The organism is Paraburkholderia sp. J8-2, from assembly GCF_905220195.1.
Lineage (GTDB): Bacteria > Pseudomonadota > Gammaproteobacteria > Burkholderiales > Burkholderiaceae > Paraburkholderia.
Genome location: NZ_CAJMZA010000024.1, coordinates 57,672 through 114,977 on the forward strand (window position 1 = coordinate 57,672; position 57,306 = coordinate 114,977).

Genomic DNA, 57,306 nt, shown 5'->3' on the forward strand with positions numbered 1-57,306 from the left:
CGGATGAGTTCAAGCAGATGTGCGCGCGTTGTCACTCGGCCGCACGACCATTGCTGCAGCGCCGTCCCGTACAGGAGTGGGAGCGGCTCGTGAACTTCCACGTTGGGCAATTCCCGTCGATTGAATATTCTTCGCTCGGGCGCGATCGCGACTGGTTCAATATCGCGCTGACGGACATCGCGCCGTACCTCGCGAAGAACTTTCCATACGACAGCAAAGCGTGGGACGACTGGAAGAAAAGCCAGCCGCCGGCGACTGCGCTTGCCGGTACGTGGAGCTTCAGTGGGCACATGCCTGGGAAAGGCGATGCATTTGGCTTGATGACCGTGACGGGCGGCGACAAGGATAGCTTCAAGGTGGAATTGAAGGGGCGCTTTGCAGACGGCAGTCCGTTAGTCGGTACTGGAACCGCTACCCTTTACACTGGCTACGAATGGCGCGCGAACGTTAATGTTGCGGGCGTGCCGATGCACCAGGTACTCATGGCCGGGAATGGCGAATTGAGCGGCCGCATGTATGAAGACGAGCACGACGAGCGAGGCATGGATTTCAGCGCGGCAAAGCAGGGAAAAGCGCGTGTCCTCGCCGTTCAACCAGCTTATGTGAAGGCTGGCGGTGAGGCGACGGTGACAATTGTCGGTCCGAATCTTGAGGGAACTCCGGCTTTTGGCTCAGGTGTAACGGTTACATCTGTGCTCGAGCGCACGCCTGAGTATCTGCGAGTGCGAGTCAAATCCAGCAGCGATAGCGTCGCGGGACCGCGACAGGTCTCAGTCGGTACGGCACATTCCGATGGATTCGCAGTTTATCGTGAGATCAAAGAAGTCAAAGTTTTGCCCGACTACGCAATTGCTCGGATCGGAGGCAACGGCGGTCCAATGCCGAAGGTGCAAGGGCGATTTGATGCGGAGGCTTGGGGCGTGGATTCGGCCGGCAAGCCGTTCCGGATCGGCTATATGCCGGCGCTATGGTCAGTTGCACCGTTCGACGACCAGGCGAAGAACGATAACGACGTCAAATACGCAGGCGTGATGCAGAGCGCGACTGGCATTTTCACACCGGCAAACGCTGGGCCGAACCCTGAGCGCCGCAGGTCCAACAACAATACAGGCAACCTGAAAGTCATTGCATCGGTCGCTGACGGCAGTCGTACTGTCACTGGCACTGGGCAGATGATCGTTTCAGTTCAGCGCTGGAACAATCCACCGCTGCCGTGATTTGTGATGTCTCTTTGCCGTCGGGCCGCGTCAGCGGCCCTGGCGGCATGCTCCAGGGCTTCGGTCCGATCCAAACTTAGAGATTGCTAGGAGATTCCCATGGGCGCGCTGTTGAATGTAGTCGAGCGCAATGTGCATGAAGTACGTGTCGAAGACGAGCGTCTGATGTTCCACGTGCCGAGCAGCTCACTCTTTGCTGCCGACGAGCTCACGGCGGCCATCATCGATTCATTGCGCGCTAATACTTGCACCGCTGAAGAACTATTAGATCGGCTAGGTGCATCCCCGCGTGGTGCCGTATCCGAAACGCTTAGCGAGCTGATGGCACTTGAAGTGGTTAGTGATGGTTCCCCGTTGACACCGGAGTTTGCCACCAAGCGCATCGAGCGCACCGCGATCAATACCGTCGTGCTCAACGTCAACACCGGTTGCAATCTGAGTTGTACGTACTGCTACAAGGAGGATCTCGATACGCCGTCTGCCGGACGTCGAATGGATGTCGAGACTGCGAAGGCATCGGTCGAGATGTTGCTCAAAGAGTCGCCGGATGAACCGCGATACACAGTTGTTTTCTTCGGCGGCGAGCCACTCAGTAACCGCAAGCTGATCGAGCACGTGGTCGAATATTGCGAGCTTCGTTTCCGAGCGCTCGGAAAGCAGGTTGATTTCGTAATGACGACCAACGCCACGCTTTTGACCGAGGAGATCATTGATTGGCTCGACTCTCATCGCTTCGGTCTGTCGATCAGCATTGATGGACCGCGGAAGATCCATGATTTGAATCGCCGAACTGTTGGTGGTTCGGGTACGTATGACGTCGTGCGCCGCAAGGTCGAAATGCTGCTGAAGCGCTACCGCAGCCGCCCTGTCGGCGCGCGTGTGACGTTAACAAGCGGGGTGACGGATATCGAGGGGATCTGGGATCACCTGTTTAACGAGATCGGCTTCGCGGAAGTCGGCTTTGCGCCCGTCACCTCGGGTCAGCTCGACACGTTCAATTTGGGACCCAACGAGCTCGCGGACGTCTTTGCGAATATGAAGGCGCTCGGTCGGCGCTATCTGACGGAGGCGCTCGAGAACCGCAACATCGGATTCTCGAACTTGCACCAACTGATCACGGATCTGCACGAAGGGCACAAGAAGTCGCTTCCGTGCGGCGCGGGGCTCAAGATGCTCGCAGTGGACCACAAGGGCGATCTGAACTTGTGCCATCGTTTCACAGGCTCAACATTGCCGACGTTCGGCAATGTGCGCGATGGTGTCGCACAGGAGCAACTCAATGACTTCCTGTCGCAACGCCTCGACCGCAGCGGCACAGGCTGCGATAGTTGCCGGATCCGCAACCTGTGCTCGGGCGGCTGCTATCACGAAAGCTATGCACGCTACGGCGACCCAGCGCACCCGACTTATCACTACTGCGAGCTAATGCGTGATTGGATCGATTTCGGCATCGAAGTCTATAGTCGCATCATCGCAGGCAACCCGGCATTCATCGATAACCACATTACTCCGCGGAAGGCGCACTGACATGAAACATCTAAAGCCGCTCAACAACAAGGCAAAGCAACTTGAGCAAGCCGCGCAGGAAGACCGGCTCGAAGAAGTCGTCGCGATGACGTCTGTTGCAGGGTGTACTGCTACAACCGACCCCGGCTGGGAGACAGATGCATTCGGTGGCATTGCTTCGTTGTGCCAGCCAATGGAGGCGGATCTTTACGGTTGCTCCGATCCGTGTTGGTGGCCCGCGCAGGTGCCGGACACGATGATAACTTACCCGAACTGGAACAAATCCGACTCCGTAGCCAGCGCCGACTGGCGCAAGCTCGGTAGCGTGTTTCCGAAGGGTAAGTAATCGACGCCGCACACACTGGGGAAAAATATGTCAATTAAGAAGTGTTTTGGTATCACTCTGCTATCGGCAATTCTGTCGACTGGCTCGTTGGTGAGTGTAGCTGCGACCAATAGCGCGTTGCAAAGAGGGCACGAGTACCTCGCAATTGTTGGCTATCCGAATACGCTGACTGTCGTGGACGCATCCACCGATGAGATTTTTAAGACGTGCTCGATGCCAGACGCGTTTAATCCAGGGACGGTAACGATTAGTCCAGATAAGTCACACGCATATGTTCTGAACAATCGATACGGCGATCTCTACGGCGTCGAGCTTGATACATGCAAGGTCGTGTTCCATGCGGATCTCTCGGACCGACCCGGTGAACGCGTCAAATCGATGTTCTCCATAGCTGTGAGCCCTGACGGAAAAGAGGTATACAGCGTCGTCAACCCGACCAAGCTCAATCGCGACACCTATGAAGTTCAGACTCCGCGTCTACAGGTGTATTCGACCAGTGGTGGCATGGATGCGAAGCCGATCCGAACGTTCCCGGTACCGCGCCAACTCGGGGTTATGTTCGCAGCGGATGACGGCTCTTTGTATATTGCAGGTGCCGACATCTACCGCATGGACGTGAAATCTGGGAAGCTCGACGTCGCTGTTGCGGTCCGGAACTGGAAAAGACCACTTTATGGGCAACCAGACGTATTGAACGTGTGGCCACAGCAACTACCACAACATTCGTTCGATTCTATATACACTGCTGATCGCTTCAAAGATGAGAAGAAGGCTCCAGGGACGAATGAGACGATGTATGGCTACATTGACGTCGATCTTGCGACCGGCAAGGCATCGCTGAAGGACTTTGCCCCCGTCACGGAAGTATTTTTCAGCGGTGTACGTTCTCCCACAAATCCGGATATTGTGTATGTTGTCGGAAATCGTCTCGCGAAATTCGATTCGAAGACAGAGAAGCTTGTGGGGGAAGCGCCGCTTGATCACACCTACTACGTGTTGACGCTAAATAAGTCTGGCGACAAGGTATATGTAGCAGGAGCGGCCAATTCAATTAGCGTATTCGACGCAGCGACCATGAAGAAAATCAAGGAAATCCGACTGAGCGGAGATACCGCTCAAGCTACTCCGCAAATTTTTGTCCGATAGCTTGATGGAGTAGGCTCGTACTGCGATCGCTTGTATGGCAATCGATGGTCTGGCCGCGCGGGCGGTGCGATCTCACTTGCACTATGCCCGTGCGAGCAGTGTTCGACGAACGGAAGCGCATGGCCATCGGGAGTATTTCGTCACCTTGCGCAGGGGTCACCGGAAGCGTATTCCGCGCACCGCTTCTTTACTGGTGAGAGTGCCCTCGATGGCTTGCGCGAGCCAATCTGCGATGCCCGTGTGTCATGTCGACTTCGCACCAATGTGTTGATGAGCTGCTAGCGGTGCGGCGCGGCGGTCTGATGCCGGCCGAAAGCCACAGGCGCTCGCATCGGAGTGATGGTGTCGTCGCCAATGCGCGCCTGCAGGAAGTTCAATCTCGAGAAGTAGATCGCGCAGACGCGCGATCTACATGGCAGCGCATCAGTATCCAGAGACGCAGTCCTTTACGCGATAGGCACGAAGAGTTCACACGTTAATATCATGGAACAGAACCAGGTTTATTTGCCGCCGGCGGCAGCGTGCGCCGCAGACACGGCGGCCGTGCCGCACTTTGACGACCGTGCATTTTTTCTGCGTCTCTCAATCGTAGACTGGCTGTTCGCACTTGCGCTTGTCGGTGGCGTGGGTTTCGCACTTGTGCACTACTACGCGCACATGGACGTTTACGATCGCGTGGTGATGATTGGTGCATTGCTCGCACTCGTCGCCGTTGGCTGGTATTGGAAGCCTGCGCGACTGTTGACGGCTGGCGTCGCGGTGCTGTCGTTGCTGTCAATCCATTTGTACGACGGTGATCTAAGCCGTGCGGATTCGACGTTCATCCTGCGTTATCTCCTGTCGAGTCAGTCCGCGATCCTGTGGATGAGCACATTGTTCGTTTTAGCGACCATTTTCTACTGGGTCGGCATGCTGAGCCGTTCGGAGGCGGGCGGCGCAATCGGCCAGAAAATGACTTGGGCTGCGGTGCTGAGTGGTTTTACCGGGATGATGGCGCGCTGGTACGAGTCGTATCTGATTGGTCCGGACATTGGCCACATTCCAGTATCGAACCTATACGAAGTCTTTGTGCTGTTCAGTCTAATCACCGCTTTGCTATATCTGTACTACGAAGGGTATTACGGTACCCGATTGCTCGGCGCGTTCGTGCTACTGGTGATCAGTGCGGCTGTCGGATTCCTCACGTGGTACTCGGTGACGCGCGACGCACAGCAGATTCAGCCATTGGTGCCAGCGTTGCAGAGCTGGTGGATGAAAATCCACGTACCAGCGAATTTTATCGGTTATGGAAGTTTCGCTTTGTCGGCGATGGTCAGCGTGGCGTATTTGCTGAAGTCACGCGGCGTGCTGGCCGACAGGTTGCCTGCGCTCGACGTGCTCGACGACGTAACGTATAAGTCGATCGCGGTTGGATTCATGTTCTTCACAATTGCGACGATACTCGGCGCGTTGTGGGCTGCGCAGGCGTGGGGTGGATACTGGAGCTGGGACCCGAAGGAAACCTGGGCGCTAATCGTCTGGCTCAACTATGCGGCATGGCTGCACATGCGCTTGATGAAGGGGATACGCGGGACTATCGCCGCCTGGTGGGCGCTGACAGGGCTCGTGGTCACGACGTTCGCGTTCCTCGGGGTGAACATGTTCCTGTCGGGGTTGCATAGCTACGGCAAGCTTTGATTACCCGTGAAGATTACTGCGCTTTGCTTTCAAAATGGCCTGCGCCCTGTAAACGGCGGAGCGAGCGGCCAACCGTTCCGGCGCCAGACGTTGCGAATTGGGTAGAAGCGGGGCGTATGCATCGAAGAGCGCTTGAAGATAGCTAATTGTTTCGCTGAAGCTATGTGCCCCCGCTTTGTGAGATCTTGTGTGAAGCGACGAGTCTGGACGTGCGCAGCGCGGTGAGGGCGGAAAAGTCCGATGACGCAGGCGATTTTCTACGCACATCAATCCAACGATATGGCCACAAGTCGCCCAAAATGTGGCAGCAGTTCATTCGACAAGCGCAAGGCCTGACACTCACGTCGCGCGCGGCCACGCAATCACGTGTACATCAAGCAGTTCTTAAAGCCGGCTGATAGAACGAAGCCGCGGAGCGGGTTGCGCCATAAGGCGCGCGCAAGCTCATTCGAATTTGAACGCTGTGATCGATCGAGGTCGGTTTCGGGCGCGGGATATTGAGACGCGGGAAACGGACGCATGATGCGACGCTGAGAAACTGTCGGCCGATTGGCTTTATTGGTTATTTATTTAGGAAGAGGAATATTTGTATGGCGGTACTCGGCATGTACCCGACTTTCTACGTTCCAGGCATCGGCACAGCCTGGGTAATGGGCATCATTGGTGTGATTCACGTCGTCGCGTCCCATACGTCGGTCGGTGCATCGTTTCTGTTCGCGCTGCTCGAGACACGTGCTTATCGCAAAAACGAGCCGCGACTGATGGAATTCATCAAGAAGTACGGGATTTTTCTGCTTGTGTTCTCGTACATTATCGGCTCGATCACAGGCCCCGGTATTTGGTACGCGATTACAGTTGCGAGCCCGCGCGGTGTTAGTGGCCTGATCCACAACTTCGTTTGGGTTTGGGCGACCGAGTGGGTCTACTTTACGGTGGAGGTGATTGGTGTATACGCGCTCGTCTACCTGATCGGCAAGGTCGACCCGAAGACCCACCTGAAGCTGACGTGGTCGTTCGCGCTCGCGTCGTGGGCGACGATGCTCCTGATTGTCGGGATCTTGTCGTTCATGATGTGGCCCGGCAGCGATCGTTGGTATCAGACCGGCTCGACGAGCGATGCCTTCTTTAACGTCAACTTCTTCGCTCAACTCGGCACGCGGACCGGCGCTATGTTTGTGATGGCGTCTGTTGTCGGCCTGCTAGTAGCGAGCCGAGTGAGTGACCGCGAGCTACGCCGCGGCGTCGTACGCCTGATTGCCCCCGTCGGGCTTGTCGGTGGATTCGTTGCCGTGCTGATGTTCCTGTATTACCTGCGCACACTGCCGAATAACGCCATCGTGATGCTCAACGCGAATCTGCTGCCAGTCTATGGCAAGGAGATGATCTGCGTGTTCGTCGTCGCTACGCTGTGGCTGTTGTTCGCGTGGTGGCGCCCGCAGAAGGTCTATACGTCACTTGCGGTGACGATGTTCCTGTTTATCGCGGTGTTTGGCGTCTGGCCCGAGGAGCGCATGCGCGAATCGATGCGCAAGCCGTACGTGGTCGGTCAGTATATCTACGGGAACCAGGTGATCGCGCGTGATGTGCCGGCCAAGGGGATCAAGTCGGAGGTCGACTCGATCGCCGCGCACGGCTTGTTGAAGCTTAACCCGTTCGTGCCGGACGGCCTGCGCTCAGTGACCGACGCGAACGAACTTGAGGTAGGCCGTCTGTTGACAAAGATGGCCTGTGCGAATTGTCACTCGCTAGAGCCTGGCGGCCCGCTGCGAAATCTACCCGGCAAGCTTCACTACTCGCACGATGCGGACATGATCGCTGCCTTCATGCAAGGCCCGCTGAAACACGGCACACAGCCATACATGCCGCGCATCGATCTGCCCGATGACGAGATCCGCGCGATCGCAAGCTACCTCGCGGCGGTGAATGCCGGCAAGAACGTGAACCAACTGATTGAACAGCAACGAATGTCGATCGTACTAGCATCGACAAGGAAGTAAGGCCATGGATATCGGAGTTGTAATGAATGCGATGCGCGATCCTGCCGGGCTTCCCGCGCAGCCGGTCGTGTTTCAGGTGCTGATGGTGACTACGTGGGTGCTGCATATCGCATTCGTGCATCTCGCGCTCGGCAGCGCGGGGCTCGCTATTATCGCGTTTCACCGCCGCGGCGCCGGCCCGTATTGGGAGCGATTGTCGTTCGGGTTGACCAAGGTTACGAAGGTCGCAGTGTCGCTACTGATCGTGCTCGGGGTCGGGCCGCTGCTGTTTACGCAAGTGATCTACGACCCACAGTGGTATACGTCGAACGTACTGTCCGGGCGTTGGGCGATTGCATTCATCTTTACCCTCATCGTCGGCTACTGTTGCTGGTTCGCGTTCTACCAAGTCAATCACGCGGGTGCGAAGAAGCGCATCGGCCTTTACGCATGGAGTGCGCTTGCGCTGTTCTTTCTTGACGGCCTCATCATGCACGCACTGTCCTATCAGGAACTGCTGCCGCAGCAATGGACTCAGTGGTACGCGCCGGCTGGGGATGTGGATACGCGTGGAGCTTCGCTACACGCGATCGAATGGGCGCGCTACATGTTCATCATGGGCCTGTCGGTGCCGGGCGTCGGCGTTTTCCTGCTCGTCTACGCGCAATACTTCTCCGGTCGTACTGATCGTGAAGCGGCATATCTTGCATTCGCACGTGGACTCGGCCAACGTATAGCTCAATGGGGATTCGCGCTGTCGGTCCCGACACTGCTTGCATGGCAAGCTGACCTGCCGCACGCGAGCGGGCTCGCACTACATCCGGTTGGATGGCTCCTCGTCGCTGGTCTAGTCGCGATGGCGTGGTGGATGCATCGCCTCAACCCAGCAACGCATGGTTACCTGCCGGCCGTCGCGAGCATTGCGTTGCTCGGATTGCTCTCGGTCTGGCGCGAAATCATCCGCACTGCCTATCTTCGGCCATTTGGCTATGACGTATACACCTATCCCGTGCACTTCGACTGGCCGTCGACTTTTCTATTCTTCATAACGCTCACGGGCATCGGTGGGTTCGTTGGCGGCTTCTATCTGTTGCTGCTGTACCGTTCGGGCCGGGTCCAAAATTGCTACACGGCCGAGCGCCCGGTCGCGCGCCTTGGCACCGGAGCGCTCGCGGCGCTCGGACTCTGGATCGCCGTGTTCCTCGCCTACGGTATTGCGATCTCGTATCGCGACGGCTTCATCTGATTCGCGGTAAATGCTGCAGAAATTACTCTCATGAAATCGACTTTTCTTGCTGGTCTCACGCTGCTGCTTACTCACCACGCCGTACACGCGCAGGCTGTCGACCCGGCGCCAGATGTCAATGCCGGTGCGCGGCGCGCGGCCGTCTGCTTCGCCTGCCACAACGCAAACGGAATTGCGAGGTTGCCGGGCGTGCCGAACCTCGCGGGTCAGCACTCCGACTATCTGGAAATTGCATTGCACGCGTACCGGGATGGGCAAACGCGACAGAGCCCAACGATGAATGCGATGGCAAAGCCACTGTCGGACCGAGACATCGTCAACATCGCCGCGTATTTCGGTCGCTTGCCGCGCGACGCTGAATGAGTTGCACCATAAGGGCTTGGATCAACTTATCTCTCACCTAAATCTGCTGCTGGCGGCTCGGTCTATGCGATATCCCGTTGCCAACCCGCATGCAATACCCGAGTGATATGGAAATCTGTTATCCAAAGTATTGGACGCTGTTACCGGACGAGGCGTATAAAGCAACTCAACGAACTTCACCATTGCGGTTTGCGCCACGGCTCGAGTGGCGATTGAACGCGTAGGAACTTTCCTTCTCGATTCGCTAAAAATTCCCCCGCGCATGATTCCGGGACAGTGGGCGTAACCCCAGTCATTTTCGATTACGAAGTGGAGACTGTAACTATGAATGTCAAAGTATTCAGAACAAAGGAAGTACAGGATCTTTTGAAGGCCGCAGTCAATATTGACGATTTGAGCGGAAATCCCCGGCTCAAGGAGATTCTTAATCGTTTGCTGGGCGATCTCTTCAAAGCCATTGATGATCTCGATATCACGCCCGATGAGGTCTGGGTCGGAGTCAACTATCTGAACAAGCTCGGCCAGGATGGAGAAGCTGCTCTTCTTGCCGCCGGCTTGGGTCTGGAGAAGTATCTCGACATCCGCATGGACGCCGAGGACAGGGAGATAGGTATCGATGGCTGCACGCCGCGTACCATTGAGGGACCGCTTTATGTGGCTGGCGCGCCCTTGCGCGATGGCGTATCGAAGATTGACATCAATGCTGACACAGATGCGGGCCCGCTTGTTATCCACGGTACTGTCACGGGACCAAGCGGTGAGCCAGTTGCAGGGGCAGTCGTCGAATGTTGGCACGCCAATTCGAAGGGTTTCTACTCGCATTTCGACCCGACGGGTGCCCAGAGCGAGTTCAACCTGCGCGGCGCAGCTAGAACCGGTGCCGACGGCAAGTACGAATTCCGCACGCTTATGCCGGTGGGTTACGGCTGCCCGCCGCACGGCGCTACGCAGCAGTTGTTGAACGAGCTTGCCCGCCATGGAAATCGTCCGGCGCACGTGCACTTTTTCGTCACGAGTGCGCATCACCGCAAGCTGACGACGCAATTCAACATCGAAGGTGATCCGCTAATCTGGGACGACTTCGCGTACGCCACCCGTGAGGAGCTAATTCCGCAGGTGGTCGAGAAGACTGGAGGTGCGGCGTTGGGCCTGAAGGCCGAAACGTACAAGGATATCGAGTTCAACTTTGTTCTAACGCCGCTGGTGCAGGGAAAGGATAACCAGCTCGTCCATCGCCTTCGGGCTTCCGCCGCGGCGTAACAGCCCGATCTGGCGGCGGTGGGTAAGCACCTCCGCCTGGCGAGACCCCATAAGAATCATTCGACGCCAATGCGCGAACTCCGTGCAGGATCTTGAACGCGCTTAGGAGAGGAAACATGTCAAACATTTTCGGCAAAGCCAAAGAACTGGATCAGCTACTTGTCACTGCAGTCCAGGATGACAAGGAGGCAGGCATATTCCGTTGCCGGCGCGATATCTTCACCAACGCCGATCTGTTCGATCTGGAGATGAAGCACATCTTCGAGGGTAACTGGGTGTACCTAGCTCACGAGAGCCAGGTTTCCAGCAACAACGACTACTACACCACGTGGATTGGTCGTCAACCGGTGGTCGTCACGCGCGATAAGACCGGAGAATTGCATGCGGTCATCAATGCCTGTGCGCACAAGGGGGCGATGCTCTGCCGGCGCAAGCACGGCAACAAGGGCAGCTTTACGTGCCCTTTCCACGGCTGGACCTTTTCCAATGCCGGGAAGCTGCTGAAGGTGAAGGATGAGAAAACGACCGAATATCCCGTGCAATTCAATACGGACGGCTCTCATGACCTGAAAAAGGTCGCGCGCTTCCAGAACTACCGTGGGTTCCTCTTTGGCAGTCTCAATGCGGACGTTCTTCCGCTGGAGGACTACCTCGGCGAAGCGAAAGTCATCATCGACCAGATCGTTGATCAGTCGCCGAACGGGCTTGAGGTGGTGCGCGGTAATTCTTCGTACGTATACGAAGGCAATTGGAAGATGCAGATGGAGAACGGTTGCGATGGCTATCACGTGAGCACTGTTCACTGGAATTATGCCGCGACGATGGGACGGCGAAAGGAAGAGGGCACGCAGGCTGTGGATGCCAACAGCTGGAGCAAGTCGGTGGCGGGCGTGTATGGCTTCGACTACGGCCACATCCTGCTGTGGACCAACACGATGAATCCAGAAGTGCGTCCGGTCTATCGACAGCGCGACGAAATCAAGGCGCGTGTCGGCGAAGTGAAGGCGGATTTCATTGTCAAGCAGACGAGAAATCTGTGCCTGTACCCGAACGTGTTCCTGATGGACCAGTTCAGCACGCAGATCCGCGTGGTGCGCCCGATCAGCGTGGACAAGACGGAAGTCTCGATCTTCTGTTTCGCGCCCAAGGGTGAGAGCCAGGCTGACCGCGCTACGCGAATTCGTCAGTACGAGGACTTCTTCAACGTGTCCGGCATGGGTACCGCAGACGATCTGGAAGAGTTTCGCGCCTGCCAGAATGGGTACGCCGGCACCACAGCGCTTTGGAACGACCTGTCGCGAGGCGCGCCGTTGTGGGTCGATGGCCCGGACGAAAACGCAAAGAAGATGGGACTTAAGCCGCTGATTTCGGGCGAGCGTAGCGAAGATGAAGGCCTGTTCGTGTGCCAACACGAATATTGGGTGCGCGTGATGCGCGACGCGCTCAAGAAGGAACAGGAAGGAGCACAGGCATGAGTTTCGACTACCAGAAAATCTGCGCCGTGCTGTACCGCGAAGCGCGCCTGCTCGACGATAGGCAGTGGGAAGCGTGGCTCGACTGCTATGCCGAAGACGTCACGTACTGGATGCCCGCGTGGGACGACGACGACCAGCTCACCGACGACCACCAGTCGCAGATCTCGCTGATGTATTACCCGAATCGCGGCGGCCTCGAAGACCGCGTGTTCCGCATCAAGACCGAACGCAGCGGGGCCTCGATGCCGGAGCCGCGCACGAACCACAACGTCACGAACGTGGAAGTGCTGGCGGGTCGAGGCGACGAAGTGGATGTGCGCTACAACTTCCACACGCTCAGTCATCGCTACAAAACCACGGATAGCTTCTTCGGCACGATGCTCGTCACCTTGCGCAAGAGCGGCAACGACTTCCTCATTGCCTCTAAAAAGATCGTGCTGAAGAACGACTACATCCGTCAGGTGCTCGACGTTTATCACGTTTGAAGGCTCGCCTAATTGTCGTTTGACAGCGAGACCCGGTTTCAACATGGAAAAGAAGGGGACACCATGTCCAGCTACAAGATTGCACTGAATTTCGAGGACGGTGTTACCCGTTTCATCGATTGTAAAGCGGGCGAGAAGGTCCTCGATGCGGCCTTCCGCGCGAGGATCAACCTGCCGATGGATTGCTCCGACGGCGTGTGCGGCACCTGCAAGTGCCGTGCAGAAAGTGGCAGCTACGACCTCGGCGAAGACTATATCGAGGACGCGTTGACCGAGGACGAAAAGGACAGAGGCCTCGTGCTCACCTGCCAGATGGTGCCGGAAAGCGATTGCGTGATTGCGGTACCGGCGTCTTCCATCGTATGCAAAACGGGGCAGAGCAAGTTTGCCGCTACGGTGACAAAAGTCGAACAGCACAACGACGCCGCGATTGTGCTCGAACTCGATGTGGATACAGCCGAGCCCGCGTTCCTGCCGGGCCAGTACGTCAACATCAACGTGCCGGGCAGTGGCCAACACCGTTCGTATTCGTTCTCCTCTGCGCCGGGCGAATCGAAGATCAGCTTCCTGATCAAGAAGATTCCTGGCGGCGTGATGAGCACGTGGCTCGAAGCCGCACAACCGGGCACGAAGCTCGATTTGACGGGGCCGCTCGGCAGCTTCTATTTGCGCGACGTACAGCGGCCGCTGCTGTTTCTCGCAGGCGGCACGGGTCTGGCGCCGTTCCTCTCGATGCTGGAAGTGCTTGCGCGCACCAACGCGCAGCAGAAGGTGCACCTCATTTACGGCGTGACGCGTGACCTCGATCTTGTGCTGGTCGAAGCCATCGACGCCTACGCAGCGAAGCTGCCGAACTTCAGCTTCGCTACCGTCATCGCCGACGTGGATTCGAATCATCCGCGCAAGGGCTGGGTCACGCAGCACATTCCCGCCGACGCCTTGAACGATGGCGACGTCGATGTGTACCTGTGCGGCCCGCCGCCGATGGTGGACGCCGTACGCAGGTATTTTGATGACGAAGGTGTGAAGCCCAACAGCTTCCACTACGAGAAGTTCACCCCGAACGTCGTTCCGAAGGCGGCATGAACATGCAACGATTCGCAGGCAAGGTCGTCGTCGTCACCGGTGCGGCGCAGGGAATTGGGCTCGGCGTCGCGCTACGTGCGGCGGTCGAAGGCGGCAAGGTCGTGTTCGTCGATCGCGCGGATTTCGTGGCTGAAGTCGCGGCCGAGGCGAAGGGCGCTGAAACGGCGGGATTCGTCGCCGACCTCGAAACGTATGACGGCGCGAAAGCGGCCATGGATTTCGCCGCGCAACGATTTGGCGGAATCGACATTCTCATCAACGGTGTGGGCGGCGCTATCCGCATGCGTCCGTATGCGGAATTCGAGCCGGCACAGATCGATGCGGAAATCCGCCGCTCGCTCATGCCCACGCTGTACACGTGTCACGCCGTGTTGCCGCATCTGCTCGAGCGCGGGCGCGGCACCATCGTCAACGTTTCTTCGAACGCCACGTGCGGCATTCGCCGGTTGCCGTATTCGGCAGCGAAGGGCGGCGTGAATGCGATCACGCAATCGCTGGCTATGGAATACGCGGAGGACAATATCCGCGTGGTCGCCACGGCGCCCGGTGGCACCGTGGCACCGTCGCGCCGCATCCCGCGCAATGCCGCTGGTGACAGCGAGCAGGAAAAGGTCTGGATGAGCGAGGCGGTAGCGCAGGTTACCGAATCGACCTTCTTCAAGCGCTACGGCACCCTCGACGAACAGGTCGCGCCGATCCTGTTTCTCGCTTCGGACGAAGCGAGCTACATCACGGGCTCCGTATTGCCGGTTGCCGGCGGCGATCAGGGCTGACTCGCAAATGCCAGGCGCGGGTTGGTTAGAGATCGCTCGCTAATCCGAGTCCCGTTGCCTGGATTCGCGCGAGTCAAGAAGCCCAGGTTTTCCCTCAGACGTTCGTAATCAAGCTGCACAGGACGTTATTTCCATTGTGAACCGCGTCCACGGCCCTCAGACGGCACTCCCCTGATGCTGTTCATTCTTTCGTCCGCAACGGAAATATGACGGCCAACTGCTTGTTTACAAAATGTTTACGTCTGTCAGTTGATCCGCGGAAATCCTGTTTTCCCGTGCGCAACGCAAGATTAAGTTGACCAAAAATGGTCAAAATTTGCGTTGTCGCTGGGGTAAAGTTTCACTACTTTCCTCCATACAGACTTGCGCGAAGCGCGGCATGGGCCACGGACGGCTCCCCGCGCGGGATCGTGGTCGATAACGTCGGAGACACCGTCCATGCAATCCTGCTTCTCACGAGACGACTCGTCCCGTGTTCGCCCGGAACCCGGGCTCCGTCCCTGAACGATCCATTTGCATAATCGCGGTTGCGCGAGCGACCGTGCATGGTGAGCGGTGCAAAAGCAGGATCGATGCGTTCCATCGTCGAATGCGCCGGATCAGGAACAGCGAACTGGTGGTTGCGAATCTTTGCCATTGCGGCAAGGATCCGCATTGCAAGAAAGCGCTGTCGAGAAAGAATACGGAGACAAAGATGCGAAACGCTTACGAAGCGCCCATTCCCGGCGACTTTGACCAATCCGATACGAGCGAAGCTACGCGCATTGCCCGCTTCGTCCGGCTCGTCACCATCGTCGCCACGTTTGGCGGCCTGCTGTTTGGATACGACACAGGCGTCATCAACGGCGCACTCGGCTACATGAAGCGTGATTTCGGGCTCACTCCTGTAACTGAGGGGATGGTCACGAGCTTCCTGCTGCTTGGCGCCGCAATGGGCGCTGTGATTGGCGGCCACCTTGCCGATCGATATGGTCGCCGCACGAGCATCATGACGCTGGCGGTCACTTTTCTCGTTGGTACGCTCGCCTGCACATTCGCGCCCACCGTGACGGCCATGGTGATCGCGCGCTTCGTGCTGGGTCTTGCGGTTGGCGGCGCATCGGTGGCGGTTCCGACCTATCTGGCCGAGATGGCGCCCGCGGACAGACGCGGCCAGATCGTGACGCAGAACGAATTGATGATCGTCTCCGGGCAGATGCTCGCGTTCATTCTCAACGCCGTGATCGGCAACCAGTGGGGCGCGACGCACGGCATCTGGCGCTGGATGCTGGTGATCGCGACGTTGCCGGCGGTCGCGTTGTGGATCGGTATGCTGGTGATGCCCGAAAGCCCGCGCTGGCTCGCGTCCAAGGGGCGCATTGGCGATGCGCTCCGCGTGCTCAAGCGTGTTCGGGAACAGCAAAAGGTCGCGGCTGAACTCGCCGAGATCCGTCATGCGGGCGCGCAACATCGCCAGACGGGCCGCCGTGTGATTGCCGAATTGTCGACGCCCTGGATACGTCGTGTGTTCTTCATCGGTCTGGGCGTTGCCGTGGTGATGCAGGCAACCGGCGTCAACTCGATCATGTACTACGGCACGCAGATCCTCACGAGTTCCGGTTTCGGCCGGGAAACCGCGCTGATCGCCAATATCGCCAACGGTGTGATCTCCGTGCTGGCGACGTGCGTGGGTATCTACGCGCTGGGCAAGATCGGGCGGCGGCCAATGTTTATCCTCGGTCTTTCAGGGACCACGCTGTCCCTGTTGATGATCGGCCTGTTCTCGGATTGGTTGCCCGTTTCCCACTTGCGCGCGGGCTTGATCCTCTCGGCGATGGTGTGCTTCCTGAGTTTCATGCAGGCGCTGATCGCTCCGGTCAGCTGGGTGCTGCTGTCCGAACTGTTCCCGCTGAGGATTCGAGGGTTTGCGGCAGGTGTCGCGGGCTGCACACTCTGGCTCGTCAACTTCGTCATTGGCCTGTGCTTTCCATCTCTCGTGGCGCATGTCGGAATTTCCAATACCTTCTTCCTGTTCGCCGCGTTGGGGCTCGTCTCGATCACCTTCATCACGCGTTGTTTGCCGGAAACGAGGGGCCGGAGCCTCGAAGCCATCGAGGCCTGGTTCCAGGCCGGACACGACCGGTCGTCGCGGGCGGCTAGATGAGCGACTCCGCAACAGGGCAACGCGCTGGGACGGGCGCGCGTCGCAAACGCGACGCGCGCTTTGTCGAGATCGCGCTGGAAGCGGGTGTCAGTGAGTCGACGGTCAACCGCGTGCTCAACGAGCGCGGCAGCGTGTCCGAATCCGCGCGCGAGCGGGTGATTGCAGCGGCACGTCGACTGGGCGTGCGGCGCGTGTTGCCTGATGTGCGGCATGGGCTCATCCACATCGACGTGTTGCTGTCGCACGGCGATACGCCTTTCTTCCGGCGTCTGCTCGCAGCGTGGCAACGTTCGGCGCAAATCATCGACAAGCGCATCGTCCTGCACCGGACGATTCTCCCGGAGTCGGACGCCGCGGTGGTCGAGGCCATCGCGCGCTCGCGCTACAAGCGCGCAGGGCTCGTCCTGACTGCCCGGGACACCGTGCCTGTGCGCGAGGCGCTTGCGGCCGCCATTGAGCGAGGCGAATCAGTCGTGACGCTGATGACGGATATCACCGGCGTGCCGCGCGTGCATTACGCGGGCATCGACAACGTGCGCGCGGGCCGCACGGCCGGCTATTTCATCGGGCGACTGGCGCGGGCTCCGGGCCGCGTGCTGAAGCTGTGCGGCGGGTTGAGCTTCGGCGCGCACCGCGACCGCATGGCCGGTTTCCGCGAGGGTATGGCTGCCGCGCACGCGGACCTCGTCTATCAGGGCGCGGAAATCGAAACGCAGGACAACGCCGACGCCTGTTACCGCGCCGTGTCTCGCGCACTGAAGCAAGGCGATCTGGCGGGCATCTATAACAGCGGCTATGGTTCGCCCGGAATCGCTGCGGCCCTCAGGGAGTTCGGTGCAGCGGGCAAAGTCGTATGGATCGGTCACGAGATGCTCGACGAGCATCGGACCTTCATCGAAGAGGGGACGATGGATCTCGTGATCGATCAGAACCCCGACGCGCAGGTCATATCGGCACTGCAACACCTGCTGCATGCGTGTGGTGTGCTCGCCGATTCTCCTCCGGTTGGCCCGGTCGAATTCGGTGTGTTTTGCCTCGCGAATGTGCGCGAGGCGCCTTATCTTCCAGCGACGCTCTGAACGCGGACGGCGGGACGGCATGCACCGTCCACGCCGCCGCGTTCAGACGCACCTATTTCGCCAGCATCCATTCGTGCGCGGGATCGTTCCTGAAGTGCCAGACGCGCTTCGGCCCCGCCATCACGTTGAGGTAATAGCTGTTGTAGCCGTGTGGCGCGACGACCGGGTGGTATCCGCGCGGCACCATCACGACGTCGTGATTCTCGACCGCATACGCCACGTCGATGTCGCGCGAGTCGGTGTACACGCGCTGGAACGCGAACCCTTGCGGCGGATCGATGCGGTGGTAATAGGTTTCCTCGAGAAAGCTCTCTTCGGGAATGGCATCGACGTCGTGCTTGTGCGGCGGATAGCTGGACGAATGCCCGGCAGGTGTCACGACTTCGACGACCAGCAGCGACTCCGCCGGTTCGCTTTGAGGAAGAATGTCGCATACGTAGCGCGTATTCGTGCCCGCGCCGCGAACCGATCGCGCGATGGTAGCCGGCTCGATCAGGCGCGCTTCGAAGCGGCCGGTCGCCGGCGCGGTGCAAAGCGCAATCTCGACGTCATCGTGCGATTCGATCGACACGCTTTGGCGCGGCGGAACGTACACCGCATACGGAGACTGAGCCTCGAACACGCTGCGCCGCCCGCCGATCTCGCGCCAGCAATGTTGGGGCGTCGACACCGTGACGACGCCGGTCAGCACGACGACACACAATTCCACGGCGCCCGTATTGAACACGATACTTTCGCCCCTGCCCAAGCGCTTCGCGGTAAATCCCACGTGGCGCCAGCCCGCGCTTTCGGGTGTCACTGTCACGATGCCACGACCCGTTTGCTGCCCCTTGACGATCAGGTTGCTCATGCGGCCTCCTTCTGCGTGCGAGACTGTCTCCAGAGGCGGATCAGCGCCTCGAAGTTCGCGCGCACCTGAGCGACCAGGGTCTGGTCGTCGATTTCACCCGCGAGCCATGCGCGGCTCGGCTCGTAGAAAATCGTTCGGCCGACGGTGAATCCGCGGCAGGTTCGGCTCGCGCTGGCTTCGACGAAGCCGTCTGCGAGTCTTTCGATGGGGGCGTTCAAGCCGAGCAGCACCACGCCCCTGCAATACGGATCACGCTTTTCGATCAGCGCGTCGATGTCGCGCCACTCGGTCGCGCGCGGCGACTCGAGTTTCCACCAGTCCGGCTGGATGCCGAGGTCGTACAGTCTCTCCAGCGCGCGAACGATCAACGACGGTGGATTCGGTCTGTTTTTCGGCGGAATGACTTCGAGCAGCAGTTCATGACCGCTCGCCTGCACGGCGTCGTAAAGCGAGCGCAGTTGCTGCTCCTGTTCGATCCGGTGCTCGGCTTCGTCGTCGGGGTGATATTGCACGAGGCACTTCACGATGTGCTCGCGCGGCCACAAGGCGAGCGCGGTGCCAATCGAGCGGCCATGCTCGAACTGCAGCGGATTGGAGCCCGGAAGTTCGACCGGCCGGCCGATCCACCAGCCGCGGCCCGTCGCGGCGTTGAGCGCATCCTGGCCATAGCGATCGTCGATCAGCACGGCGATCTTGCCTTGCACGCCGATCTGCGCCTCGGTTTCCGCCACGGCCGCCACGAACAGTTGCTTGAGCGTCGAAATGCGCGCTTCGTCCACGCCTGCCTGCTGCGCGAGTGCGAAGAGCTGCTCACGATGATCGAACGCGAAGCCGAGCACTTCGTCCCATTTACGTCGCGCCGGGGTCACGCGATGAAGATGCGTGAGCGTGGCATCGCGATCGGGCCGCTTCATTTGCGCGGCGTTGGCGAGGAAGTAATCGAGCTCGGCCGGCGTGGGCATGGCGGGTGCGCACGCATGCCGCGAAACGACCAGCGCGCCGCAGGCATTGGCGAAGGCGCAGCAGGTCGTCTCGTCGGCGCCCGTGAGCCAGCCTTTGAGGAAACCCGAGATGAACGCGTCGCCGGCGCCAAGCACGTTGAGCACTTCGACCTGAACGCCGCGATAGTTGCGCGCGTCGTCGAGCGCAGCCGGAATCGGTCCGTCGATGATCGCGCATCCGAGCGGCCCGCGCTTGACCACGAGCGTGGCGGCCGTCAAGGCGCGCACCGCACGCAGGGCGTCGAGCAGATCGTCGCAACCGCCTGCAATGCGGAATTCTTCTTCCGTGCCGACGATGAGGTCGAACATCGGCACAATGCCGCGCAGATGCTCGCTCACGCTGCCGTTGGCGATGAAGCGGGTTTCGCCATCGGCCTTGCCGGTAAGTCCCCACAGGACAGGACGATAGTCGATATCGAGCACGGTGCGCACGTCATTGCGACGCGCATATTCCAGCGCCTTCATGCTCGCGCGATGCACCTGCGGCGTAGAGAAGTGCGTGCCGGTGATGAGCAGCGCGCGGCTCGAGGCGATGAACGACTCGTCGAAGTCGGCTTCATCCAGCGCCATGTCGGCACAGTTCTCGCGGTAGAACACAAGCGGGAACGTTTCGCGATCCTTAAGACCAAGTAGCACGAGAGCGGTCAGGCGTTGCGGGTCGGTGACGACATGGCTCACGTCGCAGCCCTCGCGCGTGAGCGCGTTCACGAGGAATCGCCCCATGTGGTCGTTGCCGACACGCGAGAGCATGGCCGACTTCAGACCGAGCCTTGCGCAGCCGAAGGCGATGTTGGCCGAGGAACCGCCAAGATAGCGGGCGAAGCTTGAGACGTCTTCGAGCGGGGCACCGATCTGTTGCGCGTAGAGATCGACCGCGAGCCGGCCGAGGCAGATCACGTCGAATTTTCGGTCGGGCGCGAGCGTTGGATTTTGCGCGGCGTTTTGCACCGGGTTTTGCACGATGGGTGCTCCTGTTGCGTTGTGTAGTGTCAGGCGAAAAGCATGGACTGGCGGGTCACTTCAGGCCGAGGCCGCGCTGGACGGCGTCGAGCATCATCCGGGACGACTCGTCCGCGCGTTCCTCCCAGGCGAAGACCGCGACGGTCGCGATGCCGTCGAATCCGATGTCGCGCACGGAGCGGAAGAACGTGTCCCAGGGAATCTCGCCCTGCCCGATGTCGAGATGCTGATGCACCGTCGCGGTGACGCCTGGAGGATTCACGATGTAGCGCAGATTCGACGATGCACGGTGGTTGTACGTGTCGGCGATGATCAGGTGAGTGAGCTTCGGCTTCGCGTAGTCGAGCATGGCCGCGATGTCGCCTTTGCCGTCATCGTAGAAGTACGTGTGCGGGACGGCGTAGAGGTAGTTGAGCCACGGTTTGTCGAGGCCGCGGATGATGTCTACGGACTCGTTGTTGCGCTCGCAGAAGTCGTAAGGGTGGGCCTGAATGTCGAGCTTGATGCCATCACGCTCGAACACCGGCAGCAGTTCCTCCATCGAGCGCATGAACTGCTGTTCACACACCAGCGCATTGTCGGACTGGCCGCTGAATTCCGTATTCATGAGGTCGCATTCCATGTCCACGGCAACCTGAATCGCGCGCTTCCAGTTGCGCACCGCGGCTTCGCGCATCGCTTCGTCGGGATGCGACCAGTGGTAGAGCGGCAGCAGCGAGGAGAGCTTGACGCCGTTCTCGCGCAATGCGTGCTTGAACTCGCGCACGCGTGCTTTGTCCACGCGCGGATACTTGTAGAACGGCAGGAAATCTTCCCGCGGCGAGAGTTCGATGTATTCGTAGCCGAGTTCGGCCACTTTCTCGACCATCTGCGGAATCGGCAGATGGCGGTACATGTAGGGATCGAGGGCGATGCGCATGTCGGTTCCTGATTGAGAGTCTGTAGAAAAGGGAGATCAATACCGCCGGGCGCGGTTGAGCGCCAGCTTCATGAGCCGGGATGCTTCGTCGACGGCTGCGCTCGTGGAAACTTCCGGCACGCCCACGTGCCACCACGATCCGTACTTGTGCACCATGGTTTTCGGCAGCACCTTGATGTCGATGAGTGTCGAGACGCTCTGCGTGCGCGCGTCGTCGAGCGCTGCGACAAGTTCATCCATCGACTTGACCGTGTACGTTTTGCAGCCGTAAGCGGCCGCGTTGGCTGCGAAGTCGATGGGCACGAAGCCGCCCGTCAGTGCGCCTGCCTCGCTGTCACGAAAGCGGAACTCAGTCCCGAAACTTCCCATGCCGTGCTCCATCTGCAGGTTGTTGATGCAGCCGAACGTCATGTTGTCGAACAGCAGGACATTGATCTTGCGGCGCTCCTGAATGGAGGTGACGAGCTCGGAGTGGAGCATCATGTAAGAGCCGTCGCCGACGAATGCGAACACCTCCTTGTGCGGCTGCGCGAGCTTCACGCCCAGTGCGGCGTTGACTTCATAACCCATGCACGAATAGCCGTATTCGACGTGATAGCTGTCTTCTCCCTTCGGTCGCCAGATGCGTTGCAGGTCGCCCGGCAGGCTGCCGGCGGCGGCGACAACCACGTCGCGATCGGTCAGCTTCTCGTTCAGCAGCCCCAGCACCTGGGTCTGCGTGAGTGACGAGCCGGTCAATCGGACGAACTCGTCGAGCACGCCGCGATCGAGGTGGTCATCGATTTCCGGTACGAATTGTTCCGGCGTATAGCGCACCTGATGGACACGCTCTTCCTCGGCGCGCATACGCGCAATCGCATTTGCGATATCGCTTCGGCGGCCGGAAGAGAATGCGATGCCTTCGAATGCTTCCGAAAGCGCATTGATACCTGGTTCGGCATCCGAAACAATCGATACTGCATCGAGCTTGCCGGCGTCGAACGCACTGGTGTTCAGATTGACGAACTGAACCTCGGGAGACTGGAACAGCCACTTCGAGGCGGTCGTGAAGTCCGTATAGCGCGTGCCAACGCCGATGACGAGATCGGCCTCACGTGCGATTTCGTTTGCGGCAAGCGAGCCCGTTTCGCCGATTCCGCCCAGATTGAGCGGGTGATCCCACGCCATCGAGCCCTTGCCGGCCTGGGTGTGCGCAACCGGAATGCCGAATCGCTCGGCGAACCGAACCAGTGCCTTTTGGGCATTGGCGTAGCGCACGCCGCCTCCGCAAACGAGCAGCGGCCGGCTCTTGCGAGCAGCGACGGCGGCGGCGCGCGCCACGGCGGCGGCCGCTGGTGGCCGGCGCTCGATGTAGTGCACGCGCTTCGCGAAGAAGTAGTCGGGGTAGTCGAACGCTTCGGCCTGAACGTCCTGCGGAAGGGCGAGCGTCACGGCGCCTGTTTCCGCAGGATCGGTCAGCACGCGCATGGCGTTGATGCATGCGCTCATGAGTTGCTCGGGGCGCACGATGCGATCCCAGTACTTGCTGACCGGGCGGAACACGTCATTGGTGCTGATGGAGAGATCGTGCGACTGCTCGATCTGCTGGAGCACAGGGTCGGGTTGGCGTCCGGCGTGGACGTCGCCAGGAAGCAGCAGCAGGGGGATGCGGTTCGCGGTCGCGGTGGCCGCAGCCGTCACCATGTTCGCCGCGCCGGGACCGACCGACGACGTACAGGCGTAGATCTGGCGGCGTCTGCTTTGCCTCGCGAAGCCGATGGCCGCGTGAGCCATGCCCTGCTCATTTCTTCCCTGATGCACGACGAGGTCGCCCGCGTCCTGCTCGAGCGCCTGGCCGATGCCGAGGACATTGCCGTGTCCGAAGATGGTGAACACGCCCTTGACGAATTTCGTCTGCTCGCCATCGAACTCGACGTACTGGTTATCGAGAAATCGAACGAGCGCCTGTGCCGTCGTTAGCCTGATGTGACCCATGTGTGATCCGTGCGGTGATGAAAGTGTGTTTGCGGTACTCATGCGATGAGTCGCGCAGCCGGACAGGCTGCCGTTGCATCGCGATGCCGGGTGGGGCAGAAGGCAATACGCACGAGAGGCGGAGGTCTTCGCAGCCCTGGAGGGGAAGAAGGGAAGGTCATTGGCTGTCTCCAACATTTTTCTCTGCCGCGAAGACGCTGACCCGCGGCGGGTGTGTCGTTCGAGCTTTCGATGACAAAGTTAGGCGAGCGCCGTGCAGGCGACAACCGAAACATTGACCATTTCTGGTCAGGCCTCGCAGCCCGGAATCACCGGGGAAAACACCGATCGATGCCGCGCAACCCGGCCGTCATGGATGAACCTGGAAATGCTGCAGGGTGTGACCAGATCTGGTCATTTTTCTTGTTGCGGCGGCAGGGCGCCTCTCTAAACTTCGGCTCACAGACACAAACGACACATCGGCCCCGTTGTTCACCTGACACGGAAAAGGCCTGGCAGCCGGAGACGCATACATGCCATTCCCTAGGCTTCTCCCTATGCCGTTGGACAACGTTGACGTGTCGTCAACTTTTGCGTGACTGGCGGCAGGGCGTTCTCACTCCTGGCGAGCGAATGCACACGATCCAGTCAGACGGGATTTTCAAAAACTTAGGATTTCGATATATGAAGAACAAGCTTCGTGTCGCGGTAGTGGGTGCGGGTCTCATGGGCGCGGACCATGTCGAGCGCATCGCGAACCGGATTGTCGGTGCTGAGGTCGTCGCGGTTGTCGATGTCGATGTGGAGCGCGCACAGCAAGCCGCGAGCAAGGCGCCGGGCGCTACAGCGGAAGCGGATATTGCGCCGGTTCTGGCGGAAGAGCGCGTTGACGCCGTAGTGATTGCGACGCCGGGTTTTCTGCATGAAAAGACTTTGCTTCAGGTTCTCGACCACGGGTTGCCGGTTCTATGCGAGAAGCCGCTTACGCCCGACGCGGAATCGGCATGGCGAATCGTCGAAGCGGAGCGCAAGCTCGGTCGCAAGCTCATTCAGGTGGGCTTCATGCGGCGGTTCGACGCCGAGTACCGGCAACTGCGCGAGATTCTCACGTCGAAGGAACTGGGCGATCCGTTGCTGCTGCACTTCTCGCATCGCAACGGCACAACGCCTGCGAATTTCACGAGCCAGATGCTGGTGAACGATTCGGTGGTGCACGAGTTTGACGGCATCCGCTTCATCACGGGAGAGGAGATCGCCTCGGTGCAGGTGCGGCTCGGTCGTCCGACGCGGCACGCCCATCCTGGCCAGCATGATCCCCAACAGGTGCTGATCGAAACGACAAGCGGGGTGCTCGCCGACGTCGAGATCTTCGTCAATGCGCAGTTCGGCTATCAGGTCGCCGCGCAGGCTGTGTTCGAAGACGGCATCGTCAACATCGGAAGCGATGGCGGCCCGTACGTGCGCAGCGCCGGTCGTTGGGGTGGTGCGGTGACGCCAAGCTTCGTCGAGCGTTTCCGTCCCGCATTCGATCTCGAACTGCAGACGTGGGTCGACGCAGCACGCCGAGGAACGATCGACGGGCCTTCCGCATGGGATGGCTACGCGACGGCGGCATGCTGCGAAGCAGGCGTTGCCGCGCAGCAGAGTGGAGAAAAGGTACGCGTATCGCTCAAGGAAAAACCGGCGCTTTACCGCGACGCCTGAGCGCTTGCTGCCCAATTACATTCAATAGATTTAAAGCACGGAGAAAACGATGAAGCTTTCGTTCTGCACGGACAGCCTTGGCTATCTGCCCTTTGAACAAATGCTCGACAAGCTGTGTGAGATGGAGGTGTTCGGTGTGGAAATGACGGCCGGCGGCTGGTCGTCGGCCCCGCACCTGCGAGCCGACGAGTTGCTCGCCGACGCTGGCAAGCGGCGTGCGTTGCACGCGGCGCTGGAAAGCCGCGGCATGGAAATCGCAGCGCTCAATGTGTCGGGCAATCCGCTGGATCCGGGCGAACTGGGCAAGAAGCACAAGGCGGACATGGAGAAGACGATCCGTCTTGCCGGCGAACTTGGCGTAAAGAAGATCGTGGCGATGAGCGGTCTGCCGCCCGCGAGTCCGGAGGATAGCGTGCCGAACTGGATTACCTACACCACCAGTTGGCCCGCGACGCTCAAGGGGTGTCTCGACTACCAGTGGAACGATGTCGCGATTCCTTACTGGCGCAAGCTTGTCAGCCAGGCCACTGAAGCCGGCGTCGAGAAGTTCGCGCTGGAGAACTTCAGTGCGATGCTGGTCTGGAATCCCGAAACGCTTTTCCGCCTGCGAGAAGGCGTGGGCCCGATGGTTGGCCTGAATCTCGATCCCAGCCATCTGATCTGGATGGGTGCCGATCCGATCGCCGCTGCGCGCGCACTGGGCGACGCCATTCATCACGTGCACGGCAAGGACGCGCGCCTCGAGCGCGGGCTAGTCGACGTGAATGGCCTGCTTGAGACGAAGCCGGTCGAGGAAGTGGGGCGCCGCGCATGGAACTACGTCGCGGTTGGCTGCGGCAAGGATCTTCAGTGGTGGAAGGAATTCTTCTCGGTGGTCCGCATGACGGGATACAACGACTGGGTCTCGCTGGAGATGGAAGACCTCACGATGTCGGTTGAAGCAGGCATCACAACTTCCATCGACGCGCTCAAACAGACGATCAGCAGGTAGCAGCGCGTGAGTTCCCGAGTGCCAGCGATCGCCTACCCAAGGGACGTACTGGCACTCAGGAGGAAATCAGAATAATTCATAGATGGAGACAGCACATGTTCCGCATTCAGGAAATCACTCAAATCGCCAGGATTTCGTACTGTCCCCTCGCGTTTTCGGACTGACAAACGAGCGGCGGGCGATATCCGCCCGCAAATCCGTACGCCATCCGTACATCTTCGCGCTTGACGTCGCAACGCCACGCACGGCTGACCCGCGTAAGGGGGCGATGTCGCGCGCATGTGAGGAGCAGGACCATGGCTTCAGAGCAGGAAAACTACGTGCTGGAAATGCGGGAGGTCACGAAGGCATTTCCGGGCGTGCTCGCGCTCGACAAGGTGACACTCAAGGTACGTGCAGGCACAACGCATGTGCTGGTCGGTGAGAACGGCGCGGGAAAGTCTACGCTGATGAAGATCCTGAGCGGCGAGCACCGCGTCGATTCCGGCGAAATCTATTTCAAGGGCGCGCCGTTTGCGCCGCGCGGCCCGAAGGCCGCACTCGAGATCGGCGTGGCGATGATCCATCAGGAATTGAGTCCCGTACTCGATATGACCATCGCCGAGAACATCTTCCTTGGGCGCGAGCCCACCGCGCCGGGGTTTGGCCCGTTCGCGCGCCCCTTCGTAGATTTCGGCCGTATGTTGCGCGAAACACGCGGGCTGCTCGATCGCCTCGGGCTCAAATACGATCCGCGGCAAAAGATGCGCGAGTTGAGCGTGGCGGGCATGCAACTCATCGAAATCAGCAAGGCGATCTCGCGCGGTGCTTCGCTCATCATCATGGACGAACCGACCTCCGCGATCAGCGACACCGAAGTAGACATGCTGTTCGCGCAGATCCGCGATTTGAAGGCGCGTGGTGTGGCGATCATCTACATCAGCCACAAGATGGATGAGATCTTCCAGATCGCCGACGACATCACGATCATTCGTGATGGCCGGTACGTGGATTCCGGTCCCGCGAGCGCCTACGACGAATCGAAGCTGATCTCGCAGATGGTCGGCCGCACCATCTCGAACATCTTCCCGAAGCTGGAAGCGCCCATCGGCGAAACGGTGCTCGAAGTGCGCAACGCAACGCGGCGCGGCGTGTTCCGCAATATCAGCTTTAGCGTGCGCAGCGGCGAAATCGTGGGCCTCGCGGGGCTCATTGGCGCAGGGCGCACCGAGGTCGCGCGGGCGATCTTCGGGCTCGATCCACTGGACGAAGGGCAGATCGTACTCAAGGGCAACGCGTTGAAGCTGAAAGGCAGCGCGAGCGCAATCAAGCATGGTATTGCGATGGTTTCCGAGGACCGCAAGGCCGAAGGACTGGTGTTGTGCCGATCGGTTCAGGAAAACATCTCTCTCGCGAATCTCGGCAAGTTCGTGAAGCGCGGTTTGATCGACGCAGCTCGCGAGCGCACCGCGGCAAGCGAGATGCGCGAAATGCTGAAAATCAAGACAGCCGACCTGCACACGACGACCGGCAATCTGAGTGGCGGCAATCAGCAGAAGATCGTCATCGCCAAATGGCTACTAGGTGACCTGAATGTGCTCATTCTCGACGAACCGACGCGAGGCATCGATGTCGGGTCGAAGTCGGAGATTCACCGACTCATGTCGCAATTCGCCCAGCGGGGACTCGCAATAATCATGATTTCGTCGGAATTGCCCGAGATTCTGGGCATGAGCGATCGCGTGATCGTCATGCACGAGGGCGCGGTCATGGGTGAGCTGGATCGCAGCGAGGCGTCGCAGGAACGGATCATGAAATTGGCTACTGGAGGTCAATGATGTTGAACAGCATGAATGGAAAAGCCATGTCGCCGCGTGAAAGCGCGATATCGAGAATCAAGGGCGCAAGTCTCGCGGCGATCTACAGGAAGTACGGAACGGTACTGATCTTTATTGGCATCGTCGTTCTCGCGTCCTTCGTGAGCGATGCGTTTCTGACCGTATCGAATCTGACGAACGTTTTGCGGCAGGTGGTGGTCGTGAGCCTCCTGGCCAGCGGGGTCACGTTCATCATCATTCTCGGTCAGATTGACGTTTCGCTTGGCGCGGTGGTCGCGTTGACGGGCACCATCGCCGCAAGCGTGATGTCCGCAACCGGAAGCATTGCGCTCGCCGTGGCGGCAGGCATTGCGATGGGTATCGTCGTTGGCTTCGTCAATGGCTTCGTCGTCACGCAATTTGGCATTCCGTCGTTCATCACGACGCTCGCGATGACCACCGTCGCACGGGGAGGCGTCCTGCTTTACACGGGCGGGGTGCCGGTGAGCGATCTCGGGAACTTCGGTGTGATCGGCCAGGGTTCCGTGGGCCCCATCCCGATCTCGGTGCTGATTCTCATTGCCGTCCTGCTGGTCTCGTGGGTCCTGTTGAACCGCACAAAATTCGGCCGCTATGTCTACGCCACGGGTGGCAATAGCAAGGCCGCGCTCGCTTCAGGCATCAACACGCGAAAGGTCACGATGACCGCGTTCATCTACAGCGGCATTCTCACGGCCGTTGCCGGCATCGTGCTGATGTCGCGCATCAATTCGGGGCAGCCCGCAGGCGGTGTCGGTTACGAGTTCGATGCGATCACCGCGGTCGTGGTGGGCGGCACGAGCCTGATGGGTGGCACGGGAACGATCATGGGCTCGATGATTGGCTCGCTGATCATCGGCGTCATCAACAACATTCTCAATCTTCTGAACGTGAGTTCCTACTGGCAGCAGATTGCCAAGGGGTTGATCATCGCCGTCGCCGTCATTCTCGACGTGAAGACGAAGAACAGCGGCTCGAAAAGAAAGCCGCAAGCAACCTGAGAGACGGTTCGAAGTTTCGCATTCCAGCAGTCACAACGTAGTGAGAAACCAGTCAGACACCAGGAGGAGCACATGAAGGCATGGAAACGAATCGCCGCAGTCGCAGTGGGATTGATGGTCATGGCGGGCGGCGCCGCCGCGGCGGGAAAGAAGTTTGTGGTTGGCTACACCAATCTCGCCGACACCGACGTATTCACGATGACCCGAAAGACCGCGTTCGGTAACGCGGTCAAGGCTGACCCGGACCTGAGCGTCATCTATACCGATGCGAACGGTGACGTCAGTCGGCAACTCGACCAGATCGACAATTTCATTGCGCAGAAGGTCAGCGCGATCGTCATCGTCCCGGTCGACTATCAAGGCATCGTTCCGGGCGTCGAACGGGCGAACAAGGCGGGCATTCCCGTCATTGCGCTTGGCATTCAGTCAGCCGGCGGCAAATATACCTTCGTCGGCTCGAAGAATTTCGATGCTGGGCGCCTGCAGGGTGAATTCATGGACGCCAAACTGCCGAAGAATGCACAGATCCTGTACCTGCAAGGCACGCCCGGACTCTACCACTCGAAGGAGCGTCTCGCCGGGTTCACGCAAACGCTGGCAAAGCGCCCGGATGTGAAAATCCTCTCGAACCTGCCCGCGGATTACGACCGCGCCCAAGGCATGAAAGTAACCGAGGACTGGGTTGAGCGTTACCAGAAATTCGACGCGGTCATCGCTGCGAATGACCAGATGGCGCTTGGCGCACTCGAAGCGTTGAAGACCGCCGGACGATTGAAAGGCGTCATGATCTCGGGTGTCGATGGCACGGCCGACGCGCTCCACGCCATCCACGCAGGAGACATGTCGCAGACGATTTTCCAGAATGCAAAGGGACAGGCGGTCGCCGCGTATCAGGTGATCGAAACGATCAAGGGTGGCAAGACGCCGCCGCCGGAAGTGATCGTGCCGTTCGAGTCCGTCACCCAGGACAACGTCGCCTCGTACCTGAAGTAGGCGACGTTCATTCGTTGCCGCTTCGTTTTGCGTCGCGGCAACGTTGTGCAGGCGAATATAATTCGCAGTACGAATATAAAAGAAAGTAAACCGTCACCACGATCGATAAATGGAGGAGAGAATGAAACGTCTTGTGACTGTCTCGTTGACGATGGGTTTGGCCGCGGCGGCGAATGCGCAAAGCAGCGTCACCCTGTACGGTATTGTCGACAACGGGCTGCAATATGAAACAGGTTTTGCGCACGGCAACCGCGTATCCGCTGAATCGGGAAACTGGGGCGAATCGCGGTTCGGCCTGAAGGGCAAGGAGGACATCGGCGCGGGTACGTCGGTGAACTTCACGCTGGAGTCTCGGCTCAATACGCAGAACGGCTCGGTTGCCAACGGGTCGCTCTTTGAAGGACAAGCAACGGTCGGTATGAGCAATGATGCGTACGGCTCGTTCCGGCTCGGTAACTTCGGTGCGAGCGCGCTGCTCCAGTATGCGGGCGTGCTCGATCCGCAGCAGACGCAAAAATACTCGTTCGGCACGCTGGTGCGCGGGCGCATGTTTCCGCAAACTGCCAACGGCATCGAGTACAAGACGCCAAGCTTTGGCGGCTTCACAGTTCAGGCGCAGTACAACCTGACCAATTCGACCACGTGGAATGCGGGGAATCCCGGGACCGCGCCGGGACAACTGGGTACCTCCACGGGGCTCGGCAGTTCGCAGGGTCGTTCCGACGGCGTGAAGCTGGAATACAACGCACACCAACTCGACTTGCAGGCCATTTACGACGAAATTCGAGATGGCAACGGTAAGTTCAGCAATGTCTATCTTGCATCACGCTCCATCTTTGCTGCCGGCTCGTACATATGGGGTCCTGTTACCGTGTACGCGGGCTATCAGCACCTCAGCGCGCCGGATGCGTCCGATGCGGGATACTTCGGCACGAGCACGCCAACGGCGCTGCCTGCGGGCGTTGGGCTGCCCACTGCCGTCGATAGTGGGTGGGTGGGCGCACAATGGGCCGTTACGCCGGCGACCTACGTGACGGGCGCGATCTATCACGCCAATGCCAACAAGGGCAACGGCAACGCGACGATGTACACGCTCTCAGGGCAGTACCTGCTTTCAAAGCGCACGCGTCTGTATAGCGAAGTCGGTTATTTGCACAACAGTTCGACTTCGAACCTCGGATTGAACGGTGGTCTGTATGGCGCGAACGTGAACAACGATCCCGTCAACGGAAATCCGTCGAGTACCAATCCCAACTACGGGCACGGACAGTTCGGAGTCTTTGCCGGTATTGCGACGCAGTTCTGATTTTTACGTTGCGTGAAGCGCTGCCGCGGAACGAATAAGTTCCGCGGCGAAGAGCTGGTTCGTAGCGCCGGATTGACCCGTCGGCAGTCACGATAGACCCCATGAGCAGCGTCAACGTAGGAGTTGTGGCTATCGGCGATATCAGCGAGGTTTATTTCGATAATGTGGAAAAGCATCCAATCGTGAACGTACTCCGTTGTACAGGAAGTGACCCTACACGGTCCATTGAGAAGGCACGCCGCAACAGGATTACGCGCTCTCATGCGAACGCCAACGAGCTGCTCGCCGACGCCGATATCGACATTGTGCTGAACCTGATCGTACCGCAGGCGCATGATCCGTTGACCTCGGCTGCACTGCGCGCTGGAAAGCGCGTCTACACCAAAAAGCCGCTGGGAATCACCCCAAGGCGGCGATATTGTAGAGGAGGCGAATCAATGCAAGCGGACGCTACGTGGGATGCGCGCTTGACGCCTTTCCGGGGGGGGCGCAGCTATACAAAAACATCGTCAGCGAAAGACGGACAGGTCTAGGCGCGACCCGATTTGCGGTCAACCGCGGTCCGGAGCCGCTTCATCTGCATCCCGCTCTCATATGTCAGCGTGCGGGGGGATTGTTGCGAAAATGCTATGCCGCCGCGACGACGAGTACGGCATACCGGGCCGTGGAGAGTGCACCGCGAGCCGGGGCGCGTTTCACGGAAGTGCGCCGGCTCTGCTGCCGAAGGTGTTTCCGGACGCCGCGGTTGGACAGTGTGGCGTGTTGTGGAAACGCACGCTTACGTGATGGTGTCTATGGCGCATCCCCTATGAAAGTCATCGCAACTCCGCCGAGAACGAGAGAACAGTTCCTGAGACGCATAGCGCAAGAATACGACGGGATAAGTGGTCGTCTAAAATTGATCGCCCAGTCCGTCGACCAAAATCGCGAAGAACTCGGCCATATGGGCATACGGATGTTTGCCCAGCACTGCGGTGTCCATCCCTCCGCGGTCGTGCGCTTTGCACACTATTTTGGCTTTTCCGGCTATTCAGATATGCGGGCGCTGTTCCGAGGCACGCACGTTCAGGATGTTTCAGTAGGATCTCAATCCGGGTCTAGTGACAATGAGCCAGACGCTCTGAGCGGGGAGCATTGGCAGTTCGCGGACGCACATCTTGTTCGCAGTATTATGGGTTTGCAGAATCTACGGCGAACGCTGAATCGGCCCGAATTCGCGCGGGCGGTCAATATGCTTGAGCGCGCCGAAATTGTCTGGATTGCCGGCGCAAATCGCGCCTTCCCGGTCGCGGTACATTTGGAACACGCACTTCGGCAAGCCGGCAAGCGCGTTGGGCATCTGGGGGCTTTCGAGAGCCTCACTGTTGATCAAGCGCGAGCTGTCCGGGCTGGCGATCTAGTCGTAGTGATATCAGTAAGCCCATGCGCGCAGGAAATCGCAGAAATCGTGCGATACAGTCTAGAGCAGGACGCAGCGATTATTGCTATTACGGACAGTCGGTTGAGCCCAGTGGGGCGTGCGGCTACCGTATCGCTAATCGTGAGAGATTCCGTAAATTCTGGCTTCGACTTCATAACTGCGGCCACCTCTCTCGTGCAGTGCTTTTGTGCCGTACTCATCTCGAGCTATGTCGAACATCGTCCTGACGTGCTCGCTTTTTGAGGTGACGTGGTTGCCTAATTAAAGCAGGCCGCGACAGGCATCGAGGTGCTTCAGATCAATCGCGCAGTACCATGACTGGCGGAGACAGGAGAGACATTCGAAAAGAATCCTCGTTGCCAATTGAGCAGGAAGCTTCGCAACTATGCTTCGCGTCGCCCTGCTACCGGATGTGGTCGAAGCTCCCGAGGTGTGCATCCAAATCGAGCGCGGAAAGCTCTACTAAAGTGCGCTGGATCATTGAAGCCCCATGAGAATGCAATCTCACTGATACTGCGCCCGGCCAGGCTCGGATCGCAGATATCTCGGTAGGCTGCATCCAGACGCTGCGTCCAAATCCAATCGCCCAGCGAGCACGACTCACGGCCCCAGGTACGATGCAGGGTGCTGGCCGACATTTTCAATTCTGCAGCAATTGACGAGATTGTGAGGGTCGGGTCTCGAAGTCTATTGCGTACAAGGGATTTTACGCGCTCCAGATGGAATAGTCGGAGTTGCGACATCGGTGCCTGTTTGGCTGCAGGAAGTGTAGACAGACCGGCGATCAGAATTTGCCTAACGCTGTCTGCAATTGCGCTCGCGGACTCAGGGGCTAGTGTGTCGATGTCACTCGCCAGAGTATGGATCAAGTTAAGCATTAAATGTCCCGCGCCACGTTGACCATCAATAGTGCTGGCGGTCAGATTGCTTGCGCTGGGAAATTCTGTTCGCAGCAGCCGTCCGGGCAACATGAGTACGTATTGCTGGAAGTCGGCCTCAAAAAACAGGGTATACGGGCGGGTGCTGTCGTAAAGCGCGAAATCTCCCGGAGTGAGAACAGCTTCCCGGCCATCCTGCACTAAACCGCCTCGTCCGTGGGTTTGAATGCTCACGAGAAAATAGTCTTCGCTCGACTGAGAAATCTTTGCGGGCGTGCGATGCACGCGCTGTGCACTTGCCGACACTTTTGTCAGACAAAGAGTGGCCACTTGTGTGCTGGCGACGCTTCCTTCGATGGGCTTCCCTTCCACAACTTCGCATTCGAGTTGTACGAAGGCATCGCAGACGACATCAGACCAATACGCTAAGCGGAGGCGGGGATCGACTTGGGCGGTGGAATGTACACGGAACATGTTCTCATTTAGCGCAAATTGCTCAGATAAAGCAAGTCGGGCGAACGCTGCCGGCGTTGACGGTTTCAGTCAAGAGAGGTGCGACGCCCAGTCAAGCCGCAAGAATATTGCCTTCCTACCATGAAGGCTCCTGACTTGCGAGACACATCATGAGTTTAGCGCATCCAAAATTTCGCGCCGCAGCTATCCAAGCGGCGCCAGTATTTCTTGACCTAAACGCGTCCATCGACAAGGCCGTCGCGTTGATTGCCGAAGCTGCCTCCAAAGGGGCAGATCTCGTGGCGTTCGGAGAGGCCTGGTTGCCTGGCTACCCGTGGTTTATCTGGTTGGATTCTCCGGCGTGGGGCATGCAGTTCATTCAGCGTTACCACGACAATTCGCTGATCTACGATTCTCCCGAGGCGGAGCGTATCGCGCAAGCTGCGAAAAAGCATTCCATCATGGTGGTGATGGGGCACAGCGAGAAGCAAGGTGGGAGTCTGTATCTTGGGCAGTGGATCATTGGCGCTGACGGTCGAACGATTGCACGTCGACGAAAACTCAAGCCAACACACGTTGAGCGTACCGTATATGGCGAGGGTGATGGTACGGACTTGACGGTTTGGGCCACGCCATTGGGTCGTGTTGGCGCACTGTGTTGCTGGGAGCACCTCCAGCCACTGTCCAAATACGCGATGTATGCCCAAGACGAGCAAGTGCATATTGCGGGGTGGCCGAGCTTCTCGCTCTATCGCGGTGCGGCTAATGCTTTGGGCCCGGAGGTGAACGTCTCTGCCTCTCGAATCTATGCGGTCGAAGGGCAGTGTTTCGTCATTGCCCCGTGTTCGGTCGTCAGTAGCGAAATGATTGACACGCTGTGCGGCGATGATCCGACCAAACGTCAATTGCTTCAACAGGGTGGTGGGTTTACTTCCATTTTCGGCCCAGACGGAACCCTGCTGCATGATCCATTGCCTGAGCGCGAGGAGGGAATCGTCTACGCGGAGATTGACCTTGGGTTAATTTCGTTGGCTAAAGCAGCAGCAGACCCTGCCGGACATTACTCACGTCCTGACGTGACGCGCCTAGTGCTGAATCGGACTCCAGGTAGCCGTGTCATCTTTACACAGGAATCACAGTTTGACGCGACTTTGTCCTCATCACCGGAATCGATCGACCAGAGCAAGGCAAACGATTCGTCCGAGGACATTAAAGTTCAAGTTTAACAATAGCGAAGACAAGAACTATAAGTAACCGCGAGATTGATATGGAGAATCGCATGCTGCTGAAGCGGAAGTGTTTGCAAGCTATGCTCGCCGTCATGGCATTGGGCGCGGCGCAATCGGTATTTGCACAAAATTCTGTCGCAAATGATGGTGGCATCGGGGATGTCCACTTTAGAGTGGAGTGTAATAGTGCTGCGCAAAATGACTTCAATGTAGCAATGGCTTACTACTATTCCTATGATTGGAGCAAAATAAATTCGGCTGTTAATCGCATTCTTCAGGATGACCCTAAATGCGGAATGGCGTACTGGGTGCGCGCAATGGCGGCACTAAACAACCCATTCGGTTGGCCTGCGAGTCTGCCAGCCAGTGCCATGAAAGATGGACCTTCTGCGCTAAACGAGGCCCGAAAGACGGGGCTTAAATCCCAGCGTGAGCGCGATTATGTCGATGCTCTCTCAGTATTCTTCAATAATGGAGACAAAGTCGACCGGCATGTGCGCGCACTGGCCCTTGAGTCGGCCTTTGAAAAACTGGCAAGCAAATATCCAGAGGACTCCGAGGCATCCGTTCTTTACGCGATGATACTGTCCGCAAATTCCGATCCTGCGGATAAGCAATACGTTCGGGAGCTAAAGGCAGCTTCGATTCTCGAGTCCGTTCGAGCTAAGCAGCCATATCATCCGGGAGTGCTTCATTATCTGATCCATAGCTACGACTATCCGTCACTCGCGGAGCGTGGATTGACCGCCGCGAGGCTCTACGCAAAGATCGCGCCTGATGCGCCGCATGCTTTGCATATGCCGTCGCATATCTTTACGCGGTTGGGCCTCTGGGATGAGTCGATTGCGTCGAATCGTGCCGCATATGCGGCCGCAAGAAGTGGGACTTTACAGGCATTCCACTTTTCCGACTTTATGGCGTACGCATATCTTCAATTGGGAAAGGTTGATGCTGCGCGTGAAGTACTTGCACAAATGCGTGCAAGACCAATTGTCGACGATCTAGGTGCGGCTTACCCTTATGCTGCCGTCCCTGCCCGTATCGCAATCGCGACTGATTCGTGGAAGGACGCAGCGAACCTCCCGCTTGATCCGGCTGCCGATGCGTATCCTTGGAAGAAATATCCAGAAGCGGAGGCAGAGAACGCCTTTGCACGTGGTATTGGTGCAGCGATGAGTGGTGATCCAACTAAGGCTCGCGTAGAAGTGGCACGAATGATTTCGCTTCGTGACTCAGCCACCGCAATGAATTTGCCTTACTGGGCAGAGCAGATCGATATTCAAGCCGAAGTCGTACGTGGCCTTGCTATCTTCGCAGATGGAAAGCATAACGAAGGAATAATGGTACTAGAAGATGCGGCGGATCGCCAAGGCGCAACCGACAAAAGCGCGGTAACTGCAGGAGAGATCGTTTCCGCTCGGGAAATGCTAGCTACCTTGCTGATGAATTCTGGAAAACCGGCCGATGCACTAGCGGAGTTTGAGACGGTTCTGGAGCATGAGCCGAATCTTCGTCGTGCGGTTCTTGGGGCGGCTCGGAGTGCTGAGTTAGCCGGTAATACTACGAAGGCAGAAAAGTATTCCGATATGCTGGCGAGCTTAAGATAACCTGAAGATCGGAGACCGTAAAAAAAGAATTACATTTTAATAATTAGATATCCGAATTATCGACCACGTACACATAGATTTAAATGCGGCGGTCGATTATTTATATAAAACGACTTGGAGAACTGGTATGTCAGCGTCAAAAATCTTTGCGGCTAACGTCACTTTAGTTGCGGCCATTGTGGCATGGTCGGGTATTGCAGAGGCGCAGAGCAGCGTGACGCTATCGGGAGTTATTGATACTGGCATAATGTATTCTAACAATAATGGCGGTCACGCGAGTTGGTCAACAATCAACGGTCTTCTTACTCCTACTCGGTGGATTCTGTCGGGCACAGAAGATTTGGGCGGAGGGACGAGGGCAGTTTTTCGTTTGATTAATCCATTCAGCGTACAGAATGGCCGTAACACAGGGCGCGCGTTTAACGTTGCCTATGTCGGATTGAGCAATACCCGCTATGGTACCCTGACGTTAGGTCGTCAGTATGATACAACTCTCGATTTGCTCTATATATATGCAGTTAGCAACACATGGGCACATGTTGGAGATTCTGATAATACGAACGGATCGTTTAAAGTCAGTAACGCAGTCAAGTATTTGAGTCCGAATTGGGCCGGATTGCAATTGGGAGCTACATATGGATTCAGCAATGAAGCAGGCCAATTCAAAAATAACCGGCAAATGTCCACTGGCGCGACATATGCCTATGGGCCGTTTTCGGCTTCGTTGGGAGTTGAACAGCTCGATCATCCCGATTCCCAACCGGCGGGCGCGGTCGGAACAGCAGGAGGTGGGACGGCTGATGACTATGGCACTCTCATGTTTGCACAGAGCGTCGTTAATCATGCGAGCGTCGCGCGGCAGAGGATTTGGCTGGCCGGTACATCGTATCGCATTGGCCATGTAACTATTGATGGTTTGTATTCAAAAGTGCAATATAAATATCTCGACGGATCGGGGCTTACCCTCGATAACTACTTAGCCTATCTCCAGTGGCAAATTGCCCCTTATTTGAGCACGCAGTTAGCATACATTCATACGAATGGTACTTATTCCGGAGTTCCATCGAACATTCGCAATCCTGGCTGGGACCAAATTAATATTGGCGGCCAATATCTACTCTCGAAGAGAACGTTTATTTATGCCATTGCGGTCGGGCAAAAAGGTCGAAACGCCAATGCTCAGATCTTAAATCTCTCACCTTCAAGTACCCGCAGACAGCTTGCGGTTGTGCTGGGAGTCCAGCACCAGTTCTAATTTTTTATCTTTGTTTGGACACTTCTAGACAAGGAGAACGACGATGACAAGCTGACAAGTCGTCTACCAGTACGCATAAGGCGTGAATCTGTCCGGAAAATTGTCGATAACACTCTGGGAGCGAGACAGCGGCTTTCATAGGTTTGAGTTAATGCTGCTGCTTTGAATGTAAAGTATAGCGACAGAATGCTGATGGGTGGTCGTTGGTTTGATGCAACCAATTTCGAACCATTTTGGATGACGGTGGTTCGGTGTGCGCCGACTTCAATATTGGAACGATAGTTAGCCATTTGCAATTTATTAGGAGCATGGTTAGATGAAACATAGTCTTCGAATTGTGAGTTACGTTATCTTTTCTTTGATTTCGTCTGGCGTATACGCACAGTCACAATCGACCGCTCCAGCCGCAGGCGCGCATAGTTCGACGCTTGTTGCGCCAACATCGCGTGCCTCACGGAAAGCTGAAAAAGCAGCAAACCGGCAGTTTTCAAGAAAAGTGCTTCAGGCGCTCAATAGAGAAAAAGGATTGAGCGGTTCAGACATCTCCGTCTTCGGCAATGCTGCAACCGGGGAAGTGACCCTTGCTGGTTTCATTCGTGAACGACACCAAGATGACTTGGCAAAAATGGTTGCAGAAAAGGTGCCGGGAGTGGCGTCTGTAACCAGCAAACTTGTGATGCGGGAGAATGTTCATTGAACAGTGCAGCGTGACTAGATCGGAACGGCTAATTCGTTGCGTCGTTCCTACTACATCTGGAAACATATTCTCCTTTATGTAGTTGGTATTCCATAAGGTAAACACGGTGCGTCGTGGGCAGTGCGACGACCGCCGTTCACGCACGCGCAGCGTGATGGCTGTGCTCGATAAAATTGCTTGTACACGCGATTTACGTCGCAGGACTATGCTCGTCGATCCGCAGTTGTTCACACTTAACACTATGGAGATGCAATGAAGATCGTCAAGCCAGTCGCGGTCGCCGCGCTGATCTGCGCCGCCGGCGTCTCGCTTGCTGCCCGCGCGCAGCAGAGCGAACGGGAGGGCTTCTGGACCACGCCGGTGATTCAGGGCTATGGCCGGATCCACTTCCTGCCCAATGCGGGGTTCAGGCCACAGGCGGACCATACGTACCAGATCGTCTTCGCGTTGACGAAGGGAGGGATGAAGCCGGCCGAGGTGAATCCCGCGTTGGATCGCGTCGCGCGCACCGTGAACTTGTACGTTGCAGCCGGCGTCCCGCTTTCGCGCTTGAAGTTCGTCGCGATCGTTTACGGCCCCGCGACGCCGCTTGCGCTTGACGATGCGCACTACCGTACGGCATACGGCGTGCCGAACCCCAACCTACCGCTGATCGCCGAACTGAAGAAGGCTGGGGTGACGGTCGCCGTGTGTGCGCAGGCGGTGGCCGAGCAGCACTTCGGCTACGACGCGATCACGCCAGATGTGACGCTCGCGCTGTCCGGCTTGACGACGGTGACGACGCTCGAATCCCAAGGCTACGTGCTGATGCCGCTTTGAACGTCCAATTGGGAGTGTTCATTGGGCATTCATTCGACAACACGGCAGTCGCATGCGGCGTAGGCGCGGTTCGCATTGACCGCGTTGCGTCGATACGGGGGATGCCGAAAGCCGGAACGACAACCATGGGAGGTTGCGTCGTGTCCAGGGGCGTCGCTGATTGCTTTTGACTCGACGTAGTAGTGCGGTCAGTGACATGTCACTCAAGACCTTGCTTGGGGATGAGGGGGCCGGCGTTTCATGGTGCTTCTGATCTTCGACCAGTGACGAACGAGGCCCATAGTGGCTCTTCCATTTCAGGCGCAGAGTGCACCATGAAAATTGGAGATCATGCGTGTCGCACAAATTTTCCGCAGTAAGTAAGTAGGAGTAACACTTCAGGCCATGACGAATTCAGTCAAGAGCGGCGCGACACACAGTCAAGCCGCAAGAAATTCGGCTGTTTACGATGCGATCTCACTCCTTGCAACTGAGGTGCGAAATAAGCGGAATGCATCGAGCATCCCGAGTCACAAACAAGGACGTCGTGCTGATCGCCGCTGTGGTTCCAATAGCGCGAAGCTTGTGGCCTTCGGTAGGGCGCGGCTTCCTGGCTATCTGATATTCGGCTGAGACTTCACAGTGTTGATGTATCTGTTACTACACGAGGTTAATTATGTAATTCCGTATCCATATTACATCTGACGAAAGGAATTGAAGATTTGGTGCTATCGCTGCGTCGTTTTGAACTACGGAGCATTTATGGAATTACCGTAAAGTCGTTAAGATCGCGGCCAACTTGGCCCTAGCTGGAATCGTCGGTGAGTCGTGTACGCCATACAAGTATGGAATCGCGCAGATGGAATAGGTCCGCACGAACGGTTCCTGTTCGCACGCATCCTAAAGGATTCGTAACCGGGGTTGGGATTGGCTCGAAGTATGTCCTACCGAAGCGAGACTCGCTTTACGCGGTCGCAATAGGGCAGTAGGGGCGCAATGCGAATGCTGAAATCGTTGACTTCGGGCAGTCGAGCATATGCAGGCACCTTGCGGGGGGGATATGGGTGCTCAGCATCGATACTGTGCAGGTTTCTTGTTGGGCCGTCCCTCGGGATGTCTGCGAGCGTTGCGAAAGGATCGCGTGACGTACGTAACCGTCTTCGACCGACTTCCAGAGAAAATAGGTTGTTTTGAGAGCGGAGAATTGACTTGAATATAGTGCTGCGGCATACAGCGATAGCGGGGATTTGCCCTTTTGTAGTATTCCTTGCATCGTGCGCATCGGGATCTCATTCCGAGCCAACTTCAACCAACGCCGATGTCGACGCGCGAGTATCTGCACTCGTTTCCCAGATGACGCTTGATGAAAAGGTTCAGCTTGTTCACGGCAACGGCGTACCGGCCCAACGCATCGGCGGTCCCTTTCCGTTAGGCGTTAATGGGGAGAGCTATATTCCCGGAATCCCGAGATTGGGCATTCCACCGATTGAGAGTGCTGATGGCCCCGCTGGAGTGACGGTTAAACAGACAAACGCGACCGCACTTCCGGCACCGGTGGCGCTCGCTGCGAGTTGGGATCCAAAGGTCGCTGCCCTTTATGGCGGCCGTATCGCGATCGAACTCCGGACGCTTGGCTTCGCAGAATCTCTCTCTGGTGGCATTAATCTTACGCGCGAACCACGCAATGGCAGAACATTCGAATATATGGGCGAGGATCCTTTGCTATCCGGGAGAATGGTCGCCTCGCTAACGAAGGGTATCCAGTCGCACAAAGTCATCGGCACGATCAAGCACTATGCGTTGAACGACCAAGAAACGAATCGCATAAAAAGCAACTCAGTTGTCGATGAGCGCACGATGCGCGAGACGGAGCTGCTTGCCTTCGAGATCGCAGTGAAGGAGGGTACGCCGGGCAACGTGATGTGCTCGTACAATCTCGTGAATGGTACATACGCGTGCGAAAATCCGTACCTGCTCACCACGGTCTTGAAAAAGGAGTGGGGCTTCGTGGGTGTCGTTCAGTCCGATTGGGGTGCGACGCATAGCACGGTTAATGCTGCCAATGCCGGGCTCGATGAGGAGGAGCCCGGCGAGGTGGGCGGCGAAGCAGAGAAGGAGATTCCCGCTTTTATTCCGCATTTCGGTTCGAAGCTAAAGGAGGCGGTTGCTGCGGGCACCGTGCCGATGTCGCGCCTGAATGACATGGTTCAGCGAAAACTGCACGTGCTGATCAGCACCGGAATTATGGATGATCCACCCAAACGGGGGGGCGTCATCGATCGATCCGCCGGCAACAACGACGCGTTGTCAATCGCACAACAATCGTTCGTTCTTCTGAAGAACGTCGCACCGTCGAGCGGTCAGCAGGCAGTCCTTCCCCTCGTTTCGAATAAGATTTCGTCGGTTGTAGTTATTGGTGGACACGCGGACGCGGGTGTACTTTCCGGTGGTGGCTCGGCCACGGTTCCTGCGGAAAATGGTAACGCGGTTGCAAATTGCCAGTACTACGTGAACACTGCCATGGGTGGGTGCGCAACCTGGTACAAGTCGTCGCCGCTCGCCGCGATCAAGGCGAAGGCGCCTAATGCAGCGATCACGTACTATAGCGGAACGGATGCGAGCGCCGCCGCCACCGCAGCCGCAAACGCTGATGTTGCGATCGTCTTCGCTACGCAATGGGAGGCCGAGGCTCGCGATCTTGGGAGCCTTTCGTTACCGGATACGAGGTCGACTCCTATCAGTGCGGAATACGATCAAAACGCGCTAATCTCGGCCGTCGCGGCGAAAGCTAAACGTGTGATCGTTGTATTGGAGAATGGCAGCCCGGTGCTAATGCCGTGGCTCGACAACGTTCAAGGTGTGCTCGAGGCTTGGTATCCGGGCGTGCAGGGAGGTCAAGCTATTGCTGACGTGCTGTTCGGCGACGTCAACCCGTCTGGAAAATTGCCGATGACGTTCCCGCAGCGCGATGCCGACCTTCCACAGCGTTCGGTTAGCCACACGGACCTGAACGTCAACTATGACGAAGGTCTATTGATGGGGTATCGCTGGTACGACGCCAAAGGAATCAAGCCGTTGTTCCCGTTCGGCTTCGGGCTCTCATATACTACTTTCGCATACTCTGCCATTACAGTCCGATCAGATGGCTCGAGCAATGTCAGCGTGCATTTCACGGTGAAGAACACTGGCACGCTTGCGGGAGCGGAAGTAGCGCAGGTCTATGCGATGTTGCCCACTGGCATCGGGGAGCCGCCGCAGCGCCTGGTTGGATGGGCAAAGGTCGCCCTCGCACCGGGGCAAGCCCGCCAAATCAGCGTGTCTATTCCTGCCGAGCGACTTGCAACGTGGAATACCGGCAAACATGCGTGGCAAATCAATCCAGGCGAGTACGTGCTCAGGGTGGGGGGCTCGTCTCGTGACTCGTCGGCATTGATGCAAGACATTGTGCTGGATTCTGGACGGCTCTAGTCACATACCCTTGCTGAACGTCGGGTGTCATCCGCTCCTCGAGGTATGACACCCCACGATCGCGGTGGAAATTGCATTCTGAGGCCTATGTGGTGCCCAAACCGGCGTACAGCGGGGATCTGATCGGCGACGACACGTGTGGGTGAGAGTGGCGCCGGCGAGTGAACTGTTGGCACGAGTGAAATGACCTCAGCGAAACTGGAGGGCGCGCATCACGCCGTTCAATTTCCCGTGAATGGTTTGGTGACCCGCTGTATCTGCCCGGTGCAGAGATCTTGGCCGGGGTCCGATGGGCGCGTTGGGCAGTTGACGTCACTACTGTCAGGCTGACCGTCGGCAGATGTGTGTTAGCGATGCTGCCATCGATCGTCCGCTGGTCGGCAGGGGCTCACATTCCAATTGCACAAACGTACTGCAGACAGTCTCCGACCAATGCGTTAGGTGGAGAAGTGGGTCGATTTGAGCGGTGGAGTTTGTGCAAAACATAAGCTCGTCAGACATTAGCGCTGCAACCGCGGCGGTTCCTACAGGGAAGACAAGCGTAGTCAGAAATAGTGCGGTGTACAGTCAAGCCGGAGCGAGACCTTCTCCCTGCTATGGGAACTCACTACTCACTACTTGCTATGAGGATAGGAATGAGCGTAACGCATCCAAAATTCCGCGTCGCGGCTATTCAGGCGGAACCCGTGTTCTTGGACCTTGACGCGTCAATCGACACGGCGGTCTCGCTGATCGCCCCGTGCTCAACCAGCTCATACTGCGGTTTGGCAACGTGCGGTGTGAGCTGCTGTGGCGAGGCAAGTGGGTCAAGCATCCGGATTGCGGCCTACGGGAGACTCGGCGTCGAGGCGCGCGGCGACTCCCGCTGCAGCAAGGGCTCACTGTAAGACATCTCATCGAACCAATGCGTGAACCCGCGACCCCGGCCCGACTATGGGTTGCTTGACGGGACGGTTCAGCGCGGCCACATGAATGGTGTGATCGAAGCACGAAGATGGCTGGTTCGGTCGCACCTGGCGGATGCTTGATCTCTCACACCGGCGCGTCCACTGCCTCAGGCGAAAAATCCATCGGATCAGTTTCGCCGGTACCTACGCTGTCAACCAACTGAAGTTCACGCGGTCGGAGGCGTTGAGCGCACTGTTGTGGGGAGCGGCAGCGATGGCCTTGTCCATTCCGATGTTCGGATTGATTGCGGACAGGGTTGGAGCTCGTCGGCTGTACTACTTCGGCGGCACGCTGCTGGCAGTAATGGCAGTGCCGTTGTTCAAGGCCATAGGTAGTGGCTCGTACTCCGTCTACGTCGCGGCCACCATTCTTGCGTTAGCGCTGAATTACGCGATCGTCTTCGCACGGCAATCGAATCTGTACGCTGCACAGTTTCCCGCAGAGCTGCGCTATTCTGGTATGTCGATGGGTGTCCAGTTCGCGTCGGCACTAGGCGGGGGACTTGCGCCGATTGTCGCCGCAACCCTCGTGGCGAAGTCTGCGAGTATCGTGCAGGCGGGGTGTATGTGGCCGTGCTGGGCGCGCTCGCCGCGACTTCGGCCTACCTGATGCGGCCAAGCTTCAACGAGCGCTGACAGAGCGCCGCTGTGTCTGCCGGTACCCCGTGGGAAGTTCAAAACCCCCGTGGCTCGGCCCGCCCACCAACTCCTTCCAAGTCCCAAGAGTGATGTGCCCGCTTCGAGCGCCAGTCGCCTAGACTGAGCCGCGGTCCTGACCACCGAACCGATAGTGCAGTCAGCGTCTGCAAATTCGGCTTTCCATCACGGCTTGCGGATTGAACCATCGCGCGTTTGCCGTCATCCAGTTGCTAGTCCGCAAAGGGTAGTCAGCAGGTGTCTGATTGGAAAGGGAATTTATACAAGGCGGCAAGGCAGACCTGCGCCAGGCCCAGGTGCGTCTGATCGGGAAAATGCACGAACGTCTATGACACCCCTTTCGGCAGGCTGTAGCACATCCTCACCGCTTATCGTACAAGCACCGCCATTCTTTCGAAAGCTCACCGGATCGCTCTAACGTGGAGCCTCTCTGGGGCAGGCAGTGTTGTACCTTCGCCTCCGCGTAGTAGCATCGCTATCTGGCGCAAGCCGTCTCGCTCAACTTTGCAGAGGTCGCTTACAATCCTACTGGACGCCGTTCCCGGGTTGGCGGCGGTTTCGCCAAGAGACCTCGGAGTTGGCCGCAATCATGCTAAGCGGGTAGGTCTCCCATCGATGGCGGCGGTCAAAGCCAGCGATTGGGTGATTGGCCGAGCAACGGCCAATCTCGGATGTCGAAAATTGAGCGAGCCCGATTGCGCCTGCAAGAGCTGCTGTGGTGCTGACGGACGGTAGAGAACGTGCGGCCATCTTCCGCGGAGTCCGGCATGGAGCATGGCGTTCGCGTTGTGCGTGTACATGACATACTCGATAGCTCGCGCATATTCGGTCAACGTAGTGGCGAAACTCTGAATGCTTTGAGGAGGCGGGGCGGATTTGACTATCAGATCAACGGCAATCCATCAACAGGATGCGTCATTCACCATTGGCCCCCGACTTAGGGCGGCGCGACTGGCGCAAGGTCTCACGCTTCAACAGGTCGCGGATGCTGCCAACGTAACAAAGGGGTACTTGTCGCGTCTCGAAAGAGACGACATCTCACCAACTGTCGGAACTCTCGTAAATCTGTGTAAGACCCTCGGTGTGGACCCGGGGGCCCTGTTGACCATCGAGCAGGTGGAGGTCGTCTCGTTTGGAAGCGTCATTGTGGGTTCAAACGAGGCACAAGGGATTAGGCATAGTTTGTTGAGCCCGGCTAGCAACAAGCTACTGTCGCTCACCCATACCACAATGGAACCCGGTGCAAGCGCTGGCGAAGAACTGTACCCAATGTTCTGCGAGTCGCAAACGGCGTATGTTCTGAAAGGCAAAATCCGTATCCAGTTTTCGAACAAGGTTGTTGATTTAAATGCTGGAGATGCAATAACCTTTCCTGGACGTGAACCTCACACCTACCACAATTTGGAAAAATCCAAATCTGCTGAATTGATTTGGGTCATGGTGCCGTCGGTTGGACGGTAAAAATTTTTGGCATGTTGCGGCGGGCATTTGCAAGAAGCACGCCTACCGACCTGCACAGCGCGTCTTCTCACCTTGACAGATCAAGTGAATGATGATGTCCATTTAGACGACGGTTAGCCGACAGGACGGTCTGTTCGCGCCGCTTCTTTTGAATATCACGTCAATAAACGGCGTCGAACGCGTCATTTACACACGCATCGACGTTGCGTTGGAGTATAGGCAAGTCCCGGTACTCGTCGAAGCACCGGGACTTAGTCATCGCTTAAATGGCAAAATTCTGTCCGTAATTGCGTAATTCAGCCACTCATGCAAAATGACCACGTGATCAGTGAAGCGTGCAAGCGGCCAGATCAAAACACGTGATTAATGCCAACATGACCGACGACCTGCTTACCATTCGAGGACGGGTTGAAACCGGCAATTTGTGCAACTGCACCGCCACTCGCCTTCTGGACCGCGACGATTGCGTAGAGCGCAGTACGTTTGGAGACCTGGTAGTTGGCGCCAATGTTGAACTGCTGGTATCGCGGCTGCTGGTCTGTGGCGTGATTTCGGCCGTCGGTGAGCGTATAGCCGCCGAAGAGTGCGAGCGCGGATGTTGCGTTCCAGCTTGTCGCGAGTTCGTAATTCTGAAATTTCACATCCTGTCCGTTCCCAGCACCCTGCTGAAAATTGACGTCAGTGAAGTTGCCGAGGATTCTGACTGATCCGAAGGCATATGACGCGCCGACACCGAAGATCTGTTGACTGCGAGCGTTCTGAAGATACGTGCCGTATACGGAGTTCACATAGCCTCCACCGCTCTGATAGCCGAACACGGTTGTCTGCGGATCGTTAACGCGAAGATAGGCAATTGCGGCAGAAAACTGTCCCACAGAATAGTCCACTCCAGCGCTATAGCTCGAGCCGTTTGAAAATTGCCCGGGTTGTCCTCCGAAGGAATACAGAGCTTCGACGCTGGCGCCACCAATTTTTGGACTCGCGTATTTAATCGCGCTCGGAATCGAGAACGTGTAGTCCAGGTTGTCGACGTCGTTCGGATGCGAGAAGTACCATCCACCGTAGTTAACGTTCAGAGAAAACGCCCCTACCATAACGGTCAAAGGGGACCATTGGCGACCCAGAGTAAGAGTTCCGAACCGTTCATCCTTGATGCCGACGTACGCTTGCCGACTGAAGCCCAATCCAGAACTTAGTGCGCCATTTGTCGCGTCGAAACCGCTCTCCACCTTAAAGATTGCTGACTGCCCCTGACCGAGATCCTCGTTGCCAGTCAGACCCCATCGCGTAGGGATCCCGACCGCGCTAGCCATACGGTACTGATGGGCGCCACCAACATTGCTGGCGAAATCAACGCCCAAGTCAATAGACCCGTAGAGGGTCACGGAGCTTTGCGCATGAACCACAGTAGAAGTCATTAACGCTACGCTAACACCTATGATTCGCTTTTGATTAGTAATGCAAAATATTAGCGACGAGTGAAATTTATTATGCACGGCTTTCTCCTCAAAAATGCGCTATTAAATAATAGACGGAATCGTCAGGATGTGTGGTTACGTCAGTTCATAAAAACGCCTGCACCGTTTGCGCGAGGAGGATTTTCATCCATAAATGGTAAATAATTGCGAACCTTGGCGCATGTGCAGATATACAAGTTCAAGTATATTTTTGGTTTTTCACAATCATAGAAACGAAAAAATGGCACACGTCTGTATCCGATGGATTTGACAAGCAGTCACCGCGAAGCCACGCGAAGTGCATGACCCATCGTGCTGAGCGTCTCCTCAAGTACCGGATAGGGGGTACCAAAGTTCAACCTCAAATATCCGGAACCGCACTCCCCAAAATCAACGCCTTCGCTAGTTTCCACCCCTGAATAACGCAACATGAATTCGGCTGGTCGGTCGCCAATCTGAGTCCGACGAAAATCAAGCCACGCGAGATACGAAGCAAATGGTCGATGGTAGACGACTCCCGGGAGATGCTCCGCAACCATATCTGATAGCCGGCAGCGGTTTCCGTCAAGGTAGGCTAGTACTGAGTTTAACCACGCTCCGCCGTTACGATATGCTTCCGTTGTCGCCCAAAGTCCTGCTGTGCTTGCGCCGTGAGCAAGCATTTCGAGTAACCGCTCGCGTATTGGCATTTCCGTATCGTTCGATACGATCAGATGTGCGGCCTTGATACCGCCCAAATTCCAGCCTTTCGTGGCCGATACGCCAGTCAGCGCATGGTTCTTCGCAACCTCGGTGACGGAAGCGTATGGCGTATGGCAGTGAAGCTGACCGTCGTTGTCCCGAAATGGATAGACGAGAGGTGCATGAATCTCGTCCGCGAAAACGCGAGCCCCGTACCTCTCCACGAGCTCGGAAAGTGCGATGAGTTCGTCGCGGGTGTATACAGTTCCTGTTGGGTTATGTGGATTACAAAGTATCAGAAGGCGAGCCCCCAACCCGAGTCCACGCTCGATATCCTCGAGGCTCAAAGTCCAACGGCCGCCTGATTGACGAAGTGGACTCTCGATAACCTTCCTCCCGAGCAATCGTGGCACTATCAAAAGTGGCGGATAGGAAGGGGTCGGTACAATAACCGGGCAGCCGGGCGCGCTGAAATACGCAAGGCAAACCTCAAGGGCTCGAAGAAGATCGCCGAGTGTTATTACCTCGTTAGAGGAGATCCGCCATCCATAGTTGAGAAAGAGATATTCCCGAAGCGCATCCGAGGCAGCATTAAGCGCCTTAGGGTGAGCATATCCAAGGTCGCCGCGCATGGCTGATGCCGCATGTGCAGCGGCTATGTCGGCCGCCGGATCGAAATCCATCTCTGCGATTGCCGCTCCGTATTGCGCGCCTGAACTGGACCATTTTGCGCGCTTTAACTCTCTAAGATCCCGGGTGCTATAGTTCTCAAATAGCGGAGACGAGGTGTTATGTGATCCTGAGATCATTTTAGAATTATTCCTCGGTCGAAGGTGGTTAGACGTTCATGGCCCCGATCTGTGATGACGATACTTTCAGAAATATTGAGGCCACGCGCGGAGATATAAGCGTGAAATGTCATTCCAGCCTCGAAATGGAAGTCGGCGTTGTGAGTGACCTCTAGCTTTTCGTAGGTGTTAGGCCAGAACATCATTCCGATACCGTAGAAGGTCTTGTTCGGATATTGGTCGACCCATCCGGTCTTTACAACGCCTTCACGCACTATCCGGTCCGGGACCGAACAATGCACACCTGCTCTAATCGTAGCTAAAGCCTCATCTTGAATGTCGACAAATCGACGGTAGGTGTCGACCATGCGATCGTCGTGTTGGCCGACAACAATGGTGCGCATGCAACGAGCATGATAGTTTTTCTTGTGTGCGCACATTTCAAGGAAAACCAGATCATCGTGTGAGATGACACGCTCTTGAAAGCAAGAATGGATATGGTATGCACGTTCACCCGATGCTAGTGGCCCGGGCTCCGCCTGATCACTACCTCCTCGCAAACCGGCACTAGCTGTCGCGATCATTAGGTCCCTCTCGGTTGCACCAGGAGATACAGCGCGGATTCCAGCCTCATGCATCAGGGACACGGCTTTTCCAGCTTCGCGCATATAGGCAATCTCAGCTTGGGACTTTATAAAACGAAGCGAATCGAGTTGCGTACCAAGATCAATGAAACTTGCGCGAATCGCCCCTCTGACGCGATCCATTATTGTGGTGGTAGCCCGCCACGATGCCCCGTCGAAGCCGACACGCCCTTTTACAGACAGTTCGGCCATCGCACGAATCACGACATCTGGAGCGGATTCGCCGTCGTACCATAGCAGGTATTTGTCGAGCCACGCCGCGGTATCGTTGAAATGAAACTGTTCCGCCTTTCGAAGCACTGTGAGAGGGAGGCCTGAGCTGGGGACGAGAACACATTGAAATGAAGTTCCGTACCCTAATGTGTAGAACCCTGTCAGGTAGGTTACGAGCTCAGGTTCAAACACGAGCAGATAGTCAAGCTCATGTCGAGCCATATATTTCTGCGCGTTTTCGAGTCGGGACTGATATTCAGCAATATCGAACCACATGTTTTCTCTTCTGGTTTGGTGAAGTCTATAGGAAGGAAAAGTGCCGGCAGTTATCGCTCGGCGACCGCGGTCTCGAGCGATTCATTACCCATGACCGCGTCATGATCTGCAGTGAGGGACTTGGTTTCCGGCATCATTGACACGCCGACTAGTGCAAGCACTGCCATGGCCATCTGGTAGTAAGCGATCGTGAAGCTGCTGCCTGTTGCCTGAGTAAGCCAACCCACGATGAACGGCGCGGTTCCTCCAAACAAGGCTGTGGCTACGTTGAACGCCAAGGTGAAAGCCGTAAAGCGAACCGATCGGGGGAAGAGGACGGTAAGGGCAGCGGAGTATTGCGACGCGTTTGGCGCAAGCGCCAAACCGGCTAGTATCGCTGCAGCAAAGACGTACGTTTGGTTTCCTGATTGAAGCATCATGACCATCGGTACGCTGAAAACGAGATAGATGAGCGGAGATGCCGCCAGTAATACTCGGCGCCCAATCCGGTCTCCCAAGCGTCCGAAGATTGGTATAGCGACCAGCATCGTAACCATGACCAACACACTCAACATCAGAGCGGCGTCCCCCGACATCTTGAGGTCGGTTTGTAGGTAGGTCGGCAAATAGGCCAGAATGAGATAGTAGGCGCTGTTTCCGAACGCTACCAAGGCGGCTGTTAGGAACATGGGCCGTGCGGCTCTTCTAAACGAATCCGCCAACGGCGAGGCAACTTGCTCTCCAGACGCTTTCATTTTCTTGAATACGGGAGAATCCTCGAGGTTTCTGCGTAGTGCGACTGCGAGGAGTCCAAGCGGCAAGGCAATCAGAAACGGTAGTCGCCAGCCCCATGCCTTCCATGCGTCAGCGGACAGCACGTGCATCAGACCGATTACGATAGCTGCCCCGGACAGGTAGCCAAACAGCACGCCAGACTCCAGGACACTTCCAAAGAGCCCTCGCCGGCCAGACGGTGCCACTTCGGCCACGAATGTGTTTGCGCCGCCATATTCCCCGCCCGCCGAAAACCCCTGGATCATGCGCGCCACGACAAGGAGCACTGGGGCGGCCACGCCAATCTCGCTATAGGTCGGGAGCAGGCCAATCAGAGCCGTTCCTAGAGTCATCAGCCCGACGGTTAGCATGAGCATGTCCCGACGGCCGCGGCGGTCTCCTAAGGAACCGATGATGATGCCGCCGATTGGACGGATCAGAAAGGAAAGGGCAAACACTGCGAATGACGCTAGCGCGGCCGCAACCGAGGAGCTCGTCGGGAAGAAGTGTGTTCCGACTGTGATTGCGGCGAAGCTGTACACGCCGTAGTCGAACCACTCGATGACATTGCCCAGCGACGCGGCGGCCAACGCCCTGCCGCCTGCTGCTCCGCCTCTAACATTGTTCCTGTTCATATGTTCTCCAAGTGTCCCCTTCATCATTCATGTGGTGTATTTCATGAAACTACTGTTTACTATTGTGTAACTCCTCCGGCGATGTCAAGCAATATCAAAATTCGAGGGTGACGCCCCCGGCACGTCGCCGTGCAGGGCGGGAATTTTCGTTCGTCAGGCGGGTACGCTTGCTTCCGCTGGCGTTACGACGCAAGTAGCTTTCAACGTTGAGCTCGAGGATCGTCGAGCGATCGACCAGGGTCGTCGATGGCGGCCACCGTCATCGACGGATCGGGGAGCGCGGTTCTAGGCGTGCGACGTTCAGTTGGCGGTAGCCATGATCGCAGTACTCCCCTCTGGCTATGACCTAGCTGCATTGGTTCGCAAACATGTGACGAACTTCGAAAGCAACTACTCGAAAGCTTTTCGTATGGTTCGCAATCACTGGAATGGGGTGCCATGCCGGGGCGTAGCGTAGTTCGGAGGGGTGCAATATGTCGCGGACAATCGCCAAAGGTCTTGGATGTGACAGGCGGGCTCACGGTTGAGATAGTGCGTGCGCCGCCGGACAATGCGCTCGCGCGATGTCGCAGAGGCCGCCCTGAAGGCCGGCTCCATCGTGTTGATTGCCGACAAGCGTCGGGCTGTTGCGGCGATCAAAACGGACGACCGAATTGAAAGCGACCATTTTGAGGGACGCCACTCGGTTGGTCGTTGATGCGAGCAAACGGAAATTGATGTGGCTTGAGTCGAATTCGCCGGAGCACGGGCCCGTGTCTATCGCAAGGCCACGCGAGCCGCGACTGGAGCAGCCTGCTACGTGTCGTGATCACGATTCCACGGTAAGCGTGGCACCAGCGTCGTCGTGAGTGGAGATCGTGACCTTCAGACTGCCGTGCCGAGCCGAGGGGCAACGAATCACGGCGCGAGTTCGCTGATGCGATTGCTAGCGACGGAACGTCGTCCTGTAGAAGGAATCCCCGTCGCTTGCGCGCCGGGCGGGAAGAATGTCAAATTCCGCTCCATCGAGGCTCGCGCCTTTCTGCGAATGCACGCACGCCGTCAATTGCGTCTGCCGACTCGAACACTGGTGCAATATGGTTTTTCTGACGTGAGGAACGTCTCTTCGTTCGCCCAACCGCACGATTTGCTCCTGATTCGTTTCCTTGTGGTCGCTGCCAGTGGCCCGTCTTCGAGGATGCGATCACTTGGATCAGAGGGAAGTTATAGTCGAAATTCAGTAGACGCATCGCGCGTCGTCGAGCCATGGCATCCGGCAACTAGATGAGCACTACGCCGCGCAGCCACAAAGTGCATGCAGGTCTGCAAATGCCAACGGGATTTTCACTTGTACGTCAGGTCCGGATTTCGCGATCTATCCATCCTTGCAACGACAATCACTAAGCGAAGCACGTGACGGGATGAGGGGGGATAAATGATGAACAGAGAGAGTAGATCGGGGCGGTAGCGGGCAAGCTCGTTCAGGATGTGATGACAATGAGTCTCACTTGGGATGAGTCATTGCTGTGTTTGGTCGCGCCGCCAAGGCAACCGCACTGACCGAAGCGGGCACGGGGGCCGGCACATCCACACAGTGCATCACGCTGGCGCACCGGTGCGACGCAGACGCTACTCGAATGCCCTTCGACGCTTCGTGATGCATTCGATACCCGCATCCGTGCAACCTGTTCTTACGAGCGGCTTGTGGAGGTTCGACGCGAAAGGAGGCGCCATTGCGCTGGTTTCTTGATCAACTGCGCACCTCGGGATATGAGGCGCGAAACGAGTGGCCATTTAACCTCTTCCGAGCATTTATGACAAGCCCACCGCAGCTGCATCAAGCTTGTCAAGACGATAGCCGTAGCCGTAAATCGGGACGATACAATAGCCGTTCTCTGGCCGAAGTCCAAGTTTGACTCGTACGGTGGAAATGTGTGTATCGAGCGTACGCGTGGGAATGTCAGTCAGCTGCTTCCAGACCGTCGCGCGGATTTGAGCTCGCGATAGCGGGCGCGCAAGATTGCGAAAGAGTAGTAGCGAGAGCTGAAACTCCTTCCGGGTAACCGGTAAGCATGTGCCGTGGCGAAAAAGCTTACCCTCCCGAATATCGAACAGGTACTCGCCAAACTGCTGCGAGGTCGCCGCCGCTTCCTGCTGGAAAGTCCGGCGCAAAAGCGAAGAGACGCGCGCGAGAAGCAGGGAGGCGGCGATCGGTTTGGTGACGTAGTCATCGGCGCCGGCATTCAGCGCATGGACGGCGTCCTGCGCGCCCGTGCGGCTTGCCATGAAAAGCACAGGCAGATTCGAGTCGACGTTATTGCGGATCCAGGCAAGTACAGCATCACCCGGAATGTCAACGACGTTCCAGTCGAGCGTCACGAGGTCAAAGGTTTCCCGTTGCATCCGTTGAATCAGCGCGCCGCCCTCGGCAAACACATGGCAGTCGTGGCCGGCAGCGGTCAGCGCCTCGTAGACGAATCGCGACTGGCCAGGGTCATAATCGAGAACCGCGATACGCATAGTGATCAAATCCAGGATCGTAGTCCTTAGGCCGCAATTTCACTGGGCAGCCGATTCGTACTGACTGATCGAACCGGCGAATTCTCACTGGACCGTTGACCGATGTATGTGTTATCGATTTTTTCGGTGCTTGCAGCTGCAAGGACATCCGCGATTGAGGCGGCGTTCATCGGCGGGCGGCCATACATTCGTTGCGATTGAAGGTTCGCTTCTGGTCCTGCGGAACGAAGCGTCGATCCACAATGCAGCATCGTGGCCGCGGGTTGCGGCTTTTGCTTTTGGTCGATGTGCACACGAGCCGCCATTTGCCTGAAACACGGTACAACGTTGAGAATGCGACGCGGGAGCGAAGGCTTGAACTTTTCATTATGGCGGGAATGTCACAAGGATAAAGAAGGATGAGCTGAAAGGAGGGTAGGGAAATCCTGAAAAGAAATGGCGCCGGTACGCTTGCACCTGAAAGCGCTCACATGCGCATGGAAGCGGAGATGAGTCAACGTCAACGTGGATGTCCGCGGGTGACCAGCAGCTTTGTGTTCCGTAGCTCGTACAGGCGATCATTGATATGAAACGGTATCCGATTTCTTGAGAATCCCGTCCGGTCCGAAAATAAAGCTGACGGTGGTTCTGCGGACATTTGTCGTTGCGTACGGTCCGAAATTTGAGATCACTCTGTCCCAAAATGGCGGCTTACCCGTGAAGGTGTAAACCAGAAACGTCGATCCATCCGGTAGGGTGGTTGTTGAAGACGGGGTTCCCAGCCTCCAGATTACGTATTGCTGAGTTGTCGCGCCGATTGTGAATTCCGAAATACTCTCTGGTTTGACTTCACTTTCTGTCGTAGTCGCAGCACACCCATGCCAGCATGCACGTGAACGCGATTGACAGAGTCAGACTGGCTCTCAGGCGTCTCATTACCTACCTCCAAATAACTTCCAGCGGCTTTTTACTTGTGCAAACGGGATTCTGGACAAGTATTCTGCGGTTGAAATTCGATCAGAAAAACAAATGGCGTTTAGTGTATTGTCTTGCATCGACCATGTTGACCTTCACCAGACAAGGCTATCGGACTCGTGTGTACAGCGACGCGAGGCGTCGGCGAACCTGTCGAGCACATTGCACGGGCATCGCTTTCGGGGAGCGTTCCAAGCGCAAGGGAAAAATAGGAAAGGCCTGCAATCAGTCCTGCGGTTGCGCCTAAGAAAACCTCAAAGGATTCTGCCCGTCGCATGAGGAAAATAGAGGCCGCGATGAGCGATAGAAATGTTGTCGCCAGCCCCACTATCCAGAACATCGAATACGCACTCGACCAAAACAGATCGAGAATCGCGCCCACGTCCTGGCCGATGATGTATGCCATCTCTCTGCGCTTGTCTTGACGGTCGGAATCGGGCCACACGGGAGTGGATAGCACACTCAGCTGCTTTGCGATACAAACCCGAACATCACATATCGACGGAAATATTTTCAAAACCGACAGAATTCACGGTTGATATTCAGATTGGCTCAAGGAAATCTGATTCTTGTGTATGTCAATATTGCTGGTGGATGGGAATCCTTCGGTGAGTCCTGGCACATCGCCAGAAAATACCATTGCAGTAACGAGCACACAAAAGAGGGCCGTGAGTACCGGGATCGTGCAAACCAGTAGCCTGCGGGATGTCCGCGCGGCGCCGGGCTGGAGTTGGGAGGAAGAATTCATCGTGAAAAATGGCCTGTATGGATAGCGTCATCGGACGGGTTATGACTGCCTGATCCCACATCAACTGTCCTTCAAAACGAGGAGCCCAGCAGTCGCAGGTTTGTCACCAGTACGGTTGAATCAAAGTTGGCCAACTACTACGCGATACACGCAGAGTAAGATCCGCCATAGTGCGTCTGCCACACGCCTGAGCCAGCGACATATAACTGGCCAACTCAATTTCTGGCTTCGCGATGCAGCTGTCGCGCTTCCCCTGATACGGAAAGTCCTTGTTGCGCAACGGCCGGTTGACGTGTGGTTACATCGTGCGCTTCAGGATAGAAGTCAATGAAGACCACCATGTAAATCAGTGCGGCGAACAGTCCGGTCCACGTTGCCCATAGGTCACGCGCTTCGGCACCGGCAAGGAAATGAAGCGGAATGCCAACCAGCAGATAAGCGGCAACGAACACCAGCGCCACCATAACGGGCGAAGGGAGGGGCAGTGCGAAGAGGGACGCGATTCCAGGCATTGGACGCTCCGTCAGCCGATTTGGTTACCTACGAGACCGGATGCACGGCAAGGGCTTTACGCGCACAGTGGCTCCACGCTACTGATCCACCGTGTCGCGCGATGTGTGTTCTTGCTTACCGGAGCTCAGCGACCAACGCGTCGGCGCCCTTGTCGATCCCTGCTTTCGCCGCACCGAGTGAGCCAAAACTCGCGACCAGGTTCATGGCGTTTGGATACTGCCTTGTTACGTAGGCATTCAAAAGCTTGTTGTTCGACGCGTCGTAAATCTCGACTGCGTACGAAACGGAGCCGCCAAACATCGCCTTACCGCCGCGAACGGCCTGCACACCGTTATAGACGTTTCCGCCGATATCGAAATGTGTGAACTGACCAATCACGGGTTTCGTGGTCTCGGCACCCGTGAGGATCAGCTTGACGCGAAGCGTGCCCGGACCGGGCTGCGTAGTCGAGACAAATCTCGTCCCGAGTCTCTGTGTGAAAGACTTCTGGAGGTAAATGGCCAGCGCTGCCCTGTCGGCGTCGCTCATGTCGCCGAACTGGCTGTCAGCACCGTTATAGACGGTGGCCGTGTCGACGATCACCCTGGAGTAGGCTTGCCAGTTCACCGTCGTCGAGTAGTTATACGGGATGCGCCCGGTATCGTCGTGGGCATTCGCCTTCAGGTACGAAGACGACGGAATGCCGGAATAGGCGACGGGTTGAACACCGGCACAACCTGCCAGCGAGAGAAACGACAGCGCGAAAAGCAGGTGGCGAACATTCCTGGTGATTGTCATTTTGGGTCCCATGAGAGATACACGGCGGCAACGGCATGAACAAAGGCGTCTGGGCGGTTTGATCTACGACGTCAGCAGGTAATCTCCGCTGTCTTCGCGGAATAATAAAGCCGTCCAGACGGTTCGTATTTTATGCAAGGTGAAGAACTGGAGCGAAGTCTAGCACGAGATACAGAGAAAGCAAAACGTCTGGACGGTTTTTTTAGT

General features: G+C 57.3%; 44 protein-coding genes and 1 pseudogene (1 of these 45 cut by a window edge). 32 read left to right on the forward strand and 13 right to left on the reverse strand.

The features are described 5' to 3' along the window. The 15 genes from peaA to U5A52_RS32790 form a co-directional block, all read left to right on the forward strand. Positions 1 to 1,217, forward strand: the 3' portion of a protein-coding gene (peaA, locus tag U5A52_RS32720; RefSeq protein ID WP_321938029.1) for a quinohemoprotein amine dehydrogenase subunit alpha. Its footprint begins 382 nt before the window's first position; only the last 1,217 of its 1,599 coding nucleotides appear in the window; its start codon lies beyond the left edge, outside the window; its stop codon occupies positions 1,215 to 1,217. A gap of 99 nt (positions 1,218 to 1,316) precedes the next feature. Next, on the forward strand, positions 1,317 to 2,744 hold the full coding sequence (gene peaB, locus U5A52_RS32725) for a quinohemoprotein amine dehydrogenase maturation protein (protein ID WP_321938031.1): 1,428 nt from the start codon (positions 1,317 to 1,319) through the stop codon (positions 2,742 to 2,744). Between the two features lies 1 nt (position 2,745). Continuing rightward, complete coding sequence (qhpC, locus tag U5A52_RS32730) at positions 2,746 to 3,069, forward strand: quinohemoprotein amine dehydrogenase subunit gamma (RefSeq protein WP_321889423.1); 324 nt, start codon at positions 2,746 to 2,748, stop codon at positions 3,067 to 3,069. A gap of 27 nt (positions 3,070 to 3,096) precedes the next feature. Beyond that, on the forward strand, positions 3,097 to 4,215 hold the full coding sequence (gene peaD, locus U5A52_RS32735) for a quinohemoprotein amine dehydrogenase subunit beta (RefSeq protein WP_321938033.1): 1,119 nt from the start codon (positions 3,097 to 3,099) through the stop codon (positions 4,213 to 4,215). Positions 4,216 to 4,698: 483 nt separating this feature from the next. Further along, entirely contained in the window at positions 4,699 to 5,892 is a 1,194-nt protein-coding gene (ccsB, locus tag U5A52_RS32740; protein ID WP_321938035.1) for a c-type cytochrome biogenesis protein CcsB, read from the forward strand. A gap of 590 nt (positions 5,893 to 6,482) precedes the next feature. Beyond that, complete coding sequence (locus U5A52_RS32745; RefSeq protein ID WP_321938036.1) at positions 6,483 to 7,889, forward strand: cytochrome ubiquinol oxidase subunit I; 1,407 nt, start codon at positions 6,483 to 6,485, stop codon at positions 7,887 to 7,889. A 4-nt stretch (positions 7,890 to 7,893) separates the two neighbouring features. After that, positions 7,894 to 9,114, forward strand: a complete 1,221-nt coding sequence (locus U5A52_RS32750; RefSeq protein ID WP_321938038.1) for a hypothetical protein — start codon at positions 7,894 to 7,896, stop codon at positions 9,112 to 9,114. A 30-nt stretch (positions 9,115 to 9,144) separates the two neighbouring features. Continuing rightward, positions 9,145 to 9,477: a cytochrome c gene (locus U5A52_RS32755; RefSeq protein ID WP_321938040.1), complete on the forward strand. Its 333-nt coding sequence runs from the start codon at positions 9,145 to 9,147 to the stop codon at positions 9,475 to 9,477. Between the two features lie 324 nt (positions 9,478 to 9,801). Next, positions 9,802 to 10,737: a catechol 1,2-dioxygenase gene (gene catA / locus U5A52_RS32760; RefSeq protein ID WP_321938042.1), complete on the forward strand. Its 936-nt coding sequence runs from the start codon at positions 9,802 to 9,804 to the stop codon at positions 10,735 to 10,737. Positions 10,738 to 10,853: 116 nt separating this feature from the next. Beyond that, entirely contained in the window at positions 10,854 to 12,212 is a 1,359-nt protein-coding gene (locus U5A52_RS32765; RefSeq protein WP_321915954.1) for a Rieske 2Fe-2S domain-containing protein, read from the forward strand. Next, positions 12,209 to 12,697, forward strand: a complete 489-nt coding sequence (benB, locus tag U5A52_RS32770; RefSeq protein ID WP_321938043.1) for a benzoate 1,2-dioxygenase small subunit — start codon at positions 12,209 to 12,211, stop codon at positions 12,695 to 12,697. The genes U5A52_RS32765 and benB overlap by 4 nt, the downstream gene beginning before the upstream one ends. Before the next feature lie 63 nt (positions 12,698 to 12,760). Beyond that, positions 12,761 to 13,783: a benzoate 1,2-dioxygenase electron transfer component BenC gene (gene benC / locus U5A52_RS32775; RefSeq protein WP_321938044.1), complete on the forward strand. Its 1,023-nt coding sequence runs from the start codon at positions 12,761 to 12,763 to the stop codon at positions 13,781 to 13,783. Continuing rightward, the gene (gene benD, locus U5A52_RS32780; protein WP_321938045.1) at positions 13,780 to 14,556 is read left to right on the forward strand and encodes a benzoate diol dehydrogenase BenD; all 777 of its coding nucleotides are present in this window, start codon (positions 13,780 to 13,782) and stop codon (positions 14,554 to 14,556) included. The genes benC and benD overlap by 4 nt, the downstream gene beginning before the upstream one ends. 694 nt (positions 14,557 to 15,250) lie before the next feature. Beyond that, on the forward strand, positions 15,251 to 16,699 hold the full coding sequence (locus tag U5A52_RS32785) for a sugar porter family MFS transporter (protein WP_321938047.1): 1,449 nt from the start codon (positions 15,251 to 15,253) through the stop codon (positions 16,697 to 16,699). Beyond that, complete coding sequence (locus U5A52_RS32790) at positions 16,696 to 17,778, forward strand: LacI family DNA-binding transcriptional regulator (protein ID WP_321915959.1); 1,083 nt, start codon at positions 16,696 to 16,698, stop codon at positions 17,776 to 17,778. Before U5A52_RS32785 ends, U5A52_RS32790 begins: the two co-directional genes overlap by 4 nt. Before the next feature lie 52 nt (positions 17,779 to 17,830). On the opposite strand, the gene iolB is transcribed toward U5A52_RS32790, so the two are convergent. Genes iolB through iolD form a run of 4 tightly spaced genes read right to left on the reverse strand, consistent with a single transcriptional unit; the run spans position 17,831 to position 23,482 of the window. Continuing rightward, positions 17,831 to 18,628: a 5-deoxy-glucuronate isomerase gene (iolB, locus tag U5A52_RS32795; protein ID WP_321915960.1), complete on the reverse strand. Its 798-nt coding sequence runs from the start codon at positions 18,626 to 18,628 to the stop codon at positions 17,831 to 17,833. Continuing rightward, the gene (locus tag U5A52_RS32800) at positions 18,625 to 20,589 is read right to left on the reverse strand and encodes a bifunctional 5-dehydro-2-deoxygluconokinase/5-dehydro-2-deoxyphosphogluconate aldolase (protein WP_321938049.1); all 1,965 of its coding nucleotides are present in this window, start codon (positions 20,587 to 20,589) and stop codon (positions 18,625 to 18,627) included. The genes iolB and U5A52_RS32800 overlap by 4 nt, the downstream gene beginning before the upstream one ends. 55 nt (positions 20,590 to 20,644) lie before the next feature. Beyond that, a complete protein-coding gene (locus tag U5A52_RS32805) occupies positions 20,645 to 21,508 on the reverse strand; it encodes a sugar phosphate isomerase/epimerase family protein (RefSeq protein ID WP_321938051.1) in 864 nt (287 codons plus the stop codon). Positions 21,509 to 21,544: 36 nt separating this feature from the next. Next, the gene (gene iolD, locus U5A52_RS32810; protein WP_321938053.1) at positions 21,545 to 23,482 is read right to left on the reverse strand and encodes a 3D-(3,5/4)-trihydroxycyclohexane-1,2-dione acylhydrolase (decyclizing); all 1,938 of its coding nucleotides are present in this window, start codon (positions 23,480 to 23,482) and stop codon (positions 21,545 to 21,547) included. A 663-nt stretch (positions 23,483 to 24,145) separates the two neighbouring features. On the opposite strand from iolD, the gene U5A52_RS32815 reads away from it, so the two are divergent. The 8 genes from U5A52_RS32815 (at position 24,146) to U5A52_RS32850 (ending at position 32,954) form a co-directional block, all read left to right on the forward strand. Next, on the forward strand, positions 24,146 to 25,165 hold the full coding sequence (locus U5A52_RS32815) for a Gfo/Idh/MocA family oxidoreductase (protein ID WP_321938055.1): 1,020 nt from the start codon (positions 24,146 to 24,148) through the stop codon (positions 25,163 to 25,165). Between the two features lie 49 nt (positions 25,166 to 25,214). Further along, entirely contained in the window at positions 25,215 to 26,156 is a 942-nt protein-coding gene (locus U5A52_RS32820; protein ID WP_321915965.1) for a sugar phosphate isomerase/epimerase, read from the forward strand. 296 nt (positions 26,157 to 26,452) lie between these two features. Beyond that, positions 26,453 to 27,973 carry a sugar ABC transporter ATP-binding protein gene (locus tag U5A52_RS32825; protein WP_321938056.1) on the forward strand — a complete coding sequence of 507 codons (1,521 nt, stop codon included), beginning with the start codon at positions 26,453 to 26,455 and terminating at the stop codon, positions 27,971 to 27,973. 26 nt (positions 27,974 to 27,999) lie between these two features. Beyond that, positions 28,000 to 28,992 (forward strand): ABC transporter permease, encoded by a 993-nt coding sequence (locus tag U5A52_RS32830; protein WP_321915967.1) that lies wholly within the window; start codon positions 28,000 to 28,002, stop codon positions 28,990 to 28,992. A 72-nt stretch (positions 28,993 to 29,064) separates the two neighbouring features. Next, on the forward strand, positions 29,065 to 29,985 hold the full coding sequence (locus tag U5A52_RS32835; RefSeq protein ID WP_321915968.1) for a sugar ABC transporter substrate-binding protein: 921 nt from the start codon (positions 29,065 to 29,067) through the stop codon (positions 29,983 to 29,985). 121 nt (positions 29,986 to 30,106) lie between these two features. Then, positions 30,107 to 31,291, forward strand: a complete 1,185-nt coding sequence (locus U5A52_RS32840) for a porin (protein WP_321938058.1) — start codon at positions 30,107 to 30,109, stop codon at positions 31,289 to 31,291. Between the two features lie 101 nt (positions 31,292 to 31,392). Then, a complete protein-coding gene (locus U5A52_RS32845; protein WP_321938061.1) occupies positions 31,393 to 31,824 on the forward strand; it encodes a Gfo/Idh/MocA family oxidoreductase in 432 nt (143 codons plus the stop codon). Positions 31,825 to 32,099: 275 nt separating this feature from the next. Then, entirely contained in the window at positions 32,100 to 32,954 is an 855-nt protein-coding gene (locus tag U5A52_RS32850; protein ID WP_321938063.1) for a MurR/RpiR family transcriptional regulator, read from the forward strand. A gap of 140 nt (positions 32,955 to 33,094) precedes the next feature. Here the strand turns inward: U5A52_RS32850 and U5A52_RS32855 are convergent, their stop codons facing one another. Continuing rightward, the gene (locus U5A52_RS32855; protein ID WP_321938065.1) at positions 33,095 to 34,063 is read right to left on the reverse strand and encodes a helix-turn-helix domain-containing protein; all 969 of its coding nucleotides are present in this window, start codon (positions 34,061 to 34,063) and stop codon (positions 33,095 to 33,097) included. A gap of 149 nt (positions 34,064 to 34,212) precedes the next feature. On the opposite strand from U5A52_RS32855, the gene U5A52_RS32860 reads away from it, so the two are divergent. The 9 genes and pseudogenes from U5A52_RS32860 (at position 34,213) to U5A52_RS32895 (ending at position 46,161) form a co-directional block, all read left to right on the forward strand. Then, positions 34,213 to 35,268 (forward strand): carbon-nitrogen hydrolase family protein, encoded by a 1,056-nt coding sequence (locus U5A52_RS32860; RefSeq protein WP_321938067.1) that lies wholly within the window; start codon positions 34,213 to 34,215, stop codon positions 35,266 to 35,268. Between the two features lie 53 nt (positions 35,269 to 35,321). Further along, positions 35,322 to 36,878, forward strand: a complete 1,557-nt coding sequence (locus tag U5A52_RS32865) for a tetratricopeptide repeat protein (protein WP_321938068.1) — start codon at positions 35,322 to 35,324, stop codon at positions 36,876 to 36,878. A 127-nt stretch (positions 36,879 to 37,005) separates the two neighbouring features. Then, the gene (locus U5A52_RS32870; RefSeq protein ID WP_321938070.1) at positions 37,006 to 38,133 is read left to right on the forward strand and encodes a porin; all 1,128 of its coding nucleotides are present in this window, start codon (positions 37,006 to 37,008) and stop codon (positions 38,131 to 38,133) included. 316 nt (positions 38,134 to 38,449) lie between these two features. After that, positions 38,450 to 38,830, forward strand: a complete 381-nt coding sequence (locus tag U5A52_RS32875) for a BON domain-containing protein (protein WP_321938072.1) — start codon at positions 38,450 to 38,452, stop codon at positions 38,828 to 38,830. A 252-nt stretch (positions 38,831 to 39,082) separates the two neighbouring features. Then, the gene (locus tag U5A52_RS32880) at positions 39,083 to 39,649 is read left to right on the forward strand and encodes a DsrE family protein (RefSeq protein WP_321938074.1); all 567 of its coding nucleotides are present in this window, start codon (positions 39,083 to 39,085) and stop codon (positions 39,647 to 39,649) included. A gap of 1,332 nt (positions 39,650 to 40,981) precedes the next feature. After that, a complete protein-coding gene (locus U5A52_RS32885) occupies positions 40,982 to 43,096 on the forward strand; it encodes a glycoside hydrolase family 3 C-terminal domain-containing protein (protein WP_321938076.1) in 2,115 nt (704 codons plus the stop codon). A 1,161-nt stretch (positions 43,097 to 44,257) separates the two neighbouring features. Further along, positions 44,258 to 44,653, forward strand: coding sequence for a hypothetical protein (locus U5A52_RS32890; protein WP_321938078.1), 396 nt, complete (start codon positions 44,258 to 44,260; stop codon positions 44,651 to 44,653). Positions 44,654 to 45,576: 923 nt separating this feature from the next. Next, a pseudogene (locus U5A52_RS43355) lies at positions 45,577 to 45,801 on the forward strand (helix-turn-helix domain-containing protein); the annotation flags it as partial. Continuing rightward, positions 45,802 to 46,161, forward strand: coding sequence for a cupin domain-containing protein (locus U5A52_RS32895; RefSeq protein ID WP_321915985.1), 360 nt, complete (start codon positions 45,802 to 45,804; stop codon positions 46,159 to 46,161). Positions 46,162 to 46,511: 350 nt separating this feature from the next. On the opposite strand, the gene U5A52_RS32900 is transcribed toward U5A52_RS32895, so the two are convergent. From U5A52_RS32900 to U5A52_RS32935, 8 genes are all read right to left on the reverse strand, one after another. After that, positions 46,512 to 47,621 (reverse strand): porin, encoded by a 1,110-nt coding sequence (locus U5A52_RS32900; protein ID WP_321938098.1) that lies wholly within the window; start codon positions 47,619 to 47,621, stop codon positions 46,512 to 46,514. A 275-nt stretch (positions 47,622 to 47,896) separates the two neighbouring features. Next, positions 47,897 to 48,982, reverse strand: coding sequence for a MalY/PatB family protein (locus U5A52_RS32905; RefSeq protein ID WP_321938080.1), 1,086 nt, complete (start codon positions 48,980 to 48,982; stop codon positions 47,897 to 47,899). Positions 48,983 to 49,104: 122 nt separating this feature from the next. Then, positions 49,105 to 50,220: a Xaa-Pro peptidase family protein gene (locus U5A52_RS32910; protein ID WP_321938082.1), complete on the reverse strand. Its 1,116-nt coding sequence runs from the start codon at positions 50,218 to 50,220 to the stop codon at positions 49,105 to 49,107. Between the two features lie 50 nt (positions 50,221 to 50,270). Then, on the reverse strand, positions 50,271 to 51,608 hold the full coding sequence (locus U5A52_RS32915) for an MFS transporter (protein WP_321938084.1): 1,338 nt from the start codon (positions 51,606 to 51,608) through the stop codon (positions 50,271 to 50,273). 1,791 nt (positions 51,609 to 53,399) lie between these two features. Next, entirely contained in the window at positions 53,400 to 54,107 is a 708-nt protein-coding gene (locus tag U5A52_RS32920) for a response regulator transcription factor (RefSeq protein ID WP_321938086.1), read from the reverse strand. 1,015 nt (positions 54,108 to 55,122) lie between these two features. Beyond that, positions 55,123 to 55,467: a hypothetical protein gene (locus tag U5A52_RS32925; RefSeq protein ID WP_321938088.1), complete on the reverse strand. Its 345-nt coding sequence runs from the start codon at positions 55,465 to 55,467 to the stop codon at positions 55,123 to 55,125. A gap of 557 nt (positions 55,468 to 56,024) precedes the next feature. Further along, on the reverse strand, positions 56,025 to 56,321 hold the full coding sequence (locus tag U5A52_RS32930) for a hypothetical protein (protein ID WP_321915991.1): 297 nt from the start codon (positions 56,319 to 56,321) through the stop codon (positions 56,025 to 56,027). Positions 56,322 to 56,436: 115 nt separating this feature from the next. Further along, complete coding sequence (locus U5A52_RS32935) at positions 56,437 to 57,099, reverse strand: DUF3313 domain-containing protein (RefSeq protein ID WP_321938090.1); 663 nt, start codon at positions 57,097 to 57,099, stop codon at positions 56,437 to 56,439. Positions 57,100 to 57,306: the final 207 nt, after the last annotated feature.

Coding starts and splice junctions, on each gene's coding strand:
- peaB (WP_321938031.1), top strand. CDS start 1,317: ATGGGCGCGCTGTTGAATGTAGTCGAGCGCAATGTGCATGAAGTACGT.
- qhpC (WP_321889423.1), top strand. CDS start 2,746: ATGAAACATCTAAAGCCGCTCAACAACAAGGCAAAGCAACTTGAGCAA.
- peaD (WP_321938033.1), top strand. CDS start 3,097: ATGTCAATTAAGAAGTGTTTTGGTATCACTCTGCTATCGGCAATTCTG.
- ccsB (WP_321938035.1), top strand. CDS start 4,699: ATGGAACAGAACCAGGTTTATTTGCCGCCGGCGGCAGCGTGCGCCGCA.
- U5A52_RS32745 (WP_321938036.1), top strand. CDS start 6,483: ATGGCGGTACTCGGCATGTACCCGACTTTCTACGTTCCAGGCATCGGC.
- U5A52_RS32750 (WP_321938038.1), top strand. CDS start 7,894: ATGGATATCGGAGTTGTAATGAATGCGATGCGCGATCCTGCCGGGCTT.
- U5A52_RS32755 (WP_321938040.1), top strand. CDS start 9,145: ATGAAATCGACTTTTCTTGCTGGTCTCACGCTGCTGCTTACTCACCAC.
- catA (WP_321938042.1), top strand. CDS start 9,802: ATGAATGTCAAAGTATTCAGAACAAAGGAAGTACAGGATCTTTTGAAG.
- U5A52_RS32765 (WP_321915954.1), top strand. CDS start 10,854: ATGTCAAACATTTTCGGCAAAGCCAAAGAACTGGATCAGCTACTTGTC.
- benB (WP_321938043.1), top strand. CDS start 12,209: ATGAGTTTCGACTACCAGAAAATCTGCGCCGTGCTGTACCGCGAAGCG.
- benC (WP_321938044.1), top strand. CDS start 12,761: ATGTCCAGCTACAAGATTGCACTGAATTTCGAGGACGGTGTTACCCGT.
- benD (WP_321938045.1), top strand. CDS start 13,780: ATGAACATGCAACGATTCGCAGGCAAGGTCGTCGTCGTCACCGGTGCG.
- U5A52_RS32785 (WP_321938047.1), top strand. CDS start 15,251: ATGCGAAACGCTTACGAAGCGCCCATTCCCGGCGACTTTGACCAATCC.
- U5A52_RS32790 (WP_321915959.1), top strand. CDS start 16,696: ATGAGCGACTCCGCAACAGGGCAACGCGCTGGGACGGGCGCGCGTCGC.
- iolB (WP_321915960.1), bottom strand. CDS start 18,628: ATGAGCAACCTGATCGTCAAGGGGCAGCAAACGGGTCGTGGCATCGTG.
- U5A52_RS32805 (WP_321938051.1), bottom strand. CDS start 21,508: ATGCGCATCGCCCTCGATCCCTACATGTACCGCCATCTGCCGATTCCG.
- iolD (WP_321938053.1), bottom strand. CDS start 23,482: ATGGGTCACATCAGGCTAACGACGGCACAGGCGCTCGTTCGATTTCTC.
- U5A52_RS32815 (WP_321938055.1), top strand. CDS start 24,146: ATGAAGAACAAGCTTCGTGTCGCGGTAGTGGGTGCGGGTCTCATGGGC.
- U5A52_RS32820 (WP_321915965.1), top strand. CDS start 25,215: ATGAAGCTTTCGTTCTGCACGGACAGCCTTGGCTATCTGCCCTTTGAA.
- U5A52_RS32825 (WP_321938056.1), top strand. CDS start 26,453: ATGGCTTCAGAGCAGGAAAACTACGTGCTGGAAATGCGGGAGGTCACG.
- U5A52_RS32830 (WP_321915967.1), top strand. CDS start 28,000: ATGTCGCCGCGTGAAAGCGCGATATCGAGAATCAAGGGCGCAAGTCTC.
- U5A52_RS32835 (WP_321915968.1), top strand. CDS start 29,065: ATGAAGGCATGGAAACGAATCGCCGCAGTCGCAGTGGGATTGATGGTC.
- U5A52_RS32840 (WP_321938058.1), top strand. CDS start 30,107: ATGAAACGTCTTGTGACTGTCTCGTTGACGATGGGTTTGGCCGCGGCG.
- U5A52_RS32845 (WP_321938061.1), top strand. CDS start 31,393: ATGAGCAGCGTCAACGTAGGAGTTGTGGCTATCGGCGATATCAGCGAG.
- U5A52_RS32850 (WP_321938063.1), top strand. CDS start 32,100: ATGAAAGTCATCGCAACTCCGCCGAGAACGAGAGAACAGTTCCTGAGA.
- U5A52_RS32855 (WP_321938065.1), bottom strand. CDS start 34,063: ATGTTCCGTGTACATTCCACCGCCCAAGTCGATCCCCGCCTCCGCTTA.
- U5A52_RS32860 (WP_321938067.1), top strand. CDS start 34,213: ATGAGTTTAGCGCATCCAAAATTTCGCGCCGCAGCTATCCAAGCGGCG.
- U5A52_RS32865 (WP_321938068.1), top strand. CDS start 35,322: ATGCTGCTGAAGCGGAAGTGTTTGCAAGCTATGCTCGCCGTCATGGCA.
- U5A52_RS32870 (WP_321938070.1), top strand. CDS start 37,006: ATGTCAGCGTCAAAAATCTTTGCGGCTAACGTCACTTTAGTTGCGGCC.
- U5A52_RS32875 (WP_321938072.1), top strand. CDS start 38,450: ATGAAACATAGTCTTCGAATTGTGAGTTACGTTATCTTTTCTTTGATT.
- U5A52_RS32880 (WP_321938074.1), top strand. CDS start 39,083: ATGAAGATCGTCAAGCCAGTCGCGGTCGCCGCGCTGATCTGCGCCGCC.
- U5A52_RS32885 (WP_321938076.1), top strand. CDS start 40,982: ATGACGCTTGATGAAAAGGTTCAGCTTGTTCACGGCAACGGCGTACCG.
- U5A52_RS32890 (WP_321938078.1), top strand. CDS start 44,258: ATGGCCTTGTCCATTCCGATGTTCGGATTGATTGCGGACAGGGTTGGA.
- U5A52_RS32905 (WP_321938080.1), bottom strand. CDS start 48,982: ATGGATTTCGATCCGGCGGCCGACATAGCCGCTGCACATGCGGCATCA.
- U5A52_RS32910 (WP_321938082.1), bottom strand. CDS start 50,220: ATGTGGTTCGATATTGCTGAATATCAGTCCCGACTCGAAAACGCGCAG.
- U5A52_RS32915 (WP_321938084.1), bottom strand. CDS start 51,608: ATGAACAGGAACAATGTTAGAGGCGGAGCAGCAGGCGGCAGGGCGTTG.
- U5A52_RS32920 (WP_321938086.1), bottom strand. CDS start 54,107: ATGCGTATCGCGGTTCTCGATTATGACCCTGGCCAGTCGCGATTCGTC.
- U5A52_RS32925 (WP_321938088.1), bottom strand. CDS start 55,467: ATGGCATACATCATCGGCCAGGACGTGGGCGCGATTCTCGATCTGTTT.
- U5A52_RS32930 (WP_321915991.1), bottom strand. CDS start 56,321: ATGCCTGGAATCGCGTCCCTCTTCGCACTGCCCCTCCCTTCGCCCGTT.
- U5A52_RS32935 (WP_321938090.1), bottom strand. CDS start 57,099: ATGACAATCACCAGGAATGTTCGCCACCTGCTTTTCGCGCTGTCGTTT.